This is a genomic window from Escherichia sp. B1147 (assembly GCF_001660175.1).
Lineage (GTDB): Bacteria > Pseudomonadota > Gammaproteobacteria > Enterobacterales > Enterobacteriaceae > Escherichia > Escherichia whittamii.
Window position 1 is genome coordinate 1 of sequence record NZ_LFHY01000010.1, and the last position, 57671, is coordinate 57671.

Annotated in this window: 59 protein-coding genes and 3 tRNA genes (1 of these 62 running past the window's edge); 20 read left to right on the forward strand and 42 right to left on the reverse strand. The window is 53.2% G+C overall.

From position 1 onward, the window contains the following. Positions 1-124: 124 nt before the first annotated feature. The 8 genes from A9180_RS08930 to pncC all read right to left on the reverse strand — a co-directional run bounded on the left by A9180_RS08930 (position 125) and on the right by pncC (position 6140). Positions 125-201, reverse strand: a tRNA-Arg gene (locus A9180_RS08930). Between the two features lie 64 nt (positions 202-265). After that, positions 266-342: transfer RNA gene (locus tag A9180_RS08935), tRNA-Arg, on the reverse strand. Positions 343-345: 3 nt separating this feature from the next. Beyond that, positions 346-438, reverse strand: a tRNA-Ser gene (locus A9180_RS08940). A gap of 315 nt (positions 439-753) precedes the next feature. Further along, positions 754-939, reverse strand: a complete 186-nt coding sequence (gene csrA / locus A9180_RS08945) for a carbon storage regulator CsrA (protein ID WP_000906486.1) — start codon at positions 937-939, stop codon at positions 754-756. A gap of 234 nt (positions 940-1173) precedes the next feature. Beyond that, a complete protein-coding gene (gene alaS, locus A9180_RS08950; RefSeq protein ID WP_064528039.1) occupies positions 1174-3804 on the reverse strand; it encodes an alanine--tRNA ligase in 2631 nt (876 codons plus the stop codon). Between the two features lie 129 nt (positions 3805-3933). Further along, positions 3934-4434, reverse strand: coding sequence for a recombination regulator RecX (gene recX, locus A9180_RS08960; RefSeq protein ID WP_064528041.1), 501 nt, complete (start codon positions 4432-4434; stop codon positions 3934-3936). Between the two features lie 67 nt (positions 4435-4501). Then, positions 4502-5563, reverse strand: coding sequence for a recombinase RecA (recA, locus tag A9180_RS08965; protein WP_000963153.1), 1062 nt, complete (start codon positions 5561-5563; stop codon positions 4502-4504). Positions 5564-5642: 79 nt separating this feature from the next. Then, positions 5643-6140 (reverse strand): nicotinamide-nucleotide amidase, encoded by a 498-nt coding sequence (gene pncC, locus A9180_RS08970; RefSeq protein WP_064528043.1) that lies wholly within the window; start codon positions 6138-6140, stop codon positions 5643-5645. Between the two features lie 181 nt (positions 6141-6321). Between pncC and A9180_RS08975 the strand changes: the two genes are divergently transcribed. Beyond that, positions 6322-6561: a hypothetical protein gene (locus A9180_RS08975; RefSeq protein WP_064528045.1), complete on the forward strand. Its 240-nt coding sequence runs from the start codon at positions 6322-6324 to the stop codon at positions 6559-6561. Positions 6562-6602: 41 nt separating this feature from the next. Here the strand turns inward: A9180_RS08975 and mltB are convergent, their stop codons facing one another. Next, on the reverse strand, positions 6603-7688 hold the full coding sequence (mltB, locus tag A9180_RS08980; RefSeq protein WP_064528047.1) for a lytic murein transglycosylase B: 1086 nt from the start codon (positions 7686-7688) through the stop codon (positions 6603-6605). A gap of 255 nt (positions 7689-7943) precedes the next feature. Here mltB and srlA point away from each other — a divergent pair, with 255 nt between their 5' ends. From srlA to gutQ, 7 genes are all read left to right on the forward strand, one after another. Beyond that, entirely contained in the window at positions 7944-8507 is a 564-nt protein-coding gene (srlA, locus tag A9180_RS08985) for a PTS glucitol/sorbitol transporter subunit IIC (protein ID WP_000573324.1), read from the forward strand. Beyond that, positions 8504-9463: a PTS glucitol/sorbitol transporter subunit IIB gene (gene srlE / locus A9180_RS08990; protein ID WP_064528048.1), complete on the forward strand. Its 960-nt coding sequence runs from the start codon at positions 8504-8506 to the stop codon at positions 9461-9463. The genes srlA and srlE overlap by 4 nt, the downstream gene beginning before the upstream one ends. Positions 9464-9473: 10 nt before the next feature. Then, a complete protein-coding gene (gene srlB / locus A9180_RS08995; protein ID WP_064528050.1) occupies positions 9474-9845 on the forward strand; it encodes a PTS glucitol/sorbitol transporter subunit IIA in 372 nt (123 codons plus the stop codon). Between the two features lie 3 nt (positions 9846-9848). Next, the gene (gene srlD / locus A9180_RS09000; RefSeq protein ID WP_064528052.1) at positions 9849-10628 is read left to right on the forward strand and encodes a sorbitol-6-phosphate dehydrogenase; all 780 of its coding nucleotides are present in this window, start codon (positions 9849-9851) and stop codon (positions 10626-10628) included. Positions 10629-10733: 105 nt separating this feature from the next. After that, on the forward strand, positions 10734-11093 hold the full coding sequence (gene gutM / locus A9180_RS09005) for a transcriptional regulator GutM (protein WP_064528054.1): 360 nt from the start codon (positions 10734-10736) through the stop codon (positions 11091-11093). Positions 11094-11159: 66 nt separating this feature from the next. Continuing rightward, on the forward strand, positions 11160-11933 hold the full coding sequence (srlR, locus tag A9180_RS09010) for a glucitol operon DNA-binding transcriptional repressor SrlR (protein WP_064528056.1): 774 nt from the start codon (positions 11160-11162) through the stop codon (positions 11931-11933). Continuing rightward, a complete protein-coding gene (gene gutQ / locus A9180_RS09015; RefSeq protein ID WP_064528058.1) occupies positions 11926-12891 on the forward strand; it encodes an arabinose-5-phosphate isomerase GutQ in 966 nt (321 codons plus the stop codon). Before srlR ends, gutQ begins: the two co-directional genes overlap by 8 nt. On the opposite strand, the gene norR is transcribed toward gutQ, so the two are convergent. Beyond that, positions 12888-14402 carry a nitric oxide reductase transcriptional regulator NorR gene (gene norR / locus A9180_RS09020; RefSeq protein ID WP_064528060.1) on the reverse strand — a complete coding sequence of 505 codons (1515 nt, stop codon included), beginning with the start codon at positions 14400-14402 and terminating at the stop codon, positions 12888-12890. The genes gutQ and norR overlap by 4 nt on opposite strands. Positions 14403-14588: 186 nt before the next feature. On the opposite strand from norR, the gene norV reads away from it, so the two are divergent. Beyond that, positions 14589-16028, forward strand: coding sequence for an anaerobic nitric oxide reductase flavorubredoxin (gene norV / locus A9180_RS09025; protein ID WP_064528062.1), 1440 nt, complete (start codon positions 14589-14591; stop codon positions 16026-16028). Further along, positions 16025-17158: an NADH:flavorubredoxin reductase NorW gene (norW, locus tag A9180_RS09030; protein ID WP_064528064.1), complete on the forward strand. Its 1134-nt coding sequence runs from the start codon at positions 16025-16027 to the stop codon at positions 17156-17158. Before norV ends, norW begins: the two co-directional genes overlap by 4 nt. 128 nt (positions 17159-17286) lie before the next feature. Here the strand turns inward: norW and hypF are convergent, their stop codons facing one another. From hypF to hycA, 12 genes are all read right to left on the reverse strand, one after another. Then, the gene (gene hypF, locus A9180_RS09035) at positions 17287-19539 is read right to left on the reverse strand and encodes a carbamoyltransferase HypF (protein WP_064528066.1); all 2253 of its coding nucleotides are present in this window, start codon (positions 19537-19539) and stop codon (positions 17287-17289) included. Positions 19540-19691: 152 nt separating this feature from the next. Further along, a complete protein-coding gene (hydN, locus tag A9180_RS09040; RefSeq protein ID WP_001078777.1) occupies positions 19692-20219 on the reverse strand; it encodes an electron transport protein HydN in 528 nt (175 codons plus the stop codon). Positions 20220-20452: 233 nt separating this feature from the next. Further along, entirely contained in the window at positions 20453-21208 is a 756-nt protein-coding gene (locus A9180_RS09045) for a hypothetical protein (RefSeq protein WP_064528068.1), read from the reverse strand. A 42-nt stretch (positions 21209-21250) separates the two neighbouring features. Then, positions 21251-21721, reverse strand: coding sequence for a hydrogenase maturation peptidase HycI (gene hycI / locus A9180_RS09050; protein ID WP_064528070.1), 471 nt, complete (start codon positions 21719-21721; stop codon positions 21251-21253). Next, positions 21714-22124: a formate hydrogenlyase assembly protein HycH gene (hycH, locus tag A9180_RS09055; protein WP_064528072.1), complete on the reverse strand. Its 411-nt coding sequence runs from the start codon at positions 22122-22124 to the stop codon at positions 21714-21716. Before hycH ends, hycI begins: the two co-directional genes overlap by 8 nt. After that, positions 22121-22888: a formate hydrogenlyase subunit HycG gene (gene hycG / locus A9180_RS09060; protein ID WP_064528074.1), complete on the reverse strand. Its 768-nt coding sequence runs from the start codon at positions 22886-22888 to the stop codon at positions 22121-22123. Before hycG ends, hycH begins: the two co-directional genes overlap by 4 nt. Further along, positions 22888-23430, reverse strand: a complete 543-nt coding sequence (hycF, locus tag A9180_RS09065) for a formate hydrogenlyase subunit HycF (protein WP_000493785.1) — start codon at positions 23428-23430, stop codon at positions 22888-22890. Before hycF ends, hycG begins: the two co-directional genes overlap by 1 nt. 9 nt (positions 23431-23439) lie before the next feature. Beyond that, complete coding sequence (gene hycE / locus A9180_RS09070) at positions 23440-25149, reverse strand: formate hydrogenlyase subunit HycE (protein WP_001288118.1); 1710 nt, start codon at positions 25147-25149, stop codon at positions 23440-23442. Between the two features lie 17 nt (positions 25150-25166). Then, positions 25167-26090, reverse strand: a complete 924-nt coding sequence (gene hycD / locus A9180_RS09075) for a formate hydrogenlyase subunit HycD (RefSeq protein WP_000115224.1) — start codon at positions 26088-26090, stop codon at positions 25167-25169. 2 nt (positions 26091-26092) lie between these two features. Continuing rightward, on the reverse strand, positions 26093-27919 hold the full coding sequence (gene hycC / locus A9180_RS09080; RefSeq protein WP_064528076.1) for a formate hydrogenlyase subunit 3: 1827 nt from the start codon (positions 27917-27919) through the stop codon (positions 26093-26095). Then, positions 27916-28527 (reverse strand): formate hydrogenlyase subunit HycB, encoded by a 612-nt coding sequence (gene hycB / locus A9180_RS09085; protein ID WP_059268566.1) that lies wholly within the window; start codon positions 28525-28527, stop codon positions 27916-27918. Before hycB ends, hycC begins: the two co-directional genes overlap by 4 nt. A gap of 124 nt (positions 28528-28651) precedes the next feature. Further along, entirely contained in the window at positions 28652-29113 is a 462-nt protein-coding gene (gene hycA, locus A9180_RS09095) for a formate hydrogenlyase regulator HycA (protein ID WP_064528080.1), read from the reverse strand. Positions 29114-29325: 212 nt separating this feature from the next. On the opposite strand from hycA, the gene hypA reads away from it, so the two are divergent. The 6 genes from hypA (at position 29326) to flhA (ending at position 35093) form a co-directional block, all read left to right on the forward strand. Beyond that, positions 29326-29676, forward strand: a complete 351-nt coding sequence (gene hypA / locus A9180_RS09100; RefSeq protein WP_001516945.1) for a hydrogenase maturation nickel metallochaperone HypA — start codon at positions 29326-29328, stop codon at positions 29674-29676. Between the two features lie 3 nt (positions 29677-29679). Next, positions 29680-30552 carry a hydrogenase nickel incorporation protein HypB gene (hypB, locus tag A9180_RS09105; RefSeq protein ID WP_064528082.1) on the forward strand — a complete coding sequence of 291 codons (873 nt, stop codon included), beginning with the start codon at positions 29680-29682 and terminating at the stop codon, positions 30550-30552. Beyond that, a complete protein-coding gene (gene hypC, locus A9180_RS09110; RefSeq protein WP_000334881.1) occupies positions 30543-30815 on the forward strand; it encodes a hydrogenase 3 maturation protein HypC in 273 nt (90 codons plus the stop codon). Before hypB ends, hypC begins: the two co-directional genes overlap by 10 nt. Next, on the forward strand, positions 30815-31936 hold the full coding sequence (hypD, locus tag A9180_RS09115; protein ID WP_064528083.1) for a hydrogenase formation protein HypD: 1122 nt from the start codon (positions 30815-30817) through the stop codon (positions 31934-31936). The genes hypC and hypD overlap by 1 nt, the downstream gene beginning before the upstream one ends. Next, positions 31933-32943, forward strand: coding sequence for a hydrogenase maturation carbamoyl dehydratase HypE (hypE, locus tag A9180_RS09120; RefSeq protein ID WP_064528085.1), 1011 nt, complete (start codon positions 31933-31935; stop codon positions 32941-32943). Before hypD ends, hypE begins: the two co-directional genes overlap by 4 nt. A 71-nt stretch (positions 32944-33014) precedes the next feature. After that, positions 33015-35093, forward strand: a complete 2079-nt coding sequence (gene flhA, locus A9180_RS09125) for a formate hydrogenlyase transcriptional activator FlhA (protein ID WP_064528088.1) — start codon at positions 33015-33017, stop codon at positions 35091-35093. 36 nt (positions 35094-35129) lie between these two features. Here flhA and A9180_RS09130 read toward each other — a convergent pair whose 3' ends face one another. Further along, positions 35130-35483 carry a nitrous oxide-stimulated promoter family protein gene (locus tag A9180_RS09130; RefSeq protein ID WP_064528091.1) on the reverse strand — a complete coding sequence of 118 codons (354 nt, stop codon included), beginning with the start codon at positions 35481-35483 and terminating at the stop codon, positions 35130-35132. 286 nt (positions 35484-35769) lie between these two features. Between A9180_RS09130 and mutS the strand changes: the two genes are divergently transcribed. Further along, positions 35770-38331 carry a DNA mismatch repair protein MutS gene (gene mutS, locus A9180_RS09140; protein ID WP_064528097.1) on the forward strand — a complete coding sequence of 854 codons (2562 nt, stop codon included), beginning with the start codon at positions 35770-35772 and terminating at the stop codon, positions 38329-38331. Positions 38332-38436: 105 nt separating this feature from the next. Beyond that, positions 38437-39093 carry a protein-serine/threonine phosphatase gene (gene pphB / locus A9180_RS09145; RefSeq protein WP_064528100.1) on the forward strand — a complete coding sequence of 219 codons (657 nt, stop codon included), beginning with the start codon at positions 38437-38439 and terminating at the stop codon, positions 39091-39093. Positions 39094-39134: 41 nt separating this feature from the next. Here the strand turns inward: pphB and A9180_RS09150 are convergent, their stop codons facing one another. Genes A9180_RS09150 through A9180_RS09160 form a run of 3 tightly spaced genes read right to left on the reverse strand, consistent with a single transcriptional unit; the run spans position 39135 to position 41402 of the window. Further along, positions 39135-39371 carry a non-oxidative hydroxyarylic acid decarboxylases subunit D gene (locus tag A9180_RS09150; protein ID WP_000562980.1) on the reverse strand — a complete coding sequence of 79 codons (237 nt, stop codon included), beginning with the start codon at positions 39369-39371 and terminating at the stop codon, positions 39135-39137. Positions 39372-39381: 10 nt separating this feature from the next. Further along, entirely contained in the window at positions 39382-40809 is a 1428-nt protein-coding gene (locus tag A9180_RS09155) for a non-oxidative hydroxyarylic acid decarboxylases subunit C (RefSeq protein ID WP_064528102.1), read from the reverse strand. After that, the gene (locus tag A9180_RS09160) at positions 40809-41402 is read right to left on the reverse strand and encodes a non-oxidative hydroxyarylic acid decarboxylases subunit B (RefSeq protein ID WP_064528105.1); all 594 of its coding nucleotides are present in this window, start codon (positions 41400-41402) and stop codon (positions 40809-40811) included. The genes A9180_RS09155 and A9180_RS09160 overlap by 1 nt, the downstream gene beginning before the upstream one ends. A 145-nt stretch (positions 41403-41547) precedes the next feature. On the opposite strand from A9180_RS09160, the gene A9180_RS09165 reads away from it, so the two are divergent. Next, positions 41548-41955: a MarR family winged helix-turn-helix transcriptional regulator gene (locus tag A9180_RS09165; protein WP_064528108.1), complete on the forward strand. Its 408-nt coding sequence runs from the start codon at positions 41548-41550 to the stop codon at positions 41953-41955. A gap of 114 nt (positions 41956-42069) precedes the next feature. On the opposite strand, the gene rpoS is transcribed toward A9180_RS09165, so the two are convergent. The 12 genes from rpoS to cysD form a co-directional block, all read right to left on the reverse strand. Beyond that, on the reverse strand, positions 42070-43062 hold the full coding sequence (gene rpoS, locus A9180_RS09170; protein ID WP_000081550.1) for an RNA polymerase sigma factor RpoS: 993 nt from the start codon (positions 43060-43062) through the stop codon (positions 42070-42072). 62 nt (positions 43063-43124) lie between these two features. Further along, a complete protein-coding gene (nlpD, locus tag A9180_RS09175) occupies positions 43125-44213 on the reverse strand; it encodes a murein hydrolase activator NlpD (RefSeq protein WP_241957072.1) in 1089 nt (362 codons plus the stop codon). 192 nt (positions 44214-44405) lie between these two features. Then, entirely contained in the window at positions 44406-45032 is a 627-nt protein-coding gene (gene pcm, locus A9180_RS09180; protein ID WP_000254703.1) for a protein-L-isoaspartate O-methyltransferase, read from the reverse strand. Further along, a complete protein-coding gene (gene surE, locus A9180_RS09185; RefSeq protein ID WP_001516955.1) occupies positions 45026-45787 on the reverse strand; it encodes a 5'/3'-nucleotidase SurE in 762 nt (253 codons plus the stop codon). Before surE ends, pcm begins: the two co-directional genes overlap by 7 nt. Continuing rightward, on the reverse strand, positions 45768-46817 hold the full coding sequence (gene truD / locus A9180_RS09190; RefSeq protein WP_064528114.1) for a tRNA pseudouridine(13) synthase TruD: 1050 nt from the start codon (positions 46815-46817) through the stop codon (positions 45768-45770). Before truD ends, surE begins: the two co-directional genes overlap by 20 nt. After that, positions 46814-47293 carry a 2-C-methyl-D-erythritol 2,4-cyclodiphosphate synthase gene (gene ispF / locus A9180_RS09195; protein ID WP_001219242.1) on the reverse strand — a complete coding sequence of 160 codons (480 nt, stop codon included), beginning with the start codon at positions 47291-47293 and terminating at the stop codon, positions 46814-46816. Before ispF ends, truD begins: the two co-directional genes overlap by 4 nt. Then, the gene (gene ispD, locus A9180_RS09200; protein WP_064528117.1) at positions 47293-48003 is read right to left on the reverse strand and encodes a 2-C-methyl-D-erythritol 4-phosphate cytidylyltransferase; all 711 of its coding nucleotides are present in this window, start codon (positions 48001-48003) and stop codon (positions 47293-47295) included. Before ispD ends, ispF begins: the two co-directional genes overlap by 1 nt. Before the next feature lie 18 nt (positions 48004-48021). Next, entirely contained in the window at positions 48022-48333 is a 312-nt protein-coding gene (ftsB, locus tag A9180_RS09205; RefSeq protein WP_000517476.1) for a cell division protein FtsB, read from the reverse strand. A 193-nt stretch (positions 48334-48526) separates the two neighbouring features. Further along, a complete protein-coding gene (locus A9180_RS09210; protein ID WP_064528120.1) occupies positions 48527-48850 on the reverse strand; it encodes a DUF3561 family protein in 324 nt (107 codons plus the stop codon). A 49-nt stretch (positions 48851-48899) separates the two neighbouring features. Beyond that, positions 48900-49505 carry an adenylyl-sulfate kinase gene (cysC, locus tag A9180_RS09215; RefSeq protein WP_064528280.1) on the reverse strand — a complete coding sequence of 202 codons (606 nt, stop codon included), beginning with the start codon at positions 49503-49505 and terminating at the stop codon, positions 48900-48902. Next, positions 49505-50932: a sulfate adenylyltransferase subunit CysN gene (cysN, locus tag A9180_RS09220; RefSeq protein ID WP_064528122.1), complete on the reverse strand. Its 1428-nt coding sequence runs from the start codon at positions 50930-50932 to the stop codon at positions 49505-49507. Before cysN ends, cysC begins: the two co-directional genes overlap by 1 nt. 1 nt (position 50933) lies before the next feature. Then, a complete protein-coding gene (gene cysD / locus A9180_RS09225) occupies positions 50934-51842 on the reverse strand; it encodes a sulfate adenylyltransferase subunit CysD (protein ID WP_000372392.1) in 909 nt (302 codons plus the stop codon). Between the two features lie 250 nt (positions 51843-52092). Here cysD and iap point away from each other — a divergent pair, with 250 nt between their 5' ends. Continuing rightward, positions 52093-53130 carry an alkaline phosphatase isozyme conversion aminopeptidase gene (gene iap, locus A9180_RS09230; protein ID WP_064528124.1) on the forward strand — a complete coding sequence of 346 codons (1038 nt, stop codon included), beginning with the start codon at positions 52093-52095 and terminating at the stop codon, positions 53128-53130. Positions 53131-53256: 126 nt separating this feature from the next. Here iap and A9180_RS09235 read toward each other — a convergent pair whose 3' ends face one another. The 4 genes from A9180_RS09235 to cysJ all read right to left on the reverse strand — a co-directional run. Further along, complete coding sequence (locus tag A9180_RS09235; RefSeq protein ID WP_000956458.1) at positions 53257-53409, reverse strand: Hok/Gef family protein; 153 nt, start codon at positions 53407-53409, stop codon at positions 53257-53259. Between the two features lie 264 nt (positions 53410-53673). Next, on the reverse strand, positions 53674-54408 hold the full coding sequence (gene cysH, locus A9180_RS09240) for a phosphoadenosine phosphosulfate reductase (protein WP_064528127.1): 735 nt from the start codon (positions 54406-54408) through the stop codon (positions 53674-53676). Positions 54409-54562: 154 nt separating this feature from the next. Beyond that, positions 54563-56275, reverse strand: coding sequence for an assimilatory sulfite reductase (NADPH) hemoprotein subunit (gene cysI, locus A9180_RS09245; protein WP_064528130.1), 1713 nt, complete (start codon positions 56273-56275; stop codon positions 54563-54565). After that, positions 56275-57671 carry the 3' portion of an NADPH-dependent assimilatory sulfite reductase flavoprotein subunit gene (gene cysJ / locus A9180_RS09250; RefSeq protein WP_064528133.1) on the reverse strand. Its footprint extends 403 nt past the window's final position, so the window shows 1397 of its 1800 coding nt (coding positions 404-1800); its start codon lies beyond the right edge, outside the window; it ends in the stop codon at positions 56275-56277. The genes cysI and cysJ overlap by 1 nt, the downstream gene beginning before the upstream one ends.

Here is a 57671-nt window from a genome sequence, read left to right on the forward strand (position 1 = left end):
GGAGGATGACTCGCCTTGCGGCTCGCCCTTCGGGCCGTTGCTAAAGCAACGTTATCCTCCCTGGTGCTTGCGGTTAGTACCGCCACCTCTTCGACACCTTCATCGCTGAAGATTACGGAGAATATGGTGCATCCGGGAGGATTCGAACCTCCGACCGCTCGGTTCGTAGCCGAGTACTCTATCCAGCTGAGCTACGGATGCATCGGGAAACTTACTTTACTGCAGATTTTTTGATACCGCTACTAAAGCCGTATCAAGTAAGAGATGGTGCATCCGGGAGGATTCGAACCTCCGACCGCTCGGTTCGTAGCCGAGTACTCTATCCAGCTGAGCTACGGATGCAAATGGCGGTGAGGCGGGGATTCGAACCCCGGATGCAGCTTTTGACCGCATACTCCCTTAGCAGGGGAGCGCCTTCAGCCTCTCGGCCACCTCACCACACGCCTCTTACGAGTGCTTCGAAGAACTTGTTTATCGCTCATCGTCGCTGCGTGGCGCACATATTACTTTCTGAGACTTATAAGTCAAACAATTTTTCCCACACTTTTATCGTTTGCACACTTCGCGCTCAATTAGTCTGTAAAAACGTCAAAAAGAGTGTTTTATCAACAGAAAAACAGGCCTCTGACAGGTAGCAGTGATAGATAAAAATGGTGGCAAAAGTTAAATGAACGGGAGTAACGCGAAAAGAAAATGAAACGAAGGAGAAATTTTGAGGGTGCGTCTCACCGTTAAAGATGAGACGCGGAAAGATTAGTAACTGGACTGCTGGGATTTTTCAGCCTGGATACGCTGGTAGATCTCTTCACGGTGAACAGAAACTTCCTTCGGGGCGTTTACGCCAATACGTACCTGGTTGCCCTTTACCCCTAAAACTGTCACGGTGACCTCATCCCCAATCATGAGGGTCTCACCAACTCGACGAGTCAGAATCAGCATTCTTTGCTCCTTGAAAGATTAAAAGAGTCGGGTCTCTCTGTATCCCGGCATTATCCATCATATAACGCCAAAAAGTAAGCAATGACAAACACATTACATCTAAGCAGTCATGGCATTACATTCTGTTAAACCTAAGTTTAGCCGATATACACAACTTCAACCTGACTTTATCGTTGTCGATAGCGTCGATGCGAATGCCGTGAAGCAAGTCCACGGCATTGCCTGACGCTTATATTATTGCAATTTCGCGCTGACCCAGCCTTTCACACTGGCTAACGCTGCAGGTAAGGCCGCAGCATCCGTACCACCGGCTTGCGCCATGTCAGGACGTCCACCACCCTTGCCGCCCACCTGCTGAGCGACCATACCAATCAGTTCCCCTGCTTTCACGCGATCTGTGACATCCTTAGATACGCCTGCAATCAGAGAAACCTTACCTTCGGCTACCGTTGCCAGCACGATAATTGTCGACCCCAGCTGATTTTTTAAATCGTCAACCATGGTGCGCAACATTTTCGGCTCAACACCGCTAAGCTCACTAACCAACAGCTTAACACCATTAACATCAATTGCCTTACTGGAAAGATTCGCACTCTCCTGTGCAGCAGCCTGTTCTTTAAGCTGTTGTAACTCTTTTTCCAGCTGACGCGTACGTTCCAGTACTGAACGTACTTTATCAGCCAGATTATTGCTATCACCTTTCAGCAGATGCGCAACTTCACTTAAGCGATCGCTGTCTGCATGAACGGTGGCAATAGCGCCTTCTCCGGTTACCGCTTCAATACGGCGAACACCTGCAGCAGTACCCGATTCAGAAATGATACGGAACAGACCAATATCACCGGTGCGGCTAGCATGAGTACCACCACAAAGCTCAGTGGAGAAATCACCCATGCTCAACACGCGTACACGTTCATCATACTTCTCGCCGAACAGCGCCATCGCACCTTTCGCTTTCGCCGCTTCGAGATCCATGATGTTGGTTTCGATAGGCAAGTTACGACGAATCTGCGCGTTGACCAGATCTTCGACAGCACGAATCTCTTCTGGTTTCATCGCTTCGTTATGCGAGAAGTCAAAACGCAGCACCTTGTCATTAACCAGTGAACCTTTCTGGGAAACATGAGTACCCAGAACCTGACGCAGCGCAGCGTGCATCAGGTGCGTTGCGGAGTGATTCAGACGAATACGCGCGCGACGTGCTTCATCTACATCCGCCTGTACCGCGTCGCCCACTTTCAGAGAACCCGCAGCAAGTTTACCGATGTGACCAATCGCCTGGCCGTATTTCTGCGTATCTTCCACCGCAAAGGAGAAGTTAGCGCCTTTCAGTTCGCCTTTATCGCCAACCTGACCGCCGGATTCTGCATAGAATGGCGTTTGATCCAGCACGACAACCGCTTCCTGGCCTGCATTAATGGCATCAACAGCTTTACCATCAACAAACAGCGCAGTCACTTTGCCGTTCAGTTCCAGATGGTCATAACCTTTAAATTCAGATGCACTGTCAACACGGATCATCGCGTTGTAATCGGCACCAAAGCCGCTGGCTTCGCGTGCGCGACGACGCTGTTCTTCCATTGCTGCTTCAAAACCAGCTTCGTCAACTTTGATGTTGCGCTCACGACAAACATCAGCCGTCAGGTCAACCGGGAAGCCATAGGTGTCGTACAGACGGAAAGCAGTTTCACCATCCAGCGTATCACCAGAAAGTTTCGCCAGTTCTTCGTCCAGCAGCGCCAGACCACGCTCCAGTGTACGAGCAAACTGCTCTTCTTCGGTTTTCAGCACCTGCTCAACCTGCGCCTGTTGGCGTTTCAGGTCTTCACCCGCAGAGCCCATGACCTCGATCAGCGGACCAACCAGTTTGTAGAAGAAGGTTTCTTTCGCGCCCAGCATATTGCCGTGACGCACCGCGCGACGAATGATACGACGCAGTACATAACCACGGTTTTCGTTGGACGGCATTACGCCATCCGCTACCAGGAACGCACAAGAACGAATGTGGTCAGCGATTACGCGCAGTGATTTGTTGCTCAGATCGGTCGCGCCGGTGACTTTCGCTACCGCCTGGATCAGCGTGCGGAACAGGTCGATGTCATAGTTAGAGTTAACGTGTTGCAGCACCGCAGCAATACGCTCCAGACCCATACCGGTATCTACAGACGGTTTCGGCAGCGGTTCCATCGTGCCATCGGCCTGGCGGTTGAACTGCATGAAGACGATGTTCCAGATCTCAATGTAGCGGTCGCCGTCTTCTTCCGGACTTCCCGGAGGGCCACCCCAAATGTGGTCGCCGTGATCGTAGAAGATTTCGGTGCACGGGCCGCACGGACCAGTGTCACCCATCTGCCAGAAGTTGTCAGATGCGTATGGCGCGCCTTTGTTATCGCCGATGCGAATAATACGTTCGCGCGGGATGCCGACTTCTTTTTCCCAGATTTCGTAGGCTTCGTCGTCGCTTTCATAGACGGTAACCCACAGACGCTCTTTCGGCAGGGCAAACCATTTTTCGCTGGTCAGCAGTTCCCATGCAAACTGAATGGCATCGTGTTTGAAATAGTCGCCGAAGCTGAAGTTGCCCAGCATTTCGAAGAAGGTATGGTGACGCGCGGTGTAACCGACGTTTTCCAGGTCGTTGTGTTTACCACCCGCACGCACGCAGCGTTGGGAAGTGGTAGCGCGGGAATAATTACGCTTGTCGAGCCCAAGGAACACATCCTTGAACTGGTTCATCCCGGCGTTGGTAAACAACAAAGTTGGGTCGTTATGGGGTACCAGGGAGCTGCTGGCAACTACCTGATGTCCCTTACTATGGAAAAAGTCGAGAAACGCCTGACGGATCTCAGCGGTGCTCTTGCTCATAATTATCCTGAAATCAAGCTAACGAAATATCGCCACCAGCCGTCGCGTGTCGTTAACCGCCCGGCTGGTAACTGAAAAAGTGGGAATAAGATAAGTTTTCTTGACTGGGAAGTAAAATACCGTATGCGTTCAGTCGGCAAAATTTCGCCAAATCTCCTGGATATCTTCCATCAGATAGCCACGATAGAGCAGAAAACGCTGGATCTTAACTTTTTCCGAAAAGACCGTTGGTAACGGTTCGCCATATTTTCGCGTCGCCTGGTCGCGCGCCAGCGAGCACCAGTCGATATCACATTCACACATCGCTTTTTCTGTCGCTTCGCGGGAAATACCTTTCTGGTTCAGCTCCTGACGAATACGCGCCGGACCATATCCTTTGCGGCTGCGGCTGGCAATAAAGCGCGCAACAAATCGGCTGTCATCGAGATAGCCGTTTTCATGGCACCAGGCAATAACGCGATCGTAATCTTCTGCCGTGGCATCAATCTCTTCCGGACCATTTTTACCCATAATCGGTGCCGAGAGTTTACGTCGCAGTTCTTGCTCACTGTGATCGCGTACCGCCAGTATGCGTACCGCACGATCCAACAGGCGAGCATATGCCGGGCGACGGGACGTTGATTCTGTCATGGCATATCCTTACAACTTAAAAAGCAAAAGGGCCGCAGATGCGACCCTTGTGTATCAAACAAGACGATTAAAAATCTTCGTTAGTTTCTGCTACGCCTTCGCTGTCATCTACAGAGAAATCTGGCGTTGAGTTCGGGTTGCTCAACAGCAACTCACGTACTTTCTTCTCAATCTCTTTCGCAGTTTCCGGGTTGTCTTTCAACCATGCAGTCGCATTCGCTTTACCCTGGCCGATCTTCTCACCTTTGTAGCTGTACCACGCGCCTGCTTTCTCGATCAGCTTCTCTTTCACGCCCAGGTCAACCAGCTCGCCGTAGAAGTTGATGCCTTCACCGTAGAGGATCTGGAATTCAGCCTGTTTAAACGGCGCTGCAATTTTGTTCTTCACCACTTTCACGCGGGTTTCGCTACCCACTACGTTTTCGCCCTCTTTCACCGCACCGATACGGCGGATGTCGAGACGAACAGAGGCGTAGAATTTCAGCGCGTTACCACCGGTAGTGGTTTCCGGGTTACCGAACATCACACCAATTTTCATACGGATCTGGTTGATGAAGATCAGCAGCGTGTTGGACTGCTTCAGGTTACCCGCCAGCTTACGCATCGCCTGGCTCATCATACGTGCCGCAAGGCCCATATGAGAGTCGCCGATTTCGCCTTCGATTTCCGCTTTTGGCGTCAGTGCCGCCACGGAGTCAACGACGATAACGTCTACTGCGCCAGAGCGTGCCAGGGCGTCACAGATTTCCAGTGCCTGCTCGCCGGTGTCCGGCTGGGAGCACAGCAGGTTGTCGATATCGACACCCAGTTTACGTGCATAGACTGGGTCCAGCGCGTGTTCAGCATCGATAAACGCACAGGTTTTACCTTCGCGCTGGGCAGCGGCAATCACCTGTAGTGTCAGCGTGGTTTTACCGGAAGATTCCGGTCCGTAGATTTCGACGATACGGCCCATCGGCAGACCACCTGCCCCGAGCGCGATATCCAGTGAAAGCGAACCAGTAGAGATAGTTTCTACATCCATGGAACGGTCTTCACCCAGGCGCATGATGGAGCCTTTACCAAATTGTTTCTCAATCTGGCCCAGTGCTGCCGCCAACGCTTTCTGTTTGTTTTCGTCGATAGCCATTTTTACTCCTGTCATGCCGGGTAATACCGGATAGTCAATATGTTCTGTTGAAGCAATTATACTGTATAGTCATACAGTATCAAGTGTTTTGTAGAAATTGTTGCCACAGCGTATTTAAGGCATAAGCCGTCGCCTTCCGACGCACGGCATCGCGGTCACCGCTAAAGCATTCCCAGCGGGTAATGCCTTCACCGCTGGCAGAGGCAAAAGCAAACCAGACGGTGCCGACAGGCTTCTCTTCACTGCCGCCATCCGGCCCGGCGATACCGCTGATAGACACGGCATAGTCAGCACGAGCTGCTTTCAGTGCGCCTATCGCCATTTCCACCACGACAGGTTCACTCACCGCGCCATGCTGCGCCAGCGTCTCTTCGCGCACGCCGATCATCTGCGCTTTGGCTTCGTTACTGTAGGTGACAAATCCACGTTCAAACCAGGCGGAACTGCCGGCAATATCGGTAATCACTTTCGCTACCCAACCGCCGGTACAAGACTCAGCGGTTGTTACGGTCGCGCCACGGGATTTCAGCGCCTGCCCTACCTGCTCGCTTAACTGCATCAGTTCACTGTCAGTCATCACAACCTCTGTCAGTCAAAAATTTATGCCGGACAAGATAGCACTTTCCCGCAGAAGATGGGGACGAGCGACTCATTTTACGAGTCGCATTCCGAAATAAGACTGTTACGACCAACCGGTAAAGAAAAAAGGCTACCATGCCGCGTTCACATTGATATGTATTCACAAGGAGAGGAAAGCAATGGCAACAAAGAAAACGGATACCCCCCCTCAAAACGTGCTCAAACAGACCACGCAAATGCGTATGTGGGTCACCATTGGCGGTGTCAGCGCCCTGGTTTCAGTGGTATGTAAGATTTTATCTTCTGGCTATCTTGAACCTTTCGATTTTGGCCAGGCTGCGTTAGGCGTTGTCTGCCTGGGATATGCGATTTCGCTGTCGAAAAAAATCAAGCAATTACGTCATTCGAATAAACAGTAAGATAACAGAGGGAGGAGATTTAACCTCCCTCTTGCAAATTGTTACTGTACGCGCGCCAGCGCTACGGCTTGTCCTAACTGCCAGACCGCCATTGCGTAATGGGTGCTGTGGTTATAACGGGTAATGGTGTAGAAGTTCGGCAGACCGTACCAGTACTGATACCCCGTCCCAACATCCAGACGCAGTAAGCTGGCCTGCTGATGATTGCCCAGCGACTGTTGTGGCGTCAGACCTGCCGCTGCAAGTTGTGAAATGCTGTACTTGGTTTTGAAACCATTTGGCAAACCCGGAGCCTGACCGTTTGCCATTACAGCGACCTGATCGCCTTTCACCCAGCCGTGCGCTTTGAAATAGTTCGCCACACTACCGATGGCATCAACCGGATCCCACAGGTTGATATGCCCGTCGCCGCTGAAATCCACGGCGTATTGTTTGTAAGACGACGGCATAAACTGACCGTAGCCCATTGCACCGGCAAAGGAACCTTTCAGATTGAACGGATCGTCCTGCTCATCGCGCGCCATTAGCAGGAAGGTTTCCAGCTCACCAGAGAAATATTCCGCGCGGCGTGGGTAGTTAAATGACAGAGTCGCCAGCGCATCGAGGATACGGGTTTTACCCATCACGCGTCCCCAGCGGGTTTCAACGCCGATGATCCCAACAATAATTTCTGGCGGTACGCCATACACCTGCCACGCGCGATTCAGTGCATCTTCATACTGGTTCCAGAAAACCACGCCGTTCTGCACGTTATCCGGAGTAATAAATTTTTTACGATAACGCAGCCATGCGCCGTTCGGGCCAGATGGCGGCTTCACCGATGTGGTTGGTGCCTGGTTATCCATCAGCCGCAGTACCGAATCCAGACGTTTCGCCTGGGAGAGGATTTCCTGCAACTGCTGACGATCGAAGCCGTGTTTTTTCACCATTTTGTCGATGAACTGCTGCGCATTCGGGTTGTTAGCGAAGTCACCGCCCATCTGCATCACATTGTGCTGCGGCTCAAGCAGGAAGCCGCCAGACGGCGTTCCGGTGGTCGTTTCAGTCTCGGTAGGTTTTGGCTTGCTGCTACAGGCGGCAAGCAACACAAAAAGGGGAAGCAATGTTACATAACGACGCTTGAACATGAGGAGTCCATTTAACAGATTCAACCAGGGGCAAGTATGGTAAAGCATCCCACCCCGCACAAGGAAGCGGTAGTCACTGCCTGATACAGACTTTACATAACACAAATCACCTTCATCACCATCCCTTTAGCTAAACTTTCAAATTAAAATATTTATCTTTCATTTTGCGATCAAAATAACACTTTTAAATCTTTCGATCTGATTAGATTGGTTTGCTGTTTGGTAATGAAACAATAAATTTCAAAGGAGAGAACAATGATAGAAACCATTACTCATGGCGCAGAGTGGTTCATCGGGCTGTTCCAGAAAGGTGGAGAGGTGTTTACCGGGATGGTGACCGGCATTCTTCCACTGTTGATAAGCCTGCTGGTTATCATGAACGCATTGATTAATTTTATCGGTCAGCATCGTATTGAACGATTTGCTCAACGTTGCGCTGGTAATCCTGTTTCCCGTTACCTGCTATTGCCGTGTATTGGCACATTTGTTTTTTGTAACCCGATGACTTTAAGCCTGGGTCGTTTTATGCCAGAAAAGTACAAACCCAGCTATTACGCGGCGGCCTCTTATAGCTGCCACTCAATGAATGGCCTCTTCCCCCACATCAACCCCGGCGAATTGTTTGTTTATCTTGGAATTGCCAGCGGTCTGACGACACTGAATCTGCCACTTGGCCCACTGGCAGTAAGCTATCTGCTGGTTGGGCTGGTCACTAACTTCTTCCGTGGGTGGGTGACCGATCTGACCACCGCCATTTTCGAGAAAAAGATGGGCATTCAACTTGAACAGAAAGTTCGCCTGGCAGGAGCAACATCATGACACGTATTCGGATCGAAAAAGGGACGGGTGGCTGGGGCGGCCCACTTGAACTGGACGCCACTCCGGGGAAAAAAATCGTCTATATCACCGCCGGTACACGTCCTGCGATTGTCGACAAACTGGCGCAGCTTACTGGCTGGCAGGCTATCGACGGATTTAAAGAAGGTGAACCCGCAGAAGCGGAAATCGGCGTTGCGGTAATCGACTGCGGCGGCACACTGCGCTGCGGCATCTATCCCAAACGGCGTATTCCCACCATCAATATCCACTCGACGGGCAAGTCTGGCCCGCTGGCGCAGTACATCGTGGAAGATATTTATGTCTCTGGCGTGAAAGAAGAAAATATCACAGTGGTGGGTGCTGCAACGCCACAACCGTCTTCCGTGGGCCGTGACTACGACACCAGCAAGAAAATTACCGAACAGAGCGATGGTTTACTGGCAAAGGTGGGAATGGGCATGGGGTCTGCCGTTGCCGTGTTGTTCCAGTCCGGACGCGACACCATCGACACCGTATTAAAAACCATTCTGCCGTTTATGGCGTTTGTCTCGGCGCTTATCGGCATCATTATGGCCTCCGGTCTTGGAGACTGGATTGCCCACGGTCTTGCTCCGCTGGCCAGTCATCCTCTGGGGCTGGTGATGCTAGCGCTTATCTGCTCCTTCCCGCTGCTTTCACCTTTTCTCGGCCCTGGTGCCGTTATCGCGCAGGTTATCGGTGTATTGATTGGTGTGCAGATTGGCCTCGGCAATATTCCGCCGCATCTGGCTTTACCGGCGCTGTTTGCCATTAACGCGCAAGCCGCCTGCGACTTTATCCCGGTCGGTTTGTCGCTGGCGGAAGCCCGTCAGGATACGGTTCGCGTCGGTGTCCCTTCTGTACTGGTGAGCCGCTTTCTGACCGGCGCGCCTACTGTCCTGATCGCCTGGTTTGTCTCCGGTTTTATCTATCAATAGAGGCTGAAACATGACCGTTATTTATCAGACCACCATCACCTGTATCGGCGCGAGCGCCACTGACGCCCTCAGCGACCAGATGCTCATCACCTTTCGTGAAGGCGCGCCTGCGGATCTCGAAGAGTATTGCTTCATTCATTGCCACGGCGAGTTGAAAGGTGCGCTCCATCCCGGTTTGCAATTTTCTCTCGGACAGCATCGCTATCCGGTGACCGCCGTTGGCAGCGTGGCGGAAGACAATCTTCGCGAGCTGGGTCATGTCACCCTGCGCTTCGATGGTTTAAGCGAAGCGGAATTTCCGGGCACTGTCCATGTGGCAGGCCAAGTACCCGACGATATCGCGCCGGGATCGGTTTTGAAGTTTGAATCTGTTAAGGAGTAAAAAATGAATCAGGTTGCCGTTGTCATCGGTGGTGGGCAAACCTTAGGCGCGTTCCTGTGCCACGGTCTGGCTGCCGAGGGGTATCGCGTGGCGGTTGTCGATATTCAAAGCGACAAAGCTGCAAATGTGGCGCAAGAAATTAACACCGAACATGGTGAAGGAACAGCGTACGGTTTTGGTGCTGACGCCACCAGCGAGCAGAGCGTTCTGGCGCTCTCTCGTGGGGTAGATGAAATCTTTGGTCGCGTGGATTTACTGGTCTACAGCGCCGGAATTGCAAAAGCAGCCTTTATCAGCGATTTCCAGCTTGGGGATTTTGACCGCTCGCTACAGGTGAATCTGGTGGGCTATTTCCTGTGTGCGCGTGAATTTTCGCGTTTGATGATCCGCGACGGTATTAAGGGACGCATTATTCAGATCAACTCAAAATCCGGCAAAGTGGGCAGCAAACACAACTCTGGTTATAGCGCCGCGAAATTTGGCGGTGTCGGTCTTACTCAGTCGCTAGCATTGGATCTGGCGGAATACGGCATTACGGTTCATTCACTGATGCTCGGTAACCTGCTGAAATCGCCGATGTTCCAGTCTTTGCTACCGCAATACGCGACCAAGCTGGGTATCAAACCGAATGAAGTCGAGCAGTATTACATCGATAAAGTGCCGCTCAAACGTGGCTGCGATTATCAGGACGTGCTGAATATGCTGCTGTTCTATGCCAGTCCTAAGGCGTCGTACTGCACTGGACAATCGATTAATGTCACTGGCGGTCAGGTGATGTTTTGATCAACAGCGGAGATCCTTAAAGGATCTCCGCGCGACTAATAAAATGCCTGATGCGCTACGCTTATCAGGCCTACAGGACTTCCTCCACGACATTAAGGAGAAGTTATGGTATCAGCTCTCATCACCGTCGCCGTTATCGCCTGGTGTGCGCAACTGGCCTTAGGCGGCTGGCAAATTTCTCGTTTTAATCGAGCCTTCGACGCGCTCTGCCAGCAAGGGCGCGTTGGCGTGGGACGTTCCAGCGGGCGCTTTAAACCGCGGGTCGTGGTCGCCATTGCACTGGACGATCAGCAGCGCATCGTCGATACCTTGTTTATGAAAGGACTGACCGTTTTCGCCCGACCGCAAAAAATTCCCACAATTACGGGTATGCATCAGGGTGATTTACGACCTGATGTGATCTTTCCCCATGATCCACTATCACAGAATGCTCTATCATTGGCGCTTAAACTGAAACGTGGATAATTTCGTTGTGAATGTTACTTGCTTGCGAAGTTATCATTTTGAAACCTAAATCAGGTAATCACACCCATGAAACCTCGTCAGCGTCAAGCCGCCATTCTGGAGTACCTGCAAAAGCAGGGGAAATGCTCGGTTGAAGAATTGGCGCAATACTTTGACACCACAGGCACAACCATTCGCAAAGATCTGGTCATTCTGGAACATGCCGGAACCGTCATTCGTACTTATGGCGGCGTGGTGTTGAATAAAGAGGAATCCGATCCGCCTATCGATCATAAAACTCTTATCAACACCCACAAGAAAGCGCTGATTGCAGAAGCTGCCGTCAGTTTTATTCATGATGGCGACTCGATCATTCTTGATGCTGGCAGCACCGTGTTGCAGATGGTCCCCATGCTATCGCGCTTTAATAACATCACGGTGATGACCAACAGTTTGCATATCGTTAATGCGCTATCCGAACTGGATAACGAACAAACCATCCTGATGCCAGGCGGAACATTTCGCAAAAAATCGGCCTCATTTCACGGGCAACTGGCGGAAAATGCCTTCGAGCATTTCACCTTCGACAAATTATTCATGGGTACTGACGGCATCGATCTGAATGCGGGCGTAACCACCTTCAACGAGGTTTTTACCGTCAGTAAGGCGATGTGTAATGCCGCGCGTGAAGTCATTTTGATGGCTGACTCATCGAAGTTTGGTCGTAAAAGCCCCAACGTGGTTTGCAGTCTTGAAAGTGTCGATAAGCTGATTACCGACGCAGGTATCGATCCCGCGTTTCGTCAGGCGCTGGAAGATAAAGGGATCGACGTGATCATAACCGGAGAAAGCAATGAGTGAAGCACTACTGAACGCGGGACGCCAGACGTTAACGCTGGAGTTGCAGGAAGCAAGCCGTTTACCGGAACGTCTGGGCGATGATTTTGTTCGCGCCGCCAATATCATCCTGCACTGCGAAGGCAAAGTGGTGGTTTCCGGAATTGGCAAATCGGGCCACATTGGTAAGAAAATCGCCGCAACGCTTGCCAGCACCGGCACACCGGCTTTTTTTGTCCATCCGGCAGAAGCACTGCACGGCGATCTGGGGATGATTGAAAGCCGCGATGTGATGCTGTTTATCTCTTACTCCGGTGGCGCGAAGGAACTGGATCTGATTATTCCGCGTCTGGAAGATAAATCTATCGCGCTGCTGGCAATGACCGGTAAACCGACGTCACCGCTGGGCCTGGCAGCGAAAGCGATACTGGATATTTCCGTAGAACGCGAAGCCTGTCCGATGCACCTTGCGCCGACCTCCAGCACCGTCAATACCCTGATGATGGGCGACGCGCTGGCGATGGCAGTCATGCAGGCGCGCGGTTTTAATGAAGAAGATTTTGCCCGTTCACATCCAGCCGGAGCGCTGGGCGCTCGCTTGCTGAATAAAGTGCATCATCTGATGCGCCGTGATGACGCTATCCCGCAGGTGGCGTTAACCGCCAGCGTAATGGACGCGATGCTGGAACTCAGCCGTACCGGATTAGGACTTGTGGCGGTGTGCGATGATCAACAGCAGGTGAAAGGCGTCTTTACCGACGGCGATTTACGTCGCTGGCTGGTTGTCGGCGGCGCCCTCACCACGCCAGTTAATGAAGCGATGACGGCAGGCGGCACCACATTACAGGCGCAAAGCCGCGCCATCGACGCCAAAGAAGTTCTGATGAAGCGCAAAATCACCGCCGCCCCGGTGGTGGACGAAAACGGCAAACTCACCGGCGCGATTAACCTGCAGGATTTCTATCAGGCCGGGATTATTTAATCCTTCAATCCCAGACGTTTCGCCAGCCGATGCAGGTTGGCGACGTCAGTTTCCAGCATCCGCGCACAGGCAGCCCAGTTGTGATTATTTTGTGCCAGTGCCTGGCGAATGGTTTCACGCTGGAACTCTTCTGTCGCTTCACGCAGGTTTTGCTTAACGACGGGCATTGTCGTCACTTCTGCCGGCGGTAACGTCACCTCAGGAAAAGCAAAATGTTGCGCCTCAAGAATCACTTCATCGCCGCTGCGGGTCGCTCTCGCCAGTACTACCGCCCGATGAATAGCATGTTCCAGTTCGCGCACGTTTCCCGGAAAACTGTAGTGTTGCAGTAAATTTCTCGCCCCGGAACTTAATACCACGCGGGAAAGCCCCAGCCGCAGACGGCACTGCTCACAGAAATACCCCGCCAGCAGAATGACGTCATCGCCCCGCTCACGCAGAGGCGGCACCGAAAGCGGAAACACGCTCAGGCGATGGAACAAGTCGGCGCGAAATCGCCCTGCCAGCACCTCTTCGCGCAAGTCGCGATTAGTCGCCGCCAACACGCGCACATCGACCCGCAAACTGCGGTCATCGCCAACGCGCTGAATATCGCCATACTGCAACACCCGCAGCAGCTTGGCCTGCAATGCCAGAGACAGCTCGCCAATCTCATCCAGAAATAGCGTGCCGTTATCCGCCATTTCAAACTTCCCACTGCGGTTACTGATAGCGCCAGTAAACGCCCCTTTTACATGCCCGAACAACTCACTTTCCGCGACACTTTCCGGCAGTGCTGCACAATTGAGATAGACCAGCGGATTCACCGCCCGCGGCGAGGCTTCATGAATCGCTTTCGCCACCAGCTCCTTACCCGTTCCCGTCTCACCGCTGATTAAGACGTTGAGATCGGACGCCGCCACAATCTCAATCTCTTTTTTCAGTTGCGTCATGCCAGGCGACAGACCGATCATCTGCGTCTGTTTCACCGCTTCAAACGGCGCGACATCCCCTGGCAGCATATTCTGGCTTTCCAGTTGTTCAATCAGCAACGCATTGCTTAACGCCCCCGCCGCCAGCGCGGCAATCAGCCGTAACTCTTCATCGCTGAAAACATCGAACTGATCGGGCTGCATCCCGTCGAGCGTCAGTGCGCCGATCAGGTTTTGTCCGGCAAACAACGGCAGGCCAACACAGGCGTGAACTTTCAGACTCTCCTGCCCGGGAATCAAACCGTCATAGGGATCGGGCAATTCACTGTCTGCGGGAAAACGCACCACATCACCCGCGCGGGCAATCGCTTCCAGCCGTGGATGTCCTTCCAGCGCAAAACGTCTGCCGAGTACATCCTTCGCCAGCCCGTCGATGGCAAGCGGAATAAACTGCCGCGAATCGTAACGTAGCAGCGCGGACGCATCACACTCCAGCACCTGACGCAGCGTGGTGATCAGGCGCTGAAAACGATCCTGATGACCAATCCCACGCTGCAATTCGATGGCGATATTCGCCAGCACATCAACGGAAAAACTCATCTTTGCCTCACTGTCAATTTGACTATAGATATTGTCATATCGACCATTTGATGGATAGTCATTTTGACTACTCATTAATGAGCATAAATAAATTTATATAGCAAAAACAATCAGATAAAAAACTGGCACGCAATCTGCAATTAACAAGACATCTTTTTAGAACACGCTGAATAAATTGAGGTTGCTATGTCTATTGTGGTGAAAAATAACATTCATTGGGTGGGTCAACGTGACTGGGAAGTGCGTGATTTTCACGGCACGGAATATAAAACGCTGCGCGGCAGCAGCTACAACAGCTACCTCATTCGTGAAGAAAAAAATGTACTTATCGACACCGTTGACCATAAATTCAGCCGCGAATTTGTGCAGAACCTGCGTAATGAAATCGATCTGGCGGATATCGATTACATCGTGATTAACCATGCTGAAGAGGATCACGCCGGGGCGCTGACCGAACTGATGGCGCAAATTCCGGATACACCGATCTACTGCACGGCAAACGCCATCGACTCAATAAATGGTCATCACCATCATCCGGAGTGGAATTTCAACGTGGTGAAAACCGGCGACACGCTGGATATCGGTAACGGCAAACAGCTCATTTTTGTCGAAACGCCAATGCTGCACTGGCCGGACAGTATGATGACTTACCTGACGGGCGACGCGGTGCTGTTCAGTAACGATGCCTTCGGTCAGCACTACTGCGACGAGCATCTGTTCAACGATGAAGTGGATCAGACGGAGCTTTTCGAGCAGTGCCAGCGTTACTACGCCAATATCCTGACGCCGTTCAGCCGCCTGGTGACACCGAAAATCAACGAGATTCTGGGCTTTAATTTGCCGGTCGATATGATTGCCACCTCTCACGGTGTGGTGTGGCGCGATAACCCGACGCAAATTGTCGAGCTGTACCTGAAATGGGCGGCGGATTATCAGGAAGACAGAATCACCATTTTCTACGACACCATGTCGAATAACACCCGCATGATGGCTGATGCTATCGCCCAGGGGATTGCGGAAACCGACCCACGCGTAGCGGTGAAAATTTTCAACGTCGCCCGAAGCGATAAAAACGAAATTCTGACCAATGTCTTCCGCTCAAAAGGCGTGCTGGTCGGCACTTCGACGATGAATAACGTGATGATGCCGAAAATCGCTGGGCTGGTGGAGGAGATGACTGGGTTGCGCTTCCGTAACAAACGCGCCAGTGCTTTCGGCTCTCATGGCTGGAGCGGCGGTGCGGTGGATCGTCTTTCCACGCGCTTGCAGGATGCAGGTTTCGAAATGTCACTTAGCCTGAAAGCCAAATGGCGACCGGACCAGGACGCACTGGAGTTATGCCGTGAACACGGTCGCGAAATCGCCCGTCAGTGGGCGCTCGCGCCGCTGCCGCAGAACACGGTGAATACGGTGGTTAAAGAAGAAACCTGTGCCACCACAACGGCTGACCTCGGCCCACGGATGCAGTGCAGCGTCTGCCAGTGGATTTACGATCCGGCAAAAGGCGAGCCAATGCAGGACGTTGCGCCAGGAACGCCGTGGAGTGAAGTCCCGGATAACTTCCTCTGCCCTGAATGTTCCCTCGGCAAAGACGTCTTTGACGAACTGGCATCGGAGGCAAAATGAGCAACGGCATTGTGATCATTGGTTCGGGCTTCGCCGCCCGCCAACTGGTGAAAAATATTCGCAAACAGGACGCCAGTATTCCATTAACCCTGATTGCCGCCGATAGCATGGATGAGTACAACAAACCTGACCTCAGCCATGTTATCAGTCAGGGGCAACGTGCCGACGACCTTACCCGCCAGACGGCGGGAGAATTTGCCGAACAGTTTAATCTGCGCCTGTTTCCGCAAACCTGGGTGACGGATATCGATGCCGAAGCCCATGTGGTGAAAAGCCAGAATAATCAGTGGCAATACGAAAAATTAGTGCTGGCAACCGGTGCCAGCGCCTTTGTCCCGCCAGTGCCTGGGCGTGAGTTAATGCTTACTTTAAACAGTCAGCAAGAGTATCGCGCCTGTGAAACGCAACTGCGGGATGCCCGACGCGTGTTGATTGTCGGCGGTGGTTTGATTGGTAGCGAACTGGCGATGGATTTTTGTCGGGCAGGCAAAGCGGTAACGCTAATCGACAACGCTGCAAGTATTCTGGCGTCGTTAATGCCACCGGAAGTAAGCAGTCGCTTACAGCATCGGTTGACAGAGATGGGTGTCCATCTGCTGCTGAAATCTCAGTTGCTGGGGCTGGAAAAAACGGATTCTGGCATTCAGGCAAGGCTGGACCGTCAGCGTACCATCGAAGTGGATGCGGTAATTGCCGCCACCGGACTACGCCCGGAAACCGCGCTGGCACGACGCGCCGGGCTGACGATTAATCGCGGCGTTTGCGTCGATAGCTATCTGCAAACCAGTAATGCCGATATTTACGCGCTGGGCGATTGCGCAGAGATTAACGGTCAGGTGCTGCCGTTCCTGCAGCCAATTCAACTTAGCGCAATGGTGCTGGCAAAAAATCTTCTTGGCAACAACACGCCGCTGAAACTTCCGGCGATGCTGGTAAAAATCAAAACGCCGGAATTACCGCTGCATCTGGCAGGGGAAACCCAGCGTCGGGATTTGCGCTGGCAGATTTGTACTGAAAGCCAGGGGATGGTGGCGCGCGGCGTTGACGATGCCGACCAGCTTCGTGCCTTTGTGGTCAGTGAGGATCGGATGAAAGAGGCGTTTGGATTGTTGAAAACGTTGCCAGTGTAGGCGGGCTACTGTACCTAAAATGTCGGATGCGACGCTGGCGCGTCTTATCCGACCTACGGGGAGCGCATGTGTTGGCCGGATAAGGCGTTTACGCCGCATCCGGCAATGGTGTCCAAATGCAACAGGTTTTATCCGTTCTGGACTTCGCCCGCTAACCAACGCGCCGCAGCAATCACCCCCTGCCCCAGAGACAACCCGCCATCACCCGCCGGTAAATTTTGCGGAAAGAGCAACGTGAAATCAGCGAGATAATGCGCCAGACGTGCACGCAGCAAACGGTTATGAATAACCCCACCACTAAATACCAGCGTAGTGATACCGCGCATCGTTGCCTGCTCACGCATCAACGCGGCAAAACCGTGCGCCAGCGCATCATGAAATACCCACGCTCGTTGATTAACCGGGGCCTGCCAGTTCAGCCACTGCTGCCAGAAGGTGGCGAGATCAAGTTGATTGTCCACCAGCGGCATCGTCACCGGATGCGTCACTCCGTGGCACGAGGCTGCGAGCGCCTCCAGAGCACAAGCCGCTTCGCCTTCATAACTTAACGTCGCTGGCGCACAGCCCAGCGCCGCCGCCACAGCGTCGAACAAACGCCCACACGATGACGCCAGCGGCGCGTTAATTCCACGCTCAATGGCCCGCGCCAGCACGCTCCAGTTTTGCTGTTGCACACTCGTCGTTTCGGGATAATTCTGCCACTCAGGCACAAAGCGCAGGCACTGTGCCAGCAGGTTTCGCCACGTCTGCTTTGCGGCAAGATCGCCACCAGCAAGCGCCACCGCAGGCAAGCCGCCCAGGTGCTCGCATTCACGATAGTTCACCCGCAGGCACTCGCCGCCCCACAACGCGCCGTTCTCCCCCATACCAATACCGTCGAGCGTCAAAGCAATGACATCACCGCCATCCAGCGGCCACTGATGCTCTGCCAGACATGCAGCTGCGTGGGCATGATGATGCAGCACCGTTTGCGTCGGCAGATTCATCTCGCGCGCCCACTGGCTGGAGACATAGCCCGGATGCGCGTCATGCACAACGTATTGCGGAGTGAAATCGTAGATGTTTTGCATCAGGCGTAACGCATCGCGCCACTGCATCTGGATGCCATCGTCACTTAAATCGCCCAGATGTTGACTCAACACCGCTTGTTCACCGCGCACCAGGCAGAAGGTATTTTTCAGATCCGCGCCGAGGCACAGCACAGGCGGAACATTTTTAAAGCCCGGAGGCAAAGCCAGCGCGTCCGGTACATACCCCCGCGAACGGCGCAGCATTTCGCCGCTTTCGCGCACCACCGAATCATCCATCCGCTGAACGATGTCACGGTTATGTATCAAGAATCCGTCGGCAATGCCCTGCAAATCGTCCAGCGCCTGTTCGTTGCTGATAGCCGGTGGTTTGCCGCTCAGGTTGCCGGAGGTCATCACCATCGGGCATTGCAACTCCTGTAACAGCAAATGCTGGAGCGGGTTTGCAGGCAACAACACCCCCACTTCGTTAAGGCCAGGGGCGATATCGTCACAAAGTGCAGGAACGTATTTTTTATCCACCAGCACAATCGGCGCGGCGGGCGTGGTGAGCAACTGGCGGACAGCGTCTGGTAAACCTTCTGCCGTTGGCAACATAACTGCCAGCGGTTTCGCCGGGCGATGTTTGCGCGCCCGAAGTGTCGCCACCGCGTTACTGTTACGCGCATCGCAGGCGAGATGAAATCCGCCAATTCCTTTGATGGCGACAATGTTGCCCGCTTTTAGCTGTGCGATAGCCGCCTGTAATGCCGCTTCTTGTTCGGCACGTTCGCCATGACTTACCCATTCAAGATGCGGACCACACTCCGGGCAGGCCACCGGCTGGGCGTGAAAGCGACGGTCGAGCGGGTCGCGATATTCTTTATCACAGGCCGGACACAGCGGAAACGCCGCCATCACGGTAAACGGGCGGTCGTAAGGCATCGCGCGAATAATAGTGAAACGCGGGCCGCAGTGGGTACAGTTGATAAACGGATAACGCCAGCGCCGCTCGCCCGGGGTATTCATTTCGGCAAGACACGCTGGACAAGTGGCGGCATCGGGAACAATTTGCGTATTCATGGCGCCGCCTGCGCTCTGGCGGATAGTGAACTCAGTGGGCAGTTGTGACCAGATAAACGGTTCACGCTCAACGCTATCGATACGTGCCAGCGGCGGACAATGCAGATGCAATTGCGCAAGAAACGTTTCCGGGTCTTCCAGCAGTCGGACTTCTACGCCATCGCCGTCATTACAGACATCTCCGTGAAGATTTAATTGCTGTGCCAGCTGCCAGACAAACGGACGAAAACCGACGCCCTGCACTTTGCCACGAATACGCAGTTGGACACCGCAAGAAGTGTTTTTTGCCATTGAGTTATTCCCGCCATCATGAATTGCGTAACCCGCCCTGCCGGACACGACCGCATCGCATCCGGCAGTCACAGGTCGGCGATATCGCCCACTCCGTATTCTACGAATATTTCCGGGAATTCCTTTGATGCCAGAACAGTTCTGTAAGATTTTTAGAACATCAGCGCTGTGCGGCGGCGTTTTTCTGCGCTCAACTGTTCAAGTTTATTACGATCGACACAAATCAGCGCATGGGTCGGGCAAGCCGCCATACACGCCGGGCCGTCTTCACGATGGTTACAGAGGTCGCATTTATTAGCTTCGGCTTTGTCAGCTCGTACGTTAAGTCCCGCGCCGCTGTTGCGAATCACCGGACGCACCACCACTTCCATCGCGCCATACGGGCAAGCCACAACGCAGGTTTTGCAACCAATGCAGCGTTCCTGCATCACATGAACAAACCCTTTATCACGGCTGATAGCACCATTCGGGCAGACGTTAGCGCACGGTGCATCTTCACACTGACGGCAGACTGTCGCCGTGGAAATGTTCACACCTTTAATGACATGGATACGCGGTAAAAAAGTTTCCGGGGTCAGCGATGCACAGTCCTGATTTTCCTGATGAGAAACCACGCACGCCACTTCACAGGTACGGCAACCAATACATTTACTCGCGTCAGCAATGATGAAACGGTTCATCAAATTCTCCAGCAATGACAGTTAATGCGCCGATACATACACAAATCATGCCAATTCTTAATTGACTGTTATTTAAGGAAATTAAATTCTGTGGTGCAGGAAAAACGATGTCATCGACACTAGTGACGATGACATGTGATGACAGTGTTTATCGCAAAAGAGCAATGAGGGAGTCGCGGTGGATCAGTGTAGGCCCGATAAGCGTAGCGCATCGGGCAATCTGGCGTTTGCCATTAGTTCTGATTCACCCCATCAAGAACATCCCCCGTTATCAAACAACGTTGCGTCAGCGTCAGATCTTCCGTTTGCGGGTCGCGTCCAGCGATGGGTTTGAGAACGAGTTTACGGTTGGGGGTATAAGTAAAACGCGTGAGTGCGGGATAGCTTAACTTACCAAACCAGCCGTGAATACGCTGCCATTTGGCGTCTTTTACCTGATACAAACTGGTTAGCCAGTAACCGGAATCAAACTGCATATCCAGCAATTGCGTGTGACCATTACCTTGCAAATCCAGCAAATCATCAACGCCAGTTTCGCTTGCGGTGTAGAATCCCCAGGGTTCAAAGACACAGGGACGACCTTCGTGTGTGAACGTCAACAGGATTAAATGTGCATAAGGAGCCAGACCATTACCGGCACTGGGTAACCAGATAACCAGATCCTGAATGCCGTTACGATCAAGATCGGCGCGATAGAGTTGCCCATTGCCCGCCATGTTTGCCAGCATACCCACAGGCACAGTCCAGGATTTACCGGCGCGGTCTTTTGCGGTTAATTGCCAGTCATCCTCTTCATTTGGCATCTTCTCAAGCGTCACGCCAGCAACGCCGACTTTTCTAAAATGCCAGTTTTGCTCGGTATAATAAGGCATAGTCAGGAGAGGTATCAGCGCCCGCTTTTGCGCGTATTCGCTGTCACTCATTGGCAGATATTCGGTAAAGCTGGTGGCCTGCGCAGGCAACACTAAGCTCAATAAAAAAGCGCACATCCCTGTCCTGATTTTCAATTCCCTGTATTCCTTACTGAAAAACTACTCTTCTTCTACCGCTAACTGCGCGAAGCCGCCGTTTCCTTCCCAGCCTTCCAGTCGCTGATAAACCGTTTCTACCGCATCTTTAATCGGCTGGGTCATCGGGTAGTAAAAACCGACGATATCCGGCTGGATGCCGAGGAAAATCACTTCGCCAACGTCTTCTTTCAACTGGTCGATGAGATAGTTCAGCGGCATGTTATGGGTAGTCATCATAAACATCTCGGCGATGTCATCCGGGTCGATAATGCGGATCTCGCCGGGGTTTAGCCCCATATCCGTGGCGTCGACAATCAGCAGCCGTGTCGGGCGCAGTTCGCGGATGGCGACAATGTCGTTTTCCGGTGCGCTACCGCCGTCAATCACCACCCAGTTACCTTTCGGCGCGGCGGCGCACTTTTCCGCCAGCAGCGGACCTGCGCCATCATCGCCCATCATGCTATTGCCAACACAAAGTAAAACGTCAGTCACGCAGTCTCCTCACCATCAAATAGATGGCGTTTTCCTGATGAATATCATGCAGCATACTTAACAGCATTGTACTCCATTCCTTCTGCTGCGAAGTTTGCGTTGCCCGGGCTTTATCGAATGCGTTGGCCAGCATCGGCACATGGTTAATGTCGATGACGATCTCACCATACTTCGGCACGCCTTCCATTTTGCGGCGGGCTTCGCTGCCCGCCTCCAGAGTAGCAATCCATGCCAGATAGTCATCCCACGGGCAGGTGAGCGCCGCTTCCAGGCAATCGATAACCCCAAGGTGGTGACCAATCGCCAGGCTGTAATAGACCACCTGCTGCGCCTCGGCGGGCGTGGCATCGTTCTCATCAATAAATTTACGGCTCAGTTGACTGAACACCACCTTTTCACTCATCGGATACGCGCCTCTTCAACAACATGATTCAGATGGCTGACAATCTCGTTCAGACGCGGATCGTTTTCCGCTTCCAGCCAGCGTGCAACCTGCTCTTCGCCCTGCCCTAACTGTGTCAGGAAATCATCGGCAATCTGGCGACCATAACGGTAACCCGCCAGGCGGCGTGCTTCGCGATCTACTTTCACGCGCAGCGGCTGCACCATTTCCGGGTGCAGGATTTCTGCCGGTTGCTCATCCAGTTCGCCTGGCTCACGGGCGTGGATTTTCTGCTCCAGCAGGCCGAGCGCCATTGCAAAGCCGTACAGCGTAGCGGCAGGTGTTGGCGGGCAACCAGGAATGTAGACATCCACCGGGACGATTTTATCCGTACCGCCCCACACGCAGTAGAGATCGTGAAAAATGCCGCCGCTGTTGCCGCAGGCACCGTAGGAGATACAGATTTTAGGGTCCGGCGCGGACTGCCACGCACGTAGCGCAGGGGATCGCATCGCACGGGTGACCGCGCCGGTAAACAGTAAAATATCCGCATGACGCGGGGACGGAACGACTTTAATGCCGAAGCATTCTGCATCGAAAAGTGGCGAAAGCGTGGCAAAAATTTCGATTTCGCAACCGTTGCAGCCGCCGCAGTCTACGCGGTAAACGTAGGCAGAACGTTTGATTTTTTTCAGTAACGACGCCTTCATGCTGGCGATGGATTCATCCACCGTCATCGGGACCGGAATGCCGTTGGCGTCACGGGGGCCTAATAAATTGCTCATCAGATGGCCTCTTTCATATGGCGAGTCAGTTCAATACGGTCGGACGGCACCAGGCATTTCTGGCGCTTACATTCCGGGCAAGTCTCAAAGCTTTCGCGGTGGTTTTCCGCGCGGCTGTCGCCATTGTGCTTAAGCAGCGCAATGGCGTAATCGATCTCTTTCTGGACGGCGAAAGGACGATTACAGACGCGGCAGTTGCACAGCGCGAAGCGGGACTGTTGCAGGAAGTCTTCTTTCTTCCACACCGCCAGCTCGTACTCTTGCGACAGTTTAATTGCCGCCGTCGGGCAGACTTCTTCACAGCGTCCACAGAAGATGCAGCGCCCAAGATTGAACTCCCACGCCAGCTCGCCGGTGGCGAGGTCAGTTTCAACCGTTAAGGCGTTTGACGGGCAGGCATTGACGCAGGCCGCGCAGCCAATGCACTGCTGCGGGTTCTGCTCTGGCTTACCACGGAAGTTTTTATCAACCGCAATCGGCTCCAGCGGATAAGACGAGGTCGCCGTGCCGGTTTTGATGACTTTTTTGATAAAGGTAAACATGGCGATTCCTTATTTCAGCGGCGAGTTTTTACGCTCAATGCTGTAGCGCTCGAGTTCTTTGTACGGCACCACTTTGCTCTTCTTCTTACGTACATCGACCACGGTCATACGGTCGGTACAGGAGTAGCAAGGGTCGAGGCTACCGATAATCAGCGGCGCATCAGAAACGGTGTTGCCGCGCAGCATATAGCGCAGGGTCGGCCAGTTCGCGTAGGTCGCGGCACGGCAGCGCCAGCGGTACAGCTTCTGGTTGTCGCCGGTCATGCTCCAGTGGATATCATCGCCACGCGGCGCTTCGGCAAAGCCCAGCGCAAAGCGGTGTGGAATGTAGGTGAAGCCTTCCACCGCCAGCGGACCGCCAGGCAGGTTGTCCAGGCCGTAGTCGATCATATTGAGCGAGGTAAAGACTTCGTTGATACGCACTTTCAGACGTGAAATAACGTCGCAGCCCTGCTCGCTGTGAACTTCCATCGGCAGCAAACCATAACCAACAAACGGGTGATCGGCTCGGGTATCGCGGGCGTGACCGCTGGCGCGAACCATCGGGCCGACGTTACTGAAATCACGGGCGATTTCTGGGTCCAGACGGCCAATGCCGACGGTACGCTGTTCCATGTTTGGCGTACTCAGCAGCACATCCACCAGCTCCTGCACTTCACGACGCATTTGCTGCGCCAGCTGGCGGGTCTGGATCATGTCATCTTTCAGCAGATCGCGACGAATCCCGCCGATCAAGTTCAGACCGTAAGTTTTACGCGCCCCGGTAAGGATCTCCGCCATTTTCATGGAGGATTCGCGCACGCGGAAGAACTGCATAAAGCCGGAGTCAAAGCCAGTGAAGTGGCAGGCGAGGCCAAGGTTGAGCAGATGCGAGTGCAGGCGTTCCACTTCCAGCAGAATGGCGCGGATCATCTGCGCACGCTCTGGCACCTGAATGCCCATCGCGTTTTCCACCGACGTGGTATAGGCGGTGCTGTGGGCGAAGCCACAGATCCCGCACACACGGTCAGAGAGGAACGTCACTTCGTTATACCCCATGCGGGTTTCCGCCAGTTTTTCCATGCCGCGATGGACATAGAACAGGCGGTAGTCAGCGTCGATAATGTTTTCGCCATCAACGAACAGACGGAAGTGGCCCGGTTCGTCGGAAGTGACGTGCAGCGGGCCAATCGGCACGACGTTGTTTTTCTTGTCACCCAGTTCGTTGATGAACTCGTAGGTTTCAGCATCGGTGGTCGGCGCCGGACGCTGACGATAATCCATGCTGTCTTTACGCAGCGGGTAGAGTTCATCCGGCCAGTCATCCGGCAGCACCAGGCGGCGTTCATCCGGCAGCCCAACCGGAATTAAACCGTACATATCGCGCACTTCACGCTCGCCCCAGACTGCCGCCGGAACGCGCGGCGTCACGGACGGATATTCCGGTTTGTTGGCGTCAACTTCGACGCGAACCGTAATCCAACACTTGGTGCCTTTCTCCATCGACAGCACGTAGTAAACGGCGTAATGACCGTTCAGTTTGCGTTCATCGTTACCAAACAGCACCGACAGCCAGCCGCCCTGTTTGTAGTAGAGGAACTCCACCACTTCCGGCAGATAGTTCACCTTCACGGTGACAGTCAGCTGATCTTTGGTCTGCCAGGCGTGGTCCAGCACGACGCCCGGAAATGCCTCATTCAGCGCAGCGAGATAATGTTGACCTAATTTTTCTTCAGACATGCTCAAACTCTCTTTAATCACGCCGCCAGCAAGGAGACGAACGCTAAAAATGCAAAACCAAAACCAGCCCAGGTAATGCGCGGAGTAATATCAAGACGCAGACGGGCCATGCTGTTTTCGAATAGCGCGATAACCAGTACGCCGACTACCAGTTTGACGATGGCAATCACCAGCGCCAGCAGCAGTCCACCAGCGGTGAAGGTTTCCATTTGTCCCCACGGAATAAACACCCCGACGAACATCTGCAACACCACCAGTTGTTTCAGGCTGATACCCCATTTCATTACGCCAAAACCGCTACCGCTGTATTCAGAGAGCGGGCCTTCCTGCAACTCCTGCTCGGCTTCCGCCAGGTCGAACGGCAGTTTGCCCATTTCGATGAAGGTGGCGAATGCGCAGGCACAGAGCGCCAGCACCAGCGGAATGCTCTGGCTCAGAGGCCAGTGATAAACGGTGTCGGTGATGTTGCTGATGTTGGTGGAACCGGCAACCTGCGCCGCGACCCACAGGCCAAGCAGCAACATCGGCTCGACCAGCACACCGAGCATTGCTTCACGGCTCGCGCCGATAGCGGTAAACGGGCTGCCAGTATCCAGACCGGAAATGGCAAAGAAGAAACGCGCGATGGCGAAGAGATACAGTAAGGTGATCAAATCGCCCAGTTGCGGCAGCGGAGAACCGACGGTCACCACTGGCAGCGCGGTAGCGATAGTCAGCATTACGCCCACCATCACATACGGCGTCAGGCGGAACACCCAGCCGGAGGCATCCGGGCCAACACTCTGGCGGCCCAGCAGTTTGATAATGTCGCGATACTCCTGCAACACGCCCGGCCCGCGACGGTTATGCAGACGGGCGCGCGCCACGCGGGTAATACCGGAGAGCAGCGGCGCAACGGCAAATAACACCAGCGCCTGAATTAACGGATATAAAACACTCATTCTCAGGCTCCTCGTGAAACAATAATCACCACCAGTACCGCCAGTTCAACCAGCGCCATCCGGCGGAACAGCAACGCACTCCCCTCGCACTGCCAACCCGGCACCAGCGACACCGGATTCAGCCATTTACGCAGTTTCAGCACTGGCGCAAACGCCTGTTTAACCGGCATGGCAAAACCGTGAGCGGTAATCACCATTGATTTTTCGTGGTCGTAGCCGCACACCCAGGCTGCGCCACGGGAACGTGACGGCAGACGGTCGCCTTTGCAAATCGCCATGATGATGAATGGCAGCAGCGGGCAGGCAATCAACAGCAGTGTGATCATCGGTTGAGAAACGGTGGTGTTGGCAGGTTCCAGCGGCAGAGGTACAGCAGCCGACAGCATTGGCAGCAACCACGGCGCAGCAACACCGCCAATCACGCAGCAAATCGCCAGTGCCACCACGCTGACGCTCATCAGGAGCGGCGCACAGGTGGCGTTTTCGGCTTCTTTGGTACGCGGTGCGCCAAGGAAAGTGACGCCATAGACTTTCGCCATACACATCACCGCCAGCGCCCCGGTAATCGCCAGACCCACGGCGAGCAGCGGCCCCAGCAGACGGGCAACGAAGGTCCCGCTATTACTCAGTTTGAAGAAGGACTGGTAGATAACCCATTCACCAGCAAAACCGTTCAGCGGCGGCAGCGCAGCCATTGCCATCAGCCCGACTAGCATGGCGATAGAGATAACCGGCATTTTCTTGCCAATACCACCCAGTTTTTCGATATCGCGATGACCGGTACGGAACCAGACACTCCCCGCCCCAAGGAACAGTACGCTTTTGAACAGGCTATGGTTAAGCAGATGGTACAGACCACCGACCAGGCCAAGAGCAATCAGCGCCGGTTGTTCGAGCGCAATACCCGTTACACCCGCGCCCAGTCCCAGCAGGATGATGCCGATATTTTCCAGTGTGTGGTAAGCCAGCAGACGCTGGATATTGTGCTCCATCAGCGCATACAGACCGCCGACGAACGCGGTGATCATGCCGAGCACCAGCAGCGCAATTCCCCACCACAGCGGCGCATTACCGCCCAGCAGAGACAGAGTTAAAATACCCAGCAGTCCGATTTTCATCACCACCGTGGAAAACAGCGCCGCAGCTGGCGCAGAGGCGTTAGCATGAGCCTGCGGCACCCAGCCGTGCAGCGGGATAATCCCGGCCAGCAGGCCAAAACCAATCACGCCGAGCAGCCAGATATCGGAACCGAGCGGCAGTTGCTGCACACGCATATCCAGCAGGCGCAGATCCAGCGTGCCGTAACGCTGCCAGACCAGCCAGCAGGCAATCGCCAGCAGTAAAGTACCGAGGCGTCCCAGCGCAAACCACAGTTTGCCCTCTTTGCTGTTGCTGGTGAGGAACACCGCGCACAGAGCCATGATTTCAGCCATTACCACTAACATGCCCAGGTTGCTGGCGATGACGGCACACACGGCGGCAGCCATCAACATATTGATCTGCAAGCCGTTGCATTTCACCTGCGCATGGCGATGCCAGTCAATGTTGTAGAGGCTGACAAACAGACCGCACAGGCCGAGGGTAATCAGCCAAATCGCGTTAAGCGGAGAGATTTGAATATCGAAACTCACCAGCGAAAGCGCGCCGCTCACGCCAACCGCGCCAGTCAGCACGGTGAAACCCGCGGCTGCCGTGTACACGCTACCGACTGCGCCGCCAATTCCGGCAATCCAGCCACTTAGTGCCTTATGAAAAGAAAAGAGAAATGCCAGAACAGCGGCGGCGGCAAACCACGCCACGCCGCTATTGATCAGTGAAATTGCGCTCATTTAGCCTCTCCACTTTGAGCCTGCTGAAACAAGGTGAGATCGCCAAAGTCCGTGTTAAAGGTCAGCTCACGCTTACGTTTGCTGACGCGGGCGATATCGGTGTTATCCACCAGATGCAGGGCTTTGGTTGGGCACATCCGCACACAGGCCGGGCCTTGTTCATCAAAGCTACAAAGGTCACATTTGACGGCGATAGCGCGAATACCCGGCACCCAGTCAAGCAGCGTGCTGACACGCGCCGGAGCAGGCGGTGCCGGTGGCGCTTTCGGGGTATTGGCATTTGCCGGAATATCCAGCGGACGGCTGCCGGAAAACTCAATGGCGCCAAACGGGCAGGCGATGCCGCACAGTTTGCAGCTTACGCACAGACTTTCATTCAGCTGGACTGCACCATCAACACGAGTGATAGCGTTAACCGGGCAGACTACCGCACAGGGCGCATCTTCACAGTGGTGACAGAGCTGCGGCGCAGATTCTTTATCATTAAGCATCACTCTCAGGCGCGGCATAGACTGAAGGCCGTGCTGGCGATGCGTCTCTGAACAGGCGGCCTCACAGGTGTGGCAGCCGATACAGAGCGTGGAGTCAGCAATTACAAAACGATTCACCGGGCATTCCTCAGGTGATTGTCATTTTTGACGAAAACATGCCGATAAAATGTCATTTTCGACACTCATCGACACGCCCATCCCCAAACAGGCATGACGCCTGCAAAACAGACAAAGCTTCAGCTCATGCTGCTGAACTTTGTCCCTTTACCAGTTGGCTTAAACTCACCGGCGTATTGTTCTCAATGGCGGTGTATAAGCTGTCGTAAACACCAGCGATTTTTTCGAGATAGTGTTCCAGAACCTGTTCTCGATTACGGATGTTGACCTTGCCATCAATCATGCCGTCAATACTTAACTGAGCCTGTGCTATCCGCTGTTTATCTTCACCGTCTTTCGTTTCGACGTAGTACTCGATGGTGTGGCTGTTAAAACCATCCGCCAGGGTGACGTAAATGCGAAAATGTTCAAAAAGTACGAAACAGAGTTCTTTATCTGGCGCGCAGCTCATGGCGTGGTGCAGGCGCGCTTTTGATAACGTGATCCCCTGAACCAGCGAATTGCAGTAGATATGCCACTGGTCCTGTAGGCGACGATGCCGCTGTGCGATGTAATCGGCTTTCTCGCTTATTTCCCAAATAGTCATTGTCAGGTTACCCGTTTAACAGAGATGCCTGCCCTTAAGCATTTTCTGTGCCAATTTTTATCTTATTGTTATTTATGTGTTTTCCATAAAATAGTCGACTTTCGACGCCATGACGACGTGTCATTTCGACATCATCGACATTGTTCACATCAGGGATAATCAACACTGGCATAATTATTGCTTGTCACGGGCAACAGTTAATGGGAGGCGATATGCACGAAATAACCCTCTGCCAACGGGCACTGGAATTGATTGAACAACAGGCCGCAAAGCACGGCGCAAAACGCGTAACTGGGGTCTGGCTCAAAATTGGCGCATTTTCTTGTGTCGAAACCAGCTCTCTTGCCTTTTGTTTTGATCTGGTTTGCCGTGGCAGCGTGGCAGAAGGTTGTAAACTGCACCTCGAAGAACAAGAGGCCGAATGCTGGTGTGAAACATGCCAGCAATATGTGACGCTACTGACCCAGCGCGTCCGCCGCTGTCCACAGTGTCATGGCGACATGCTGCGCATTGTGGCAGACGACGGTTTACAGATTCGGCGGATAGAAATAGACCAGGAGTGAGCGATGTGTACAACATGCGGTTGCGGTGAAGGCAACCTGTATATCGAGGGTGATGAACATAACCCTCATTCCGCGTTTCGTAGCGCACCTTTTGCCCCGGCGGCACGGCCGAAGATGAAAATCACCGGCATTAAAGCGCCTGAATTTACCCCCAGCCAGACCGAAGAAGGCGACCTGCATTATGGTCACGGTGAAGCTGGCACTCACGCGCCGGGTATGAGCCAGCGTCGGATGCTGGAAGTCGAAATTGACGTGCTGGACAAAAACAACCGTCTGGCTGAACGCAACCGCGCGCGCTTTGCTGCCCGTAATCAACTGGTGCTCAACCTGGTATCCAGTCCTGGTTCCGGTAAAACCACGCTGCTGACTGAAACCTTAATGCGCCTGAAAGATAGCGTTCCGTGTGCGGTGATTGAAGGCGACCAGCAAACCGTGAACGATGCCGCCCGCATTCGCGCTACCGGCACACCAGCGATTCAGGTGAATACCGGTAAAGGCTGCCATCTTGATGCCCAGATGATTGCTGATGCCGCTCCGCGCCTGCCACTGGACGATAACGGCATTCTGTTTATCGAAAACGTTGGTAACCTCGTATGCCCGGCCAGTTTCGATCTGGGTGAAAAACATAAAGTGGCGGTGCTCTCGGTCACTGAGGGTGAAGATAAGCCGCTGAAATATCCGCATATGTTTGCCGCCGCCTCACTGATGCTGCTCAACAAAGTTGATTTGCTGCCGTATCTCAACTTTGACGTTGAGAAGTGCATCGCCTGCGCCCGCGAAGTGAACCCAGAAATTGAAATCATCCTCATTTCCGCTACCAGCGGCGAAGGGATGGACCAGTGGCTGAACTGGCTGGAGGCACAGCGATGTGCATAGGCGTTCCTGGCCAGATTCGCACCATTGACGGCAACCAGGCGAAAGTCGACGTCTGCGGCATTCAGCGCGATGTCGACCTAACGCTAGTCGGCAGTTGCGATGAAAACGGTCAGCCGCGCGTAGGCCAGTGGGTACTGGTCCACGTTGGTTTTGCCATGAGCGTAATTAATGAAGCCGAAGCGCGGGACACTCTCGATGCCTTACAAAATATGTTTGACGTTGAGCCGGATGTCGGCGCGCTGTTGTATGGCGAGGAAAAATAATGCGTTTTGTTGATGAATATCGCGCGCCGGAACAGGTGATGCAGTTAATTGAGCATCTGCGCGAACGTGCTTCACATCTTTCATACACTGCCGACCGCCCGCTGCGCATTATGGAAGTATGCGGCGGTCATACCCACGCCATCTTTAAATTCGGCCTGGACCAATTACTGCCTGAAAACGTTGAGTTTATCCACGGCCCTGGTTGCCCGGTGTGTGTACTGCCAATGGGCAGAATCGACACCTGCGTGGAGATTGCCAGCCATCCGGAAGTGATTTTCTGTACCTTTGGCGACGCCATGCGCGTACCAGGAAAACAGGGATCGCTGTTGCAGGCAAAAGCACGCGGTGCCGATGTGCGCATCGTCTACTCGCCAATGGATGCGTTGAAACTGGCGCAGGAGAACCCAACCCGTAAAGTGGTGTTCTTCGGCTTAGGGTTTGAAACCACCATGCCGACCACTGCTATCACTCTGCAACAGGCAAAAGCCCGCGATGTGCAGAATTTTTACTTTTTCTGTCAGCATATTACGCTGATCCCTACGCTGCGCAGTTTGCTGGAACAACCCGATAACGGCATCGACGCGTTTCTCGCGCCAGGTCACGTCAGTATGGTGATTGGCACCGACGCCTATAATTTTATCGCCAGTGATTTTCATCGTCCTCTGGTGGTCGCTGGATTCGAACCACTTGATCTACTGCAAGGCGTGGTGATGCTGGTGGAGCAGAAAATAGCGGACCACAGCAAGGTTGAGAATCAGTACCGGCGGGTGGTGCCAGATGCGGGTAATTTGCTGGCACAACAGGCGATTGCTGACGTCTTCTGCGTCAATGGCGACAGCGAATGGCGCGGCCTTGGGGTGATCGAATCTTCTGGTGTGCACCTGACGCCGGATTATCAACGATTCGATGCCGAAGCCCATTTCCGCCCGGCACCGCAGCAGGTTTGCGATGACCCGCGCGCACGTTGTGGTGAAGTATTGACCGGCAAATGTAAGCCGCATCAATGCCCGCTGTTTGGTAACACTTGTAATCCTCAAACCGCGTTCGGCGCACTTATGGTTTCCTCCGAAGGAGCATGTGCCGCATGGTATCAGTATCGTCAGCAGGAGAGTGAAGCGTGAATAATATCCAACTCGCCCACGGCAGCGGCGGCCAGGCGATGCAGCAATTAATCAACAGCCTGTTTATGGAGGCGTTTGCTAATCCGTGGCTGGCAGAACAGGAAGATCAGGCACGTCTTGACCTGGCGCAATTAATGGCAGAAGGCGACCGTCTGGCGTTCTCTACCGACAGCTACGTCATTGACCCGCTGTTCTTCCCTGGGGGGAATATTGGCAAGTTGGCAATTTGCGGTACGGCCAATGACGTTGCGGTTAGCGGCGCTATCCCACGCTATCTCTCCTGTGGATTTATCCTTGAAGAAGGATTACCGATGGAGACGCTGAAAGCGGTAGTTACCAGCATGGCAGAAACCGCCCGTGCGGCAGGAATCGCCATCGTCACTGGCGATACTAAAGTGGTACAGCGTGGGGCGGCGGATAAACTGTTTATCAATACTGCCGGCATGGGTGCGATCCCGGCGAATATTCACTGGGGAGCACAAACGCTTACCGCAGGCGATGTTCTGCTGGTTAGCGGTACGCTCGGCGACCACGGGGCAACTATCCTTAACCTGCGCGAGCAGCTGGGGCTGGACGGCGAACTGGTCAGTGATTGCGCGGTGCTGACGCCGCTGATTCAGACGCTGCGCGACATTCCCGGCGTGAAAGCGCTGCGCGATGCTACCCGTGGTGGAGTGAACGCGGTAGTTCATGAGTTCGCGGCAACCTGTGGTTGCGGTATTGAACTTTCAGAAGCAGCGCTGCCGGTTAAACCTGCCGTGCGTGGCGTTTGCGAATTGCTGGGACTGGACGCCCTCAACTTTGCCAACGAAGGTAAGCTGGTGATTGCCGTAGAGCGTAACGCGGCAGAGCAAGTGCTGGCGACGCTGCGTTCCCACCCACTGGGACAAGACGCGGCATTAATTGGCGAAGTGGTTGAGCGTAAAGGTGTTCGTCTCGCTGGACTTTATGGCGTGAAACGAACTCTCGATCTACCACACGCCGAACCGCTACCTCGTATATGCTAATAAAAATATAGCCCCTGGAATTTGTCATTTACCTTTTGCACCGCTTCGCGGTGCTTTCCTGGAAGAACAACATGTCGTATACACCGATGAGTGATCTCGGGCAACAAGGGTTGTTCGACATCACTCGGACACTATTGCAGCAGCCCGATCTGGCCTCGCTGTGTGAGGCTCTTTCGCAACTGGTAAAGCGTTCTGCGCTCGCCGACAAAGCAGCTATTGTATTGTGGCAAGCGCAGACTCAACGTGCGACTTATTACGCGTCGCGTGACAAAGACAATCCCATTAAATACGAAGACGAAACCATTCTGGCACATGGTCCAGTGCGCAGCATTTTATCGCGTCCTGACACACTGCACTGCAGCTACGAAGAGTTTTGTGACACCTGGCCGCAACTGGCCGAGAGCGGGCTATACCCCAAATTTGGTCACTATTGCCTGATGCCGCAGGCAGCGGAAGGACATATTTTTGGCGGCTGTGAATTTATTCGTTATGACGATCGTCCGTGGAGCGAAAAAGAGTTCAATCGACTGCAAACATTTACGCAGATTGTTTCTGTTGTCAGCGAGCAAATTCAGAGCCGCGTCATCAATAATGTCGACTACGAACTGCTATGCCGGGAACGGGATAACTTCCGCATCCTGGTTGCCATCACCAACGCGGTGCTTTCCCGCCTGGATATGGACGAGCTGGTCAGCGAAGTGGCTAAAGAAATCCACTACTACTTCGATATCGACGATATCAGCATCGTTTTACGCAGCGACCGCAAAAACAAACTCAACATTTATTCCACTCACTATCTGGATAAACAGCATCCTGCCCACGAACAGAGCGAAGTTGATGAGGCCGGAACTCTCACTGAGCGCGTATTCAAAAGCAAGGAGATGCTGCTGATTAATCTCCACGAGCGAGATGATTTAGCCCCTTACGAACGCATGTTGTTCGACACCTGGGGCAACCAGATTCAAACCTTGTGCCTGTTACCGCTGATGTCTGGTAAAACCATGCTGGGCGTGCTGAAACTGGCGCAGTGCGAAGAGAAAACGTTTACCACCACCAACCTGAGTTTGCTGCGCCAGATTGCCGAACGAGTGGCAATCGCTGTCGATAACGCCCTCGCCTACCAGGAAATCCATCGCCTGAAAGAGCGCCTGGTTGATGAAAACCTTGCTCTGACTGAACAGCTCAATAATGTGGATAGTGAATTTGGCGAGATTATTGGTCGCAGCGAAGCCATGTATAGCGTGCTCAAGCAGGTTGAGATGGTAGCGCAAAGCGACAGCACCGTACTCATTCTTGGTGAAACGGGGACGGGTAAGGAACTGATTGCCCGCGCGATCCACAATCTTAGCAACCGTAATGGTCGGCGAATGGTGAAGATGAACTGCGCCGCCATGCCTGCGGGACTGCTGGAAAGCGATCTGTTCGGTCATGAGCGTGGTGCCTTTACTGGTGCCAGCGCCCAGCGCATCGGTCGTTTTGAACTGGCGGATAAAAGCTCGCTGTTCCTTGATGAAGTGGGCGATATGCCGCTGGAGTTACAGCCGAAATTGCTGCGCGTATTGCAGGAACAGGAGTTTGAACGCCTCGGCAGCAACAAAATCATTCAAACAGACGTGCGTTTAATCGCCGCGACTAACCGCGATCTGAAAAAAATGGTCGCCGACCGCGAGTTCCGTAGCGATCTCTATTACCGCCTGAATGTCTTCCCGATCCACCTGCCGCCGCTGCGCGAGCGTCCGGAAGATATTCCTCTGCTGGCGAAAGCCTTTACCTTCAAAATTGCCCGTCGCCTGGGGCGCAATATCGACAGCATTCCTGCCGAGACGCTGCGCATATTGAGCAACATGGAATGGCCGGGTAACGTGCGCGAGCTGGAAAATGTTATTGAGCGCGCGGTACTGCTGACTCGCGGTAACGTTCTACAACTCTCTTTACCCGATATCTCACTGCCAGAACCTGAAACGCCGCCGGCCGCGACGGTCGTCGCTCAGGAAGGCGAAGATGAATATCAACTGATTGTCCGCGTATTAAAAGAGACTAACGGCGTAGTCGCGGGTCCGAAAGGCGCTGCGCAACGTCTGGGGTTAAAACGCACCACCTTGCTGTCACGGATGAAACGGCTGGGGATTGATAAAGCGGCATTGGTTTAATCGTCTAGTGCCGGACAGGAAGATCTATCCGGCACGCTACTCACGTGGTTTTTTCGGGCGATATTTTTCCGGCAGTTCCGGCACCGGGCGCTTGTCATCAATCAGATGACGCACGGTTAAGATCGGATGACGCCACAGCATGCGCGGTCCCGCCCAACGCATAATTTGCTTCATCTCTTCACGCTTTGCAGGCTGATAACAATGCACCGGACACTGCTTACAGGCCGGTTTCTCTTCGCCAAACACACATTTATCCAGCCGCTTTTGCGCGTAAGCAAACAGCGTCTCGTAATGCCCCGGCTCCGCTGACGCCTGCGGGCATTGCGCTTGATAAAGATCGATCATTTTTTTAATCGTCAGTTTTTCACGAGAGATACGCTTGCCGGACATGCTGCCTCCATACTCTTAAGATGCATTTATATTACAACTTAATTTTAAAGGGGACTATGGCTCTGAAGGAGGAGGTTTCTTCAACCAACGCAATGTTGTACGCCTTCTTCACAGTCAACAAACAAACGCTGTAAAGCAGCATTTTTCCCGGAACCGACATCAAGAACTCACCTTTCGCGTCTTCCCCTGAAATGATTAACTCCGGTATCATGTGCGCCTTATGTGATTACAACGAAAATAAAAACCATCACACTACATTTAACATCAGGGAACCGGACCTAACTCCATGAGTGTAATAGAAAATTTCGACGCCCATACACCGATGATGCAGCAGTATCTCAAGCTGAAAGCCCAGCATCCTGAGATCCTGCTGTTCTACCGGATGGGTGACTTTTACGAGCTGTTTTATGACGACGCAAAACGAGCGTCGCAGCTGCTGGATATTTCACTGACTAAACGCGGCGCATCTGCGGGCGAGCCGATCCCGATGGCAGGTATTCCCTACCATGCAGTGGAAAACTATCTCGCCAAACTGGTGAATCAGGGCGAGTCGGTTGCTATATGCGAACAGATTGGCGACCCGGCGACCAGCAAAGGGCCGGTTGAGCGCAAAGTTGTACGAATCGTCACGCCAGGGACTATCAGCGATGAAGCCCTGTTGCAGGAGCGTCAGGACAACCTACTGGCGGCTATCTGGCAGGACAGCAAAGGCTTCGGTTACGCGACGCTGGATATCAGTTCCGGGCGTTTTCGTCTGAGCGAACCGGCTGACCGCGAAACGATGGCGGCAGAACTGCAACGCACCAATCCGGCGGAACTGCTTTATGCAGAAGATTTCGCCGAGATGTCGTTGATTGAAGGTCGTCGCGGCCTGCGCCGTCGTCCGCTGTGGGAGTTTGAAATCGACACCGCGCGCCAGCAGTTGAACCTGCAATTTGGCACTCGGGATCTGATTGGTTTTGGCGTCGAGAACGCACCACGCGGGCTTTGTGCTGCCGGTTGCCTGTTGCAGTATGCGAAAGATACCCAACGCACCACCCTGCCGCATATTCGTTCTATCACTATGGAACGTGAGCAGGACAGCATCATTATGGATGCTGCGACGCGTCGTAACCTGGAGATCACCCAGAACCTGGCGGGCGGTGTGGAGAATACGCTGGCCTCCGTGCTCGATTGCACCGTCACACCGATGGGTAGTCGTATGCTGAAACGCTGGCTGCATATGCCAGTGCGCGACACCCGCGTGTTACTTGAGCGCCAGCAAACTATTGGCGCATTGCAGGATTTCACCGCCGAGTTACAGCCGGTACTGCGTCAGGTCGGCGATCTGGAACGTATTCTGGCACGTCTGGCATTACGTACCGCTCGCCCGCGCGATCTGGCTCGTATGCGTCATGCCTTCCAGCAACTGCCGGAACTGCGCGCGCAGTTAGAAACTGTCGATAGTGCACCGGTACAGGCACTGCGTGAAAAAATGGGCGAGTTTGCCGAGCTGCGTGACCTGCTGGAGCGGGCAATTATCGAGACACCGCCAGTGCTGGTGCGCGACGGTGGCGTCATCGCTCCAGGCTATAACGAAGAACTGGATGAGTGGCGTGCGCTGGCTGACGGCGCGACCGATTATCTGGAGCGTCTGGAAATCCGCGAGCGCGAACGCACCGGTCTGGACACGCTGAAAGTTGGCTTTAACGCGGTGCACGGCTATTACATTCAGATTAGCCGTGGACAAAGCCACCTCGCGCCAATCAACTATATGCGCCGCCAGACGCTGAAAAACGCCGAACGCTATATTATTCCGGAGTTGAAAGAGTACGAAGACAAAGTCCTCACTTCAAAAGGTAAAGCGCTGGCGCTTGAAAAACAACTTTATGAAGAGCTGTTCGACCTGCTGTTGCCGCATCTGGAAGCGTTGCAGCAGAGCGCGAGCGCGCTGGCAGAACTCGACGTGCTGGTGAACCTTGCCGAACGCGCGTATACGCTGAACTACACCTGCCCGACCTTTATCGACAAACCGGGCATTCGCATTACTGAAGGCCGCCATCCGGTGGTTGAACAGGTACTGAATGAACCGTTTATCGCCAACCCGCTGAATCTGTCGCCGCAGCGTCGCATGTTGATCATTACTGGTCCGAATATGGGCGGTAAAAGTACCTATATGCGCCAGACTGCACTGATAGCGCTAATGGCGTATATCGGCAGTTACGTACCTGCACAAAGCGTGGAAATTGGCCCGATTGACCGTATCTTCACCCGCGTAGGCGCAGCGGACGATCTGGCTTCCGGACGTTCAACCTTTATGGTGGAGATGACCGAAACCGCCAATATTTTGCATAACGCCACCGAGTACAGTCTGGTGTTGATGGATGAGATTGGACGCGGGACATCCACTTACGATGGTCTGTCGCTGGCATGGGCGTGTGCGGAAAATCTGGCGAACAAGATTAAAGCGTTGACGCTGTTTGCCACCCACTATTTCGAGCTGACCCAACTGCCGGAGAAAATGGAAGGCGTCGCCAACGTGCATCTCGATGCGCTGGAGCACGGCGACACCATCGCCTTTATGCACAGCGTGCAGGACGGCGCAGCGAGCAAAAGCTACGGTCTGGCGGTTGCTGCGCTGGCAGGCGTGCCGAAAGATGTGATTAAGCGCGCGCGGCAAAAACTGCGTGAACTGGAGAGCATTTCGCCGAACGCCGCCGCTACACAAGTGGATGGTACGCAAATGTCTTTGCTGTCAGTACCGGAAGAAACCTCGCCAGCGGTCGAAGCACTGGAAAATCTCGACCCAGATTCACTGACCCCGCGTCAGGCACTGGAGTGGATTTATCGCTTGAAGAGTCTGGTGTAAAAATAATTCCCGATAGTCATTTGCTATCGGGAATATTAACGACAACTGACGAATCAAATAAAAATACCCTGTATAATAAGAGAGCTTATTTTACAGGGTAAAACCATGCCATCTACACGCTATCAAAAAATTGATGCTCATAACTATCGCCATATATGGGCCGTTGGTGATATTCATGGTGACTATCAATTATTACAATCCCGCTTACATCAACTCTCTTTTTGCCCTGAAACAGACTTACTTATTTCTGTCGGCGATAATATTGATCGTGGGCCGGAGAGCCTTAACGTGCTACGCCTGTTAAACCAGCCCTGGTTTACGTCGGTTAAAGGCAACCACGAGGCGATGGCGCTTGATGCATTCTCGACTGGCGATGGTAATATGTGGCTTGCCAGCGGCGGCGACTGGTTCTTTGAGTTAAATGATTCGGAACAAAAAGAAGCAATAGACCTGTTGCTTCGCTTTCATCATCTTCCGCATATTATTGAAATCACCAACGATATTATAAAATATGTCGTCGTACATGCAGATTATCCTGGTGATGAGTATCAGTTCGGTAAAAAAATAGCGCAAAGCGAATTACTCTGGCCTGTTGAGCGTGTTCAGAAATCGCTTAAAGGTGAGTTAAAAGAAATAAATGGTGCCGACTGTTTTATCTTCGGGCATATGATGTTTACGAATATCCAGACATTTGCCAATCAGGTTTATATTGATACAGGCTCCCCGGAGAGCGGACGGTTATCGTTTTATAAAATTAAATAACGTGGCCGGGTAAGGCAAAGCCTCTACCCGGCACTTTTTTATTAACGCTTATCTGCCGCCAGCAGCGGTGGAATGCTCGGCACCATCGGCGCATCATCAATATCTTTCTGCGTCATACGGAACGCTTCCGGGTAATGTTCGCGACTGGTGCGGCGCAACGGTTCGGTATCGCGCCAGGTATAAAGGCAATGCTGGCACTGGTATACCGTCCAGACATCTTTCACCGGCGATTTCGCCATCACTTCAATCTGTTCATCAGCACAACGTGGACAAATCATCTTGTTCTCCTTATTTACGTGCGGCCAGCATAGCGGTCAGTTTTTCAGCCCAGGCTTTGGTTTCCGGTAAATCCACCACCGGCTGGCTGTAGTGACCGCGGTTGTCTGGGGCAACAGGCGTGGTGGCGTCGATAATCAGCTTATCGGTGATCCCCGCCGGGCTTGAACCTGGATCGAGTTCCAGTACTGACATATTCGGCAACTGCACCAAATCCCCTGCCGGGTTCACTTTCGACGAGAGCGCCCACATCACCTGCGGCAGGTTGAACGGGTCAACGTCTTCATCGACCATAATCACCATCTTCACGTAGCCCAGACCATGCGGCGTAGTCATTGCGCGCAGGCCCACCGCGCGGGCAAAACCACCGTAGCGTTTTTTGGTGGAGATAATCGCCAGCAGGCCGTGGGTGTACATGGCGTTCACCGCTTGTACTTCCGGGAACTCAGCTTTTAGTTGCTGATACAGCGGCACACAGGTGGCTGGCCCCATCAGGTAGTCGATTTCGGTCCACGGCATCCCGAGATAGAGCGATTCAAAAATCGGTTTTGTGCGGTAAGAGACTTTATCGATACGCACCACGGTCATGTTGCGCCCGCCGGAGTAGTGGCCGGTAAACTCACCGAATGGCCCTTCAATTTCGCGTTTACGGCTTTCGATAACACCTTCGAGAATGACTTCCGAGCCCCACGGCACATCAAAACCGGTCAGCGGGGCGGTGGCGATCGGGTACGGGCTTTCGCGCAGTGCGCCCGCCATTTCGTACTCAGACTGATCGTATTTCAGTGGTGTAGCGCCCATCAGCGTGATGATCGGATCGTTACCAAGGGTGATCGCAATCGGCAGATCTTCGCCACGCTCTTCCGCTTTATGCAGATGCAGGGCGATATCGTGCATCGGCACCGGTTGCAGGCCGAGCTTACGTTTGCCCTTCACTTCCATACGGTAGATGCCGACATTCTGCTTACCGAAGTTTTCCGGGTCGAGTGGGTCACGGGAAACCACGCAGGCTTTATCGAGATAGAATCCACCATCGCCGTCGTTTAAACGAAACAGTGGCGGGATATCGAACAGGTTAATCTTTTCGCCATCGACAGTGTTCTGCGCCCAGGCTGGATTTGCGCGACGCTCCGGGGCAATCGGGAAGTTATCCCAGCGGCGGATAAACTCATCAATCTGTTTTTTAACCGGCGTGTTTGGCGGCAGGCCGAGGGAAATCGCGTGGTTCTGCCAGGAACCGATGGTGTTCATCGCCACGCGGGCATCGGTAAAGCCGCGAATATTATCAAACCACAGTGCAGGCGCGCCGTCGCCGATGCGCCCGGTGGCGTTGGCAGCAGCGGCCAGATCTGGCTCGGCATTCACCTCTTCGCTGATTTTCAGCAACTGACCGTGGTCATCAAGCGCCTGTAAAAAACTGCGTAAATCATCAAAAGCCATTACTCATTCTCCTGAGAAAAACTCCCGGACTGCGGCAATCCTTGCCAGCGCCTGGCTTGAGGATGTTCGAGGCCAAACTGATCCAGCACGCGAGCTACCACGTGGTGGACAATGTCATCTACCGTTTCGGGATGGTTATAGAAGGCAGGCATGGGCGGTATCATCGCCACGCCCATACGGGAAAGCGCGAGCATATTTTCAAGGTGGATAGTACTGAGCGGCATTTCACGCGGCACCAGCACCAGCTTGCGCCCTTCTTTAAGAACAACATCAGCAGCTCGCCCCACCAGCCCATCGGCATAGCCAGCACGAATACCAGCCAGCGTCTTCATACTGCACGGAATGACGATCATGCCATCGGTACGAAAGGAACCTGAGGAGATAGTCGCCGCCTGATCCGCCGGGTTATGGCAGTAGTCTGCCAGGGCAGCGACATCGCGAACACTGTAGGGCGTTTCCAGTTCAATGGTGGTTTTCGCCCACTTCGACATCACGAGATGTGTTTCCACACCGGGCATCTTCTTTAGTGCTTGCAGTAATGCCACACCAAGAGGCGCACCTGTAGCCCCTGTCATCCCGACTATCAGTCTCATTTTTATTCCCTTAATTGTTCGTACACGAACGTTATTATTAACATACCCTTCTATTCACATTGCGGCAAGTACGGAAAAGTAACAACATCCCCTTCGTCACTAAAAAACCGCTATGATAGCGACAGAAAGTTAGCCCGGAGTTTACATGGCGTTACGAAATAAAGCGTTCCATCAGTTACGACAGCTTTTTCAGCAGCACACGTCTCGCTGGCAGCATGAGTTGCCTGACCTGACCAAACCGCAGTACGCCGTGATGCGCGCCATTGCTGATAAGCCTGGTATCGAACAGGTGGCGCTGATGGAAGCAGCAGTCAGCACCAAGGCAACGCTGGCAGAAATTCTGGCAAGAATGGAAAATCGTGGCCTGGTCAGACGAGAGCATGACACCGTCGATAAGCGGCGGCGTTTTGTCTGGCTGACTGCCGAAGGAGAAAAGGTACTTGCTGCGGCGATACCGATTGGTGACAGTGTGGATGAGGAGTTTTTGGGACGTTTGAGTGGAGAAGAGCAGAAACTGTTTATGCAACTGGTGCGCAAGATGATGAACAAATAGGATGCTGATTGCCGGATGCGACGCCCACGCGTCTTATCCAGCCTAAAAACCGACTCTCCAGACAAAAGAAAAAGGCCAGCCTCGCTTGAGACTGGCCTTTCTGACAGATGCTTATTATTCGCGGAACAGCGCTTCGATATTCAGCCCCTGAGTCTGCAAAATCTCACGCAGACGGCGCAGGCCTTCAACCTGAATCTGGCGAACACGTTCACGGGTGAGGCCAATTTCACGACCTACATCTTCCAGTGTTGCCGCTTCGTACCCCAGCAAACCGAATCGACGTGCCAGCACTTCACGCTGCTTGGCGTTCAGTTCGAACAGCCATTTGACGATGCTTTGTTTCATATCGTCATCTTGCGTGGTGTCTTCCGGACCGTTTTCTTTTTCATCGGCCAGGATGTCCAGCAACGCTTTTTCGGAATCACCACCCAGTGGGGTGTCTACCGAGGTAATGCGCTCGTTAAGACGAAGCATACGGCTGACGTCATCAACCGGCTTATCCAGTTGCTCTGCTATCTCTTCCGCACTCGGTTCGTGGTCCAGCTTATGGGACAACTCACGTGCGGTTCGCAGGTAAACGTTCAGCTCCTTTACGATGTGAATCGGCAAACGAATAGTACGGGTTTGGTTCATAATGGCCCGCTCGATCGTCTGGCGAATCCACCAGGTTGCGTATGTAGAGAAGCGGAAACCACGTTCCGGGTCAAACTTCTCAACCGCGCGGATCAGCCCCAGGTTGCCCTCTTCGATAAGGTCCAGCAGCGCCAGACCACGATTGCCATAACGGCGGGCAATTTTTACCACCAGACGCAAGTTACTCTCGATCATCCGGCGGCGAGAGGCGACATCACCACGCAGTGCGCGACGCGCAAAATAAACTTCTTCTTCGGCCGTTAACAGTGGCGAATAACCAATCTCACCAAGGTAAAGCTGAGTCGCGTCCAGCACACGCTGTGTTGCCCCCTGCGATAACAGCTCCTCTTCGGCCAAATCGTTATCACTGGGTTCCTCTTCAACTAAGGCCTTTTCGTCAAAAACCTCAACTCCATTCTCATCAAATTCCGCATCTTCATTTAAATCATGAACTTTCAGCGTATTCTGACTCATAAGGTGGCTCCTACCCGTGATCCCTTGACGGAACATTCAAGCAAAAGCCTGGTTCCGCCGATTTATCGCTGCGGTAAATAACGCAGCGGGTTTACGGATTTCCCCTTGTAACGAATTTCAAAATGCAAGCGTGTTGAACTGGTTCCGGTGCTACCCATGGTCGCTATTTTTTGCCCCGCCTTAACTTCTTGTTGTTCCCGGACCAGCATTGTGTCGTTATGGGCGTAGGCACTCAGGTAATCATCATTATGTTTGATGATAATCAGATTACCGTAGCCGCGCAGCGCATTACCGGCATAAACAACGCGGCCATCTGCGGTCGCGATAATTGCCTGTCCTTTGCTACCTGCGATATCAATCCCCTTGTTGCCTCCCTCAGAAGCGCCAAAGGTTTCTATCACTTTGCCCTCAGTCGGCCAGCGCCAGGTGGAGATCGGCGCACTGGTTGTTGTACTGCTGACAGTTGGCTCGGTTGTGCTTGCTGTTGGTACCGTTACAGGCGCTGTGACCGTGGTCGCAGTTGGCTTGTTGTTCGGCAACATTTTGTTAGCACTCTGTTCACCCGAAGATTCAGAATACGTAATTGTCGGTTGCGACGCAACAGCAACGGTGGAATTTTGTGCAGGCTTGATCACAACTCCTTGCTCTGCTGCATCGGCCTGGGTAATGGCATTTCCGCCAGTGATTGGCGTACCGGAAGCATTACCCACCTGTAAGGTCTGACCTACGTTCAGAGCGTAAGGAGCCTGAATATTGTTGCGTTGGGCAAGGTCACGGAAATCGTTGCCGGTAATCCAGGCGATATAAAAAAGTGTGTCGCCTTTTTTCACGGTGTAAGTGCTGCCGCTATAACTGCCTTTCGGAATATTCCCGTACTGACGGTTATAGACGATGCGTCCGTTTTCCATTTGCACCGGTTGCTGGGTAACAGGCTGTACCGGTTGGATTTGCGGCTGTTGAGCCGATTGAATTTGTGGCTGTTGTACCGGCTGAATTTGTGGTTGCTGCGTTGTAGACGTCGTCCCCATTTTCGGTGGCGGCGTAATCAACATACCAGAATTGGTATTTGCTGGCGCATTGCCATTAACGGAGCTGACCGGTGCCGGTGGATTTGAAGTGTCAGAACAGCCAGCCAACCATAGCGAAACCAGTGACAAAGCCGCAATACGGCGAACGGTGAATTTTGGGCTTCCCGCGCTCATTTATCCCCCAGGAAAAAATTGATTAATAACCAGTGACATAATTACCGTGCAAGGCACCCTACTGAACACTGGAAAAGATGTTCACGATACGCTGACCTGCTGCAAAATAACCAGGAAAATTCCAGGTATTTTCCTCACGCTTTAAGCCAGCTCCCCCTTTACTAAGGGAACAAAGCGCACAGCCTCCACAGTGTCGATAATAAATTCGCCTCCCCGACGACGCACCCGCTTTAAATACTGGTGCTCTTCCCCTACAGGTAAGACGAGAATGCCGCCTTCGTCCAGTTGCGTCATTAACGCTGTCGGAATTTCGGGCGGTGCAGCCGTTACAATGATAGCGTCAAACGGCGCACGTGCTTGCCAACCTTGCCATCCATCTCCGTGACGGGTTGAAACATTGTGTAAATCAAGATTTTTCAGACGTCTGCGCGCCTGCCACTGCAATCCTTTAATCCGTTCAACCGAGCATACATGCTGGACAAGATGTGCCAGAATTGCCGTTTGATATCCCGAACCAGTGCCGATTTCCAGCACTCGCGACTGCGGCGTCAGTTCGAGTAATTCGGTCATTCGCGCCACCATATACGGCTGCGAAATTGTCTGCCCCTGACCTATCGGCAACGCGATATTGTCCCAGGCTTTTTGTTCAAACGCTTCATCGATGAATTTTTCACGCGGCACGGCAGCAAGTGCATTAAGCACCTGCTCATCCTGAATACCTTGCGCACGTAATTGATCCAGAAGTGCTTGTACGCGTCTGCTTACCATTGCGTGCCAACTCCCACGCTGTTTAACCAGTCTGAAACCACATCTTGCGCGTTGTGCGCGGTTAAATCTACATGCAGCGGCGTGATGGAGACGTAGCCTTCATCTACCGCAGCAAAATCGGTCCCCGGACCGGCATCACACTTACCGCCCGGCGGGCCAATCCAGTACAGCGTATTACCGCGCGGATCCTGCTGCGGGATAACCTGATCTGCCGGATGTCGTGTACCGCAGCGAGTCACGCGGATACCTTTAATCTGATCCAGCGGTAAATCAGGTACGTTGATATTGAGAATACGTCCGGTACGCAGCGGCTCTTTACACAGTGCGCGCAAAATGGAACAGGTGACTGCTGCAGCAGTGTCGTAATGTTTATGCCCGTCAAGTGAAACGGCCAGTGCCGGAAAGCCTAAATGACGACCTTCCATCGCGGCGGCCACCGTACCGGAATAAATAACATCATCACCCAGATTCGGCCCTGCGTTAATACCCGAAACCACAATATCCGGGCGCGGACGCATCAGAGCATTCACGCCAAGATAGACGCAATCGGTCGGGGTTCCCATTTGCACGGCGATATCACCATTTTCAAAGGTAAACGTGCGCAGGGAAGATTCCAGCGTCAGGGAGTTTGAAGCACCGCTGCGATTACGATCGGGGGCGACCACCTGAACGTCAGCAAACTCACGCAGAGCTTTCGCCAGCGTTTGTATACCGGGCGCATGTACCCCGTCATCATTACTCAGCAATATGCGCATAATCACCTGTTGTGTTGATAAGTTCCCTGACAACGCTGGTCGCAAAACTCCCCGCCGGAAGCCAGAAACGGATTTCTACGGTGACGTCATCCCACCAGTTCCAGCTTAATTGTTGCGGATATAACAGCATCGCTCTGCGCGCGGCTTCTACTTTTTCGCGCACCAGTAGGGCTTGCAATTCAGTTTCGTCGGCTACCGCCGCTTGTTCGAATGCCAGCGCCTCACGCTGGGTTCCCCATTCGCCGCTACCCGGCATAGCAGCAGTAATCATCAGCTCTTTATCGTTCACGCGACGCTGTAATTCTGCCAGTTCTTCGTGAGTAGCAACAAACCAACTGCCGCGCCCGGCTAATTGTAGCGCATCACCGTCAACAACCTGATTAACTTCTGCTTTTTTGAGTCGTTCAGCAACAATCTGATTAAACAACGCACTACGAGCTGCCGACAACCAAAAACTACGCTTATTGCGATCGCGCACCGGAGTATTGGTTTGCGCCCAGCGCAACGCGCCCTGCAAGTTACTACCGCCAATACCAAAACGTTGCGCGCCAAAGTAATTCGGTACACCTTTCACGCAAATATCGATCAGTCGCTGTTCAACGTCATCACGATTGCTCACTTCTCGCAGCACCAGGGTAAAGGAGTTGTCTTTCAGCGCCCCTAAACGCAGTTTACGCTTGTGGCGCGCATACTCCAGCACCTGGCAGCCTTCCAGCTGAAACGCGCTTAGATCAGGCATCTCTTTGCCCGGTACGCGAGCGCATAACCACTGTTCCGTAACGGCATGTTTGTCTTTCTGCCCGGCGAAACTGACTTCGCGAGCATGAATTTTCAGGAATTTCGCCAATGCGTCGGCCACAAAACGGGTATTGCAGCCGTTTTTAAGAATGCGCACCAGGATATGCTCACCTTCACCATCAGGCTCAAAGCCTAAATCTTCCACCACCACAAAGTCTTCCGGGTTGGCTTTCAGCAGCCCGGTTCCTTGCGGTTTGCCGTGGAGGTAAGTGAGATTATCAAATTCAATCATTTTGTTGCCTTAATGAGTAGCGCCACCGCTTCACAGGCAATCCCTTCCCCACGTCCGGTAAATCCGAGTTTTTCCGTAGTAGTGGCTTTCACGTTAACATCATCCATATGGCAGCCGAGATCTTCGGCAATAAACACGCGCATTTGTGGAATATGCGGCAGCATCTTCGGTGCCTGAGCGATGATAGTGACATCGACGTTGCCGAGGGTATAGCCCTTCGCCTGAATGCGTCGCCAGGCTTCGCGTAGCAGCTCGCGGCTGTCCGCACCTTTAAATGCCGGATCGGTATCCGGGAACAGCTTGCCGATATCCCCCAGCGCCGCTGCACCAAGTAATGCATCAGTCAGCGCGTGCAGCGCCACGTCGCCATCAGAATGTGCCAGCAGCCCTTTTTCATAAGGGATGCGCACGCCACCAATGATAATTGGGCCTTCGCCGCCAAAGGCGTGAACATCAAAACCGTGTCCAATTCGCATTATGTATTCTCCTGATGGATGGTTCGGGTGAGATAAAATTCGGCAAGCGCCAAATCTTCCGGGCGCGTGACTTTAATGTTATCCGCTCGGCCTTCGACAAGCTGTGGATGAAAACCGCAGTATTCCAGCGCCGAGGCTTCGTCAGTAATGGTAGCGCCTTCATTTAAAGCGCGCGTCAGGCAGTCATGTAACAGCTCACGAGGGAAAAATTGCGGCGTCAGCGCGTGCCATAAGCCGTTGCGATCAACGGTATGAGCAATGGCGTTTTTGCCAGGCTCCGCGCGTTTCATCGTATCGCGCACCGGCGCGGCGAGAATCCCTCCCGTGCGGCTGGTTTCGCTCAACGCCAACAGGCGCGCGAGGTCATCCTGATGCAGACAAGGGCGAGCGGCGTCATGCACCAGCACCCACTGTGCATCACCAGCGGCTTTCAGACCTGCCAGCACGGAATTAGCACGCTCTTCACCACCATCAACAACGGTGATTTGCGGATGATTCGCCAGAGGAAGTTGTGCAAAGCGGTTATCGCCAGGGCTTATTGCAATGACGACACGCGACACCCGGGGATGCGCCAGCAGCGCATGCACCGAGTGTTCAAGAATGGTTTGATTACCGATTAAGAGATATTGCTTAGGACATTCCGTTTGCATTCGGCGGCCAAATCCGGCCGCCGGAACCACGGCGCAAACATCCAAATGAGTGGTTGCCATGTTAATTCCCGGGCTGATTTATCGATTGTTTTGCCCCGCAGACTGTGCGCGCTTCGACGCGTCAGGCACCAGACGATAAAAAGTTTCGCCCGGCCTGGTCATGCTGAGTTCATTACGCGCACGCTCTTCGAGCGCCTCCTGGCCACCATTGAGATCGTCAATTTCGGCAAAAAGCTGATCGTTTCGCGCTTTAAGTTTCGCGTTTGTAGCTTGCTGTGCCGCCACATCATCATTGACGCGGGTATAGTCATGTATACCGTTCTTACCGAACCACAGCGAATACTGTAGCCAGACCAGAATAGCCAGCAACAGCAGCGTTAGTTTACCCATCCTGCCCCCTGAAAAACGGCATCCTCATCCCATGCATCCGAAGACGACTCTACATCCTCTGTTGGGGATACCGCGACAACGCGGGCAAATGTACCACATTTGTCCATTGTTACGTATACCCAGGGCGCGCAGAACATAATCTCATTGTTGGTTACGGTTTGAATTATGGACAGAATGAACAGGAAAGAACAGATTAGCCCAACAACCACATAAACAGTGCACCAAACATAATGCCAACGGTGATAAAAGTGAAAACAATACTGTAGCGTAATTTTCCGTCCATCAAGGAATGCAGCGCAATACCTACCACCACCGCAACAGGCATCAGCGCCAGAAAGAAAGGCCAGGTGTAGATAAAGAAAAACAGCGTGTTAGAGCCATAAATCAACATCGGAATCGCCAGTGCACACAGCCAGGACACAAAACCGACCACGGCCCCAGGTAGCGACCATGTGGTTTCTTCGTCCTCAGTAAGGCTATCACTATTTGTTAGTGTAATGTTATGGCTATTACGCATATCGGATCCTGTCACTTTGACGAACCGGGCATGAAAACCCGGTGGTGTCTCAGGATCTGATAATATCGTTCTGTCTCAGTAGATCTAATAATTGCTGAACCAAATTTGTTACTAATTGTTCACCATTGAGATGAATTTCTGCCGATTCAGGCGCTTCGTAAATTGCATCTATTCCGGTAAAGTTGCGCAGTTCACCAGCGCGCGCTTTCTTATATAAGCCTTTTGGATCGCGAGCCTCGCAAATCGTCAGCGGCGTATCGACAAACACTTCGATAAATCGCCCTTCTCCTACGCGTTCGCGAACCATCTGGCGTTCAGCGCGATGTGGCGAGATAAACGCGGTCAGCACCACTAGTCCGGCTTCAACCATTAAATTCGCCACTTCACCAACCCGACGGATATTTTCTTTGCGATCGGCATCGCTAAAACCGAGATCGCTACATAACCCGTGGCGAACGTTGTCACCATCCAGCAAATACGTACTGATGCCGAGTTTATGCAGTGCTTCTTCCAGCGCGCCCGCGACGGTTGATTTACCAGAACCGGAGAGCCCAGTAAACCACAGCACAACACCACGATGTCCGTGGTGCTGTTCGCGCTGTTGCACAGTTACTGGGTGGCTATGCCAGACGACGTTTTCGTCATGCAGAGCCATCATTTACCTCCCAGTAAATCGCGCGCGCCCCAGTGCGGGAAGTGACGGCGTACTAACGCATTCAGTTCAAGCTCGAACACACTAAATTCCGACGGCGCAACGACGGCATCGTTTGTTGGCTCATGCACCATACCTGCACCAACAGTCACGTTGCTCAGACGATCGATAAAAATCAGCCCCCCCGTCACCGGATTTTGTTGATAACGATCTAACACCAGCGGCTCGTCAAAGGTGAGATCCACCAGGCCGATCCCATTCAGCGGCAGGTTTTCAACTTCACGCTGGGTAAGGTTATTAATATCAACCTGATAGCGAATTCCATCAACACGAGCGCGCGTCTTCTTACCGGCGATTTTGATGTCGTAACTCTGGCCCTGGGAAAGCGGTTGTTCCGCCATCCATACCACATCAACTGACGCACTCTGCACCGCCGGCAGCGCTTCATCTGCTGTCAGCAGCAGATCGCCACGGCTGATATCGATCTCATCCGTCAGCACCAGTGTGAACGCTTCTCCGGCAAAAGCTTCTTCGCGATCGCCATCAAAAGTAACGATCCGCGCGATGTTTGACTCCACGCCAGAGGGCAGTACTTTGACACGTTGCCCGACTTGCACGCGACCGGAAGCCAGCGTTCCGGCGTAGCCACGAAAATCGAGATTCGGGCGGTTAACGTATTGAACCGGGAAGCGCATCGGCTGGGCATCAACCACTCGCTGGATCTCAACGGTTTCCAGCACTTCAAGTAATGTTGGGCCGCTGTACCACGGCATACTTTCGCTTTGCGAAGCCACATTGTCGCCTTCCAGGGCAGAGAGCGGTACAAAACGAATATCCAGATTACCCGGTAATTGTTCGGCAAAAGTCAGGTAGTCTTCACGAATGCGGGTGAATGTCTCTTCACTGTAATCCACCAGATCCATTTTATTGATCGCTACGACCAGATGTTTAATCCCCAGCAGCGTAGAGATAAAACTGTGACGACGGGTTTGATCGAGCACGCCTTTACGGGCGTCGATCAATAAGATCGCCAGCTCACACGTTGACGCTCCGGTCGCCATATTGCGGGTGTACTGCTCGTGCCCAGGAGTGTCGGCGATAATAAATTTACGCTTCTCGGTGGAGAAATAACGGTAAGCCACATCGATAGTGATGCCCTGTTCGCGTTCAGCTTGCAGGCCATCCACCAGCAACGCCAAATCCAGTTTTTCGCCCTGGGTACCGTGTCGTTTGCTGTCGTTATGCAGCGATGAGAGCTGATCTTCGTAGATTTGGCGAGTATCGTGCAGCAGGCGACCAATCAGGGTGCTTTTGCCGTCATCGACGCTGCCGCAGGTCAGAAAACGCAGCAGGCTTTTATGTTGTTGGGCAATCATCCAGGCTTCGACGCCGCCTTCATTGGCGATTTGTTGTGCAAGTGCGGTGTTCATCTTAAAAATACCCCTGACGTTTTTTCAGCTCCATGGACCCCGCCTGGTCGCGGTCAATCACGCGGCCCTGACGTTCACTGGTGGTGGAAACCAGCATCTCTTCGATGATTTCCGGCAGTGTTTGTGCGTTTGATTCCACCGCACCGGTCAGCGGCCAACAGCCCAGCGTGCGAAAGCGCACCATCCGTTTTTTAATCACTTCGCCCGGTTGCAGGTCGATACGGTTGTCATCAATCATCATCAACATACCGTCGCGTTCCAGGACCGGACGTTCAGCGGCGAGATACAGCGGAACAATGTCAATATTTTCCAGCCAGATGTATTGCCAGATATCCTGCTCGGTCCAGTTAGAGAGCGGGAAAACGCGGATGCTTTCGCCTTTGTTGATCTGCCCGTTATAGTTATGCCACAACTCCGGACGCTGGTTTTTCGGATCCCAGCGATGAAAGCGGTCACGGAAAGAGTAGATTCGTTCTTTGGCGCGGGACTTCTCTTCATCGCGACGTGCACCACCGAAGGCGGCATCAAAGCCGTATTTATTCAGCGCCTGTTTCAGGCCTTCGGTTTTCATAATGTCGGTATGTTTGGCGCTGCCGTGCACGAACGGGTTAATCCCCATCGCCACGCCTTCTGGATTTTTATGTACCAACAGCTCGCAGCCGTAAGCTTTCGCCGTACGATCGCGAAACTCATACATCTCGCGGAATTTCCAGCCGGTATCGACATGCAGCAGTGGGAACGGCAGCGTACCAGGATAAAACGCCTTGCGCGCCAGATGCAGCATGACGCTGGAATCTTTGCCGATGGAGTAGAGCATCACCGGATTTGAGAATTCTGCCGCCACCTCGCGAATGATGTGGATGCTTTCCGCCTCCAGCTGTCGCAGGTGGGTAAGTCGTTTTTGATCCATAACCGTTCCTTTGCAATACCGCTATTTTCTTGCCATCAGATGTTTCGACTATAGGGAGCGCAGGAGAACGAATGAAATTACCAATTGGAATGAGTAGTTCCTTAACGGAATAACGCTTTGGCAAAGCAAATATCAAAAAGTGCTTAAGCTACCGGATTTCGGGCGTTTAGGAAGATTTGAAATTGTTTTAGCGCAGCGGCAGTTTCATACTATGGCGGTAAAAAATTTGCATGGTATTTAAGGACTCACTATGTTTTCCGCATTGCGCCACCGTACCGCTGCCCTGGCGCTCGGCGTATGCTTTATTCTCCCCGTACACGCCTCGTCACCTAAACCTGGCGATTTTGCCAATACACAGGCGCGACATATTGCCACTTTCTTTCCGGGACGAATGACCGGTACACCCGCAGAAATGTTATCAGCCGATTATATTCGGCAACAGTTTCAGCAAATGGGTTACCGCAGTGATATTCGGACATTTAATAGCCGATATATTTATACCGCCCGCGATAACCGCAAAAACTGGCACAACGTGACGGGAAGTACGGTGATTGCCGCTCATGAAGGCAAAGCGCCGCAGCAGATCATTATCATGGCGCATCTGGATACCTATGCCCCGCAGAGCGACGCAGATGCAGATGCCAATCTCGGCGGGCTGACGTTACAAGGAATGGATGACAATGCCGCAGGTTTAGGTGTCATGCTGGAGCTGGCTGAACGCCTGAAAAATACGCCAACCGAATATGGCATTCGTTTTGTAGCGACCAGTGGCGAAGAGGAAGGGAAATTAGGCGCTGAGAATTTACTCAAACGCATGAGTGATACCGAAAAGAAAAATACTTTATTGGTGATTAATCTCGATAATCTGATTGTTGGCGATAAGCTGTATTTCAACAGTGGCGTAAAAACACCTGAAGCAGTAAGGAAATTAACGCGCGACCGGGCGCTGGCAATTGCCCGCAGTCATGGAATTGCCGCCACCACAAATCCAGGTTTGAATAAAAACTATCCGAAAGGCACCGGATGTTGTAATGACGCAGAAATTTTCGACAAAGCGGGCATTGCTGTACTTTCGGTGGAAGCGACAAACTGGAATCTGGGAAATAAAGACGGTTATCAGCAACGCGCAAAAACAGCCGCATTCCCTGCGGGAACTAGCTGGCATGATGTAAGACTGGATAATCAACAGCATATTGATAAGGCACTTCCTGGAAGAATAGAACGCCGCTGCCGTGATGTTATGCGGATAATGCTACCGCTGGTGAAGGAGCTGGCGAAGGCGTCCTGATGGGTTTGAAATGATCACTCCCGAGCCTGCAGGAAATCAATGCCACCTGAAAAAGAGTATAAAAAACGGGTGCAGAAGGCCAAACTATAACAATTCAATACGCGGGGTTTTATCCCCGCGTGATGGCTACTTCTTCGATTCGTAAGCGAGAACTGCCTTAAACTCCATACCACGTTCTCTGATACTCAACTCACACAATGAGTCGCCTACCATGAGCGTGAATCCCAGCACTGTACAACACAGTACGATGATTGCCACAAGGGCATATTTTGTCAGCATGTCTTGCCTCCCTGCAAAGAAGAGACTAACATCCGAATTGCTGTGTTCGAACGCTGGCCTCAGGTTGATAGAAATATCGCCTGGGGCTTTTGTCCATCTGGAACCTCGCGAATGCTTAACGCCAGACAGCCTCAAGCACCCGACGCCATTCTATGCCTGTAGATTCCCCTTGCTACATTCACGTTTAAAAGCAGGAACGCTCCTCGCAAAATAAAAACGCCCCCATCTTTTCAGACAGAGGCGTTTATTAAGCGGAGCGAAGTTTTAGCCTTCGTGCAGCCCACATTCCCTTTTTAAACCAAAGAAACGCGTTTCTTCTTCTGCCATGCCGGGTTCCCATTTACGGGTTGTATGGGTATCTCCCACCGATAAATATCCTTCATCCCATAAAGGATGATATTTCAGGCCATGTTTTTGCAGGTACTGATAAATAGTGCGGTTATCCCAGTCGATAATAGGCAGCACTTTAAATACACCACGCTGGATAGCCAGTACCGGTAAATTGGCACGGCTGCCGGATTGTTCGCGGCGCAGGCCAGCAAACCAGGTTTGCGCATTCAGTTCTTTCAGCGCCCGGTTCATCGGTTCAACTTTGTTGATGTCATTGTATTTTTCAATGCCTTCAACGCCCTGCTCCCACAGTTTGCCGTAGCGCGCTTCCTGCCAGGCGGCGCTTTCGGTGGCGCGGTACACTTTCAGGTTGAGCTTGAGTTTGTCCGTTAACTCATCAATAAAACGGTAAGTTTCCGGGAACAAGTAACCCGTATCGGTGAGGATCACCGGAATATCCGGGCGAATCTGATTCACCAGATGCAGGCTCACCGCTGCCTGAATGCCGAAGCTGGAAGAAAGCACATATTCACCGGGCAGATTATCCAGCGCCCAGGCGACGCGGCCTTCGGCGTCCAGTTTTTCCAGTTGGGCATTAGTTTCTGCCAGTGCCAGAATGCAGTCTACCTTTGGCAGCTCATTCAGGGCGTTTAGATCGAGTCTGGACATAGGTTCCTCACTGTTTGCCTTGCCTGATGCGTGTTACGGTTCCGTAGGTCGGATAAGGCGTTTACGCCGCATCCGGCAAAGGCGCCACGATGCCTGATGCGACGCAGGCGCGTCTTATCAGGCCTACAAAACCAAGCAGAAGTGGCAATTCATGTTAATCCCACAAATCGCGCGCCGGATCGAGCACCGGGCGAATGATGCCCGCACGCACCGTAAAGTCGCCGAAGCCCTCACCCGCTTCGCGCTCTTTCGCCCAGCGCCCAATCAGTTCATCAAGCGACGCCAGGATTTCCGGCTCGGTGATGTTTTCTTTATACATTCGTGGGATACGTGTTCCCATGCGGTTGCCGCCAAGATGCAGGTTGTAGCGACCCGGCGCTTTACCCACCAGGCCAACTTCCGCCAGCATCGCGCGACCACAGCCATTCGGGCAGCCCGTCACTCGCATTACGATATGCTCATCGCTGACGCCATGTTTCGCCATTAAATTATCGATGTTGTCGATAAACGACGGCAAGAAACGTTCAGCTTCCGCCATCGCCAGCGGACACGTTGGGAACGACACGCAGGCCATTGAGTTTTCACGCTGCGGAGTGACGACATTCATCAGGCCGCTCACCTGCGCGATTTTCTCGATCTTCGCTTTCTGGCTTTCCGGTACACCGGCGATGATCAGATTCTGGTTAGCCGTAATGCGGAAATCGCCTTTGTGGATCTTCGCGATCTCCAGCAGGCCGGTTTTCAGCGGACGCCCCGGATAATCGAGAATACGACCATTTTCGATGAACAGCGTCAGGTGCCATTTGTCGTCGATCCCTTTTACCCAGCCGATACGATCGCCACGTCCGGTAAATTCATACGGGCGGATCGGCTCAAACTTGATCCCTGCACGACGTTCCACTTCCGCTTTAAACGTCTCAACGCCCACGCGCTCCAGGGTATATTTGGTTTTGGCATTTTTACGGTCGGTACGGTTACCCCAGTCGCGCTGGGTGGTAACGACCGCTTCCGCCACGGCCAGCGTATGTTCCAGTGGCAGATAACCAAACTCGCTTGCTGTACGGGCGTAGGTTTTTTTGTTGCCGTGTTCCATCGAAAGGCCGCCGCCAACCAGCAGGTTGAAGCCTACCAGCTTACCGTTTTCGGCTATCGCCACGAAGTTCATGTCGTTGGCGTGCAGATCGATATCGTTCTGCGGCGGAATAACTACCGTGGTTTTGAACTTACGCGGCAGGTAGGTCTGACCGAGGATCGGTTCTTCATCGGTGGTAGCAACTTTTTCCTGATCGAGCCAGATCTCCGCGTAAGCGCGAGTACGCGGCAGCAGATGCTCAGAGATTTTCTTCGCCCATTCGTAGGCTTCCGCGTGCAGCTGCGACTCGAACGGGTTTGAGGTGCACAGCACGTTACGGTTCATGTCGTTGGCGGTGGCTAATGCATCCAGACCGACCGAGTGCAGCATCTGGTGTGCCGGTTTGACGTTCTTTTTCAGAATACCGTGGAACTGGAACGTCTGGCGGTTGGTCAGACGAATGCTGCCGTAAATCGTGTTGTCTTCAGCAAATTTATCAATCGCCTGCCACTGTTTGGTGGTGATAACACCACCCGGCAAGCGGCAGCGGAGCATCATGGCATGACGTGGTTCCAGCTTCTGTTCAGCACGTTCAGCACGAATGTCGCGGTCATCTTGCTGATACATGCCGTGGAAACGGATCAGCAAGAAGTTGTCGCCTTTAAAGCCGCCTGTCAGGCCGTCGTTTAAATCTTCTGCAATGGTGCCGCGCAGATAGTTGCTTTCAAGCTTCATGCGCTCGGCATCTGCCAGTTTACCTTCGACCACTAAAGGCCCTGGATATTTTTCGCTCATTAGTAGACATCTCGCTGATAACGGCGCTCTACGCGCAGCTCACTTAAAAATTCATCCGCCGCTTCGGTGTCCATGCCACCAAATTCGGCAATCACTTCCAGAAGTGCCTGTTCAACGTCTTTCGCCATGCGATTAGCGTCGCCGCAGACATAAATGTGGGCACCGTCGTTGATCCAGCGCCACAGTTCTGCGCCCTGTTCGCGCAGTTTGTCTTGTACGTAAACTTTTTCTTTTTGATCGCGCGACCAGGCGAGATCGATACGCGTCAGCACGCCCTCTTTCACATAACGCTGCCATTCCACCTGGTAGAGGAAATCTTCCGTAAAGTGTGGGTTGCCGAAGAACAGCCAGTTTTTACCCGGCGCTTCGTCAGCTGCGCGTTGCTGCATAAAGGCGCGGAACGGTGCGATACCCGTACCGGGGCCAATCATAATCACCGGCGTTTCCGGGTTAGCGGGTAAGCGGAAGTTGTCGTTATGTTCGATAAAGACGCGGACTTCGCCCTCTTCTTCCACGCGATCGGCGAGGAAGCTGGAGGCACCACCAGCACGGGCGCGGCCTTCCACGTCATAACGCACCACGCCGACTGTGACGTGCACTTCGCTCTCGACTTCCGCCTGCGAGGAGGCGATGGAGTAAAGACGAGGCGTCAGCGGGCGCAGCAAGTTAATCAAGTCTTCAGCGTCAAGCTGTGCCGGAGAGAAACGCACCATGTCGACAATCGGCGTGGTCGCGGCGTAATGCTGTAACTTCGCTTTATCGCCCACCAGCGGCAGCAGCGTTTCACTGCGGGTAAGCGTGGCGTAGTTCTCAACGATGTTGGCGGTGTTAACCGTCAGTTCGTAGTGCCACTGTAGCGCTTCGCTCAGAGTCAGCGTTTTGCCATCAACGGTGACGGGTTCATCGCCTTTCAGCCACAGCAGTTCAACAAGTTCTTTAACCAGTGCGGGATCGTTCTGATACCACACCCCCAGCGCATCGCCCGGCTGATAGCGCAGGCCAGAGTCGCCTAAGTCAATTTCGATATGGCGAACGTCTTTTTCAGAGTTACGTCCAGTAATTTTCTGGTTAACCGAAAGGTTCGCCACCAGCGGCGCCTCTTTGCTATAAGGGCTGGTGTGAATTTCATTTACCGCGCCAGTAGCGACGGGTTGGGAAGGTGCTGCGACAGGCGTGCGAGATTTCAGTACATCAACCACGCGGGCGCGCCATTCGCTGGCGGCAGCCTGATATTCCACATCCGCATCGACGCGATCGAGCAGGCGCTCACCGCCAAGTTCCGCCAGCTTGCTGTCGAAATCTTTCCCGGACTGGCAGAAAAATTCATAAGAGCTATCACCGAGGCTAAACACGGCAAACGCGGTGTTTTCCAGCTTCGGCGCTTTTTTGGAGAACA

Coding starts and splice junctions, on each gene's coding strand:
- cysN (WP_064528122.1), bottom strand. CDS start 50,932: ATGAACACCGCACTTGCACAACAAATCGCCAATGAAGGCGGCGTCGAA.
- ftsB (WP_000517476.1), bottom strand. CDS start 48,333: ATGGGTAAACTAACGCTGCTGTTGCTGGCTATTCTGGTCTGGCTACAG.
- norR (WP_064528060.1), bottom strand. CDS start 14,402: ATGAGTTTTTCCGTTGATGTGCTGGCGAATATCGCCATCGAATTGCAG.
- hycG (WP_064528074.1), bottom strand. CDS start 22,888: ATGAGCAATTTATTAGGCCCCCGTGACGCCAACGGCATTCCGGTCCCG.
- cysD (WP_000372392.1), bottom strand. CDS start 51,842: ATGGATCAAAAACGACTTACCCACCTGCGACAGCTGGAGGCGGAAAGC.
- srlE (WP_064528048.1), top strand. CDS start 8,504: ATGACACGTATTCGGATCGAAAAAGGGACGGGTGGCTGGGGCGGCCCA.
- recA (WP_000963153.1), bottom strand. CDS start 5,563: ATGGCTATCGACGAAAACAAACAGAAAGCGTTGGCGGCAGCACTGGGC.
- hypA (WP_001516945.1), top strand. CDS start 29,326: ATGCACGAAATAACCCTCTGCCAACGGGCACTGGAATTGATTGAACAA.
- srlB (WP_064528050.1), top strand. CDS start 9,474: ATGACCGTTATTTATCAGACCACCATCACCTGTATCGGCGCGAGCGCC.
- A9180_RS09150 (WP_000562980.1), bottom strand. CDS start 39,371: ATGATTTGTCCACGTTGTGCTGATGAACAGATTGAAGTGATGGCGAAA.
- cysH (WP_064528127.1), bottom strand. CDS start 54,408: ATGTCCAGACTCGATCTAAACGCCCTGAATGAGCTGCCAAAGGTAGAC.
- ispD (WP_064528117.1), bottom strand. CDS start 48,003: ATGGCAACCACTCATTTGGATGTTTGCGCCGTGGTTCCGGCGGCCGGA.
- hycE (WP_001288118.1), bottom strand. CDS start 25,149: ATGTCTGAAGAAAAATTAGGTCAACATTATCTCGCTGCGCTGAATGAG.
- mutS (WP_064528097.1), top strand. CDS start 35,770: ATGAGTGTAATAGAAAATTTCGACGCCCATACACCGATGATGCAGCAG.
- flhA (WP_064528088.1), top strand. CDS start 33,015: ATGTCGTATACACCGATGAGTGATCTCGGGCAACAAGGGTTGTTCGAC.
- hypD (WP_064528083.1), top strand. CDS start 30,815: ATGCGTTTTGTTGATGAATATCGCGCGCCGGAACAGGTGATGCAGTTA.
- A9180_RS09165 (WP_064528108.1), top strand. CDS start 41,548: ATGGCGTTACGAAATAAAGCGTTCCATCAGTTACGACAGCTTTTTCAG.
- csrA (WP_000906486.1), bottom strand. CDS start 939: ATGCTGATTCTGACTCGTCGAGTTGGTGAGACCCTCATGATTGGGGAT.
- rpoS (WP_000081550.1), bottom strand. CDS start 43,062: ATGAGTCAGAATACGCTGAAAGTTCATGATTTAAATGAAGATGCGGAA.
- cysI (WP_064528130.1), bottom strand. CDS start 56,275: ATGAGCGAAAAATATCCAGGGCCTTTAGTGGTCGAAGGTAAACTGGCA.
- mltB (WP_064528047.1), bottom strand. CDS start 7,688: ATGTTCAAGCGTCGTTATGTAACATTGCTTCCCCTTTTTGTGTTGCTT.
- pphB (WP_064528100.1), top strand. CDS start 38,437: ATGCCATCTACACGCTATCAAAAAATTGATGCTCATAACTATCGCCAT.
- A9180_RS09045 (WP_064528068.1), bottom strand. CDS start 21,208: ATGTGCGCTTTTTTATTGAGCTTAGTGTTGCCTGCGCAGGCCACCAGC.
- hypF (WP_064528066.1), bottom strand. CDS start 19,539: ATGGCAAAAAACACTTCTTGCGGTGTCCAACTGCGTATTCGTGGCAAA.
- hycF (WP_000493785.1), bottom strand. CDS start 23,430: ATGTTTACCTTTATCAAAAAAGTCATCAAAACCGGCACGGCGACCTCG.
- gutM (WP_064528054.1), top strand. CDS start 10,734: ATGGTATCAGCTCTCATCACCGTCGCCGTTATCGCCTGGTGTGCGCAA.
- gutQ (WP_064528058.1), top strand. CDS start 11,926: ATGAGTGAAGCACTACTGAACGCGGGACGCCAGACGTTAACGCTGGAG.
- surE (WP_001516955.1), bottom strand. CDS start 45,787: ATGCGCATATTGCTGAGTAATGATGACGGGGTACATGCGCCCGGTATA.
- norW (WP_064528064.1), top strand. CDS start 16,025: ATGAGCAACGGCATTGTGATCATTGGTTCGGGCTTCGCCGCCCGCCAA.
- ispF (WP_001219242.1), bottom strand. CDS start 47,293: ATGCGAATTGGACACGGTTTTGATGTTCACGCCTTTGGCGGCGAAGGC.
- A9180_RS09130 (WP_064528091.1), bottom strand. CDS start 35,483: ATGTCCGGCAAGCGTATCTCTCGTGAAAAACTGACGATTAAAAAAATG.
- A9180_RS09155 (WP_064528102.1), bottom strand. CDS start 40,809: ATGGCTTTTGATGATTTACGCAGTTTTTTACAGGCGCTTGATGACCAC.
- alaS (WP_064528039.1), bottom strand. CDS start 3,804: ATGAGCAAGAGCACCGCTGAGATCCGTCAGGCGTTTCTCGACTTTTTC.
- hypC (WP_000334881.1), top strand. CDS start 30,543: ATGTGCATAGGCGTTCCTGGCCAGATTCGCACCATTGACGGCAACCAG.
- srlR (WP_064528056.1), top strand. CDS start 11,160: ATGAAACCTCGTCAGCGTCAAGCCGCCATTCTGGAGTACCTGCAAAAG.
- hycA (WP_064528080.1), bottom strand. CDS start 29,113: ATGACTATTTGGGAAATAAGCGAGAAAGCCGATTACATCGCACAGCGG.
- srlA (WP_000573324.1), top strand. CDS start 7,944: ATGATAGAAACCATTACTCATGGCGCAGAGTGGTTCATCGGGCTGTTC.
- A9180_RS08975 (WP_064528045.1), top strand. CDS start 6,322: ATGGCAACAAAGAAAACGGATACCCCCCCTCAAAACGTGCTCAAACAG.
- hycH (WP_064528072.1), bottom strand. CDS start 22,124: ATGAGTGAAAAGGTGGTGTTCAGTCAACTGAGCCGTAAATTTATTGAT.
- truD (WP_064528114.1), bottom strand. CDS start 46,817: ATGATTGAATTTGATAATCTCACTTACCTCCACGGCAAACCGCAAGGA.
- iap (WP_064528124.1), top strand. CDS start 52,093: ATGTTTTCCGCATTGCGCCACCGTACCGCTGCCCTGGCGCTCGGCGTA.
- cysC (WP_064528280.1), bottom strand. CDS start 49,505: ATGGCTCTGCATGACGAAAACGTCGTCTGGCATAGCCACCCAGTAACT.
- hydN (WP_001078777.1), bottom strand. CDS start 20,219: ATGAACCGTTTCATCATTGCTGACGCGAGTAAATGTATTGGTTGCCGT.
- hycC (WP_064528076.1), bottom strand. CDS start 27,919: ATGAGCGCAATTTCACTGATCAATAGCGGCGTGGCGTGGTTTGCCGCC.
- norV (WP_064528062.1), top strand. CDS start 14,589: ATGTCTATTGTGGTGAAAAATAACATTCATTGGGTGGGTCAACGTGAC.
- A9180_RS09210 (WP_064528120.1), bottom strand. CDS start 48,850: ATGCGTAATAGCCATAACATTACACTAACAAATAGTGATAGCCTTACT.
- pcm (WP_000254703.1), bottom strand. CDS start 45,032: ATGGTAAGCAGACGCGTACAAGCACTTCTGGATCAATTACGTGCGCAA.
- A9180_RS09160 (WP_064528105.1), bottom strand. CDS start 41,402: ATGAGACTGATAGTCGGGATGACAGGGGCTACAGGTGCGCCTCTTGGT.
- srlD (WP_064528052.1), top strand. CDS start 9,849: ATGAATCAGGTTGCCGTTGTCATCGGTGGTGGGCAAACCTTAGGCGCG.
- A9180_RS09235 (WP_000956458.1), bottom strand. CDS start 53,409: ATGCTGACAAAATATGCCCTTGTGGCAATCATCGTACTGTGTTGTACA.
- hypB (WP_064528082.1), top strand. CDS start 29,680: ATGTGTACAACATGCGGTTGCGGTGAAGGCAACCTGTATATCGAGGGT.
- hycD (WP_000115224.1), bottom strand. CDS start 26,090: ATGAGTGTTTTATATCCGTTAATTCAGGCGCTGGTGTTATTTGCCGTT.
- pncC (WP_064528043.1), bottom strand. CDS start 6,140: ATGACTGACAGTGAACTGATGCAGTTAAGCGAGCAGGTAGGGCAGGCG.
- recX (WP_064528041.1), bottom strand. CDS start 4,434: ATGACAGAATCAACGTCCCGTCGCCCGGCATATGCTCGCCTGTTGGAT.